General features: G+C 69.7%; 53 protein-coding genes (1 of these 53 only partly in view). 33 read left to right on the top strand and 20 right to left on the bottom strand.

The genetic code is table 11. From position 1 onward, the window contains the following. Positions 1 to 5 precede the first annotated feature (5 nt). The gene (locus ACYVF3_RS20465) at positions 6 to 1,172 is read right to left on the bottom strand and encodes a benzoate/H(+) symporter BenE family transporter (protein ID WP_461155836.1); all 1,167 of its coding nucleotides are present in this window, start codon (positions 1,170 to 1,172) and stop codon (positions 6 to 8) included. Between the two features lie 49 nt (positions 1,173 to 1,221). Here ACYVF3_RS20465 and ACYVF3_RS20460 point away from each other — a divergent pair, with 49 nt between their 5' ends. Beyond that, positions 1,222 to 1,779 carry a helix-turn-helix domain-containing protein gene (locus tag ACYVF3_RS20460; protein WP_461155835.1) on the top strand — a complete coding sequence of 186 codons (558 nt, stop codon included), beginning with the start codon at positions 1,222 to 1,224 and terminating at the stop codon, positions 1,777 to 1,779. 270 nt (positions 1,780 to 2,049) lie between these two features. Here ACYVF3_RS20460 and ACYVF3_RS20455 read toward each other — a convergent pair whose 3' ends face one another. From ACYVF3_RS20455 to ACYVF3_RS20445, 3 genes are all read right to left on the bottom strand, one after another. Continuing rightward, entirely contained in the window at positions 2,050 to 3,603 is a 1,554-nt protein-coding gene (locus ACYVF3_RS20455) for a GMC family oxidoreductase (protein ID WP_461155834.1), read from the bottom strand. A gap of 18 nt (positions 3,604 to 3,621) precedes the next feature. Then, positions 3,622 to 5,166, bottom strand: coding sequence for an APC family permease (locus ACYVF3_RS20450; RefSeq protein ID WP_461155833.1), 1,545 nt, complete (start codon positions 5,164 to 5,166; stop codon positions 3,622 to 3,624). 159 nt (positions 5,167 to 5,325) lie between these two features. Then, on the bottom strand, positions 5,326 to 6,819 hold the full coding sequence (locus ACYVF3_RS20445) for an aldehyde dehydrogenase family protein (protein WP_461155832.1): 1,494 nt from the start codon (positions 6,817 to 6,819) through the stop codon (positions 5,326 to 5,328). Positions 6,820 to 7,172: 353 nt separating this feature from the next. Between ACYVF3_RS20445 and ACYVF3_RS20440 the strand changes: the two genes are divergently transcribed. From ACYVF3_RS20440 to ACYVF3_RS20425, 4 genes are all read left to right on the top strand, one after another. Next, the gene (locus ACYVF3_RS20440) at positions 7,173 to 7,325 is read left to right on the top strand and encodes a hypothetical protein (protein ID WP_461155831.1); all 153 of its coding nucleotides are present in this window, start codon (positions 7,173 to 7,175) and stop codon (positions 7,323 to 7,325) included. Between the two features lie 21 nt (positions 7,326 to 7,346). Then, the gene (locus tag ACYVF3_RS20435) at positions 7,347 to 7,922 is read left to right on the top strand and encodes a TetR/AcrR family transcriptional regulator (RefSeq protein ID WP_461155830.1); all 576 of its coding nucleotides are present in this window, start codon (positions 7,347 to 7,349) and stop codon (positions 7,920 to 7,922) included. Positions 7,923 to 8,197: 275 nt separating this feature from the next. Next, on the top strand, positions 8,198 to 9,133 hold the full coding sequence (locus ACYVF3_RS20430) for a cellulose-binding protein (RefSeq protein WP_461155829.1): 936 nt from the start codon (positions 8,198 to 8,200) through the stop codon (positions 9,131 to 9,133). A gap of 233 nt (positions 9,134 to 9,366) precedes the next feature. Further along, a complete protein-coding gene (locus ACYVF3_RS20425; RefSeq protein WP_461155828.1) occupies positions 9,367 to 10,728 on the top strand; it encodes a S28 family serine protease in 1,362 nt (453 codons plus the stop codon). Here the strand turns inward: ACYVF3_RS20425 and ACYVF3_RS20420 are convergent. Beyond that, the gene (locus ACYVF3_RS20420; RefSeq protein ID WP_461155827.1) at positions 10,716 to 11,822 is read right to left on the bottom strand and encodes an acyltransferase family protein; all 1,107 of its coding nucleotides are present in this window, start codon (positions 11,820 to 11,822) and stop codon (positions 10,716 to 10,718) included. The genes ACYVF3_RS20425 and ACYVF3_RS20420 overlap by 13 nt on opposite strands. Positions 11,823 to 11,893: 71 nt before the next feature. Next, on the bottom strand, positions 11,894 to 12,715 hold the full coding sequence (locus ACYVF3_RS20415; protein ID WP_461155826.1) for an SAM-dependent methyltransferase: 822 nt from the start codon (positions 12,713 to 12,715) through the stop codon (positions 11,894 to 11,896). A gap of 386 nt (positions 12,716 to 13,101) precedes the next feature. Here ACYVF3_RS20415 and ACYVF3_RS20410 point away from each other — a divergent pair, with 386 nt between their 5' ends. The 5 genes from ACYVF3_RS20410 (at position 13,102) to ACYVF3_RS20390 (ending at position 17,051) form a co-directional block, all read left to right on the top strand. Further along, a complete protein-coding gene (locus ACYVF3_RS20410) occupies positions 13,102 to 14,448 on the top strand; it encodes an ATP-binding protein (protein ID WP_461155825.1) in 1,347 nt (448 codons plus the stop codon). Between the two features lie 66 nt (positions 14,449 to 14,514). After that, positions 14,515 to 14,919 (top strand): roadblock/LC7 domain-containing protein, encoded by a 405-nt coding sequence (locus ACYVF3_RS20405; RefSeq protein WP_461155824.1) that lies wholly within the window; start codon positions 14,515 to 14,517, stop codon positions 14,917 to 14,919. Beyond that, on the top strand, positions 14,916 to 15,275 hold the full coding sequence (locus ACYVF3_RS20400) for a DUF742 domain-containing protein (protein WP_461155823.1): 360 nt from the start codon (positions 14,916 to 14,918) through the stop codon (positions 15,273 to 15,275). Before ACYVF3_RS20405 ends, ACYVF3_RS20400 begins: the two co-directional genes overlap by 4 nt. After that, positions 15,256 to 15,849, top strand: a complete 594-nt coding sequence (locus ACYVF3_RS20395; protein WP_461155822.1) for a GTP-binding protein — start codon at positions 15,256 to 15,258, stop codon at positions 15,847 to 15,849. Before ACYVF3_RS20400 ends, ACYVF3_RS20395 begins: the two co-directional genes overlap by 20 nt. Next, complete coding sequence (locus tag ACYVF3_RS20390; protein ID WP_461155821.1) at positions 15,849 to 17,051, top strand: cytochrome P450; 1,203 nt, start codon at positions 15,849 to 15,851, stop codon at positions 17,049 to 17,051. The genes ACYVF3_RS20395 and ACYVF3_RS20390 overlap by 1 nt, the downstream gene beginning before the upstream one ends. Before the next feature lie 39 nt (positions 17,052 to 17,090). On the opposite strand, the gene ACYVF3_RS20385 is transcribed toward ACYVF3_RS20390, so the two are convergent. Both ACYVF3_RS20385 and ACYVF3_RS20380 read right to left on the bottom strand, forming a co-directional pair. Next, entirely contained in the window at positions 17,091 to 17,774 is a 684-nt protein-coding gene (locus ACYVF3_RS20385; RefSeq protein WP_461155820.1) for a response regulator, read from the bottom strand. Beyond that, a complete protein-coding gene (locus tag ACYVF3_RS20380; RefSeq protein WP_461155819.1) occupies positions 17,771 to 19,333 on the bottom strand; it encodes a sensor histidine kinase in 1,563 nt (520 codons plus the stop codon). Before ACYVF3_RS20380 ends, ACYVF3_RS20385 begins: the two co-directional genes overlap by 4 nt. A gap of 250 nt (positions 19,334 to 19,583) precedes the next feature. Between ACYVF3_RS20380 and ACYVF3_RS20375 the strand changes: the two genes are divergently transcribed. From ACYVF3_RS20375 to ACYVF3_RS20355, 5 genes are all read left to right on the top strand, one after another. Continuing rightward, the gene (locus tag ACYVF3_RS20375) at positions 19,584 to 20,570 is read left to right on the top strand and encodes a Bug family tripartite tricarboxylate transporter substrate binding protein (RefSeq protein ID WP_461155818.1); all 987 of its coding nucleotides are present in this window, start codon (positions 19,584 to 19,586) and stop codon (positions 20,568 to 20,570) included. Beyond that, positions 20,567 to 21,106: a tripartite tricarboxylate transporter TctB family protein gene (locus tag ACYVF3_RS20370; protein ID WP_461155817.1), complete on the top strand. Its 540-nt coding sequence runs from the start codon at positions 20,567 to 20,569 to the stop codon at positions 21,104 to 21,106. Before ACYVF3_RS20375 ends, ACYVF3_RS20370 begins: the two co-directional genes overlap by 4 nt. A 3-nt stretch (positions 21,107 to 21,109) precedes the next feature. Next, positions 21,110 to 22,636, top strand: a complete 1,527-nt coding sequence (locus ACYVF3_RS20365; RefSeq protein WP_461155816.1) for a tripartite tricarboxylate transporter permease — start codon at positions 21,110 to 21,112, stop codon at positions 22,634 to 22,636. A 248-nt stretch (positions 22,637 to 22,884) separates the two neighbouring features. Next, positions 22,885 to 23,646, top strand: coding sequence for a MerR family transcriptional regulator (locus tag ACYVF3_RS20360; RefSeq protein WP_461155815.1), 762 nt, complete (start codon positions 22,885 to 22,887; stop codon positions 23,644 to 23,646). Positions 23,647 to 23,946: 300 nt separating this feature from the next. After that, positions 23,947 to 24,141: a DUF397 domain-containing protein gene (locus ACYVF3_RS20355; RefSeq protein ID WP_461155814.1), complete on the top strand. Its 195-nt coding sequence runs from the start codon at positions 23,947 to 23,949 to the stop codon at positions 24,139 to 24,141. A gap of 56 nt (positions 24,142 to 24,197) precedes the next feature. Here ACYVF3_RS20355 and ACYVF3_RS20350 read toward each other — a convergent pair whose 3' ends face one another. Next, on the bottom strand, positions 24,198 to 26,600 hold the full coding sequence (locus ACYVF3_RS20350; RefSeq protein WP_461155813.1) for a Tex family protein: 2,403 nt from the start codon (positions 26,598 to 26,600) through the stop codon (positions 24,198 to 24,200). A 226-nt stretch (positions 26,601 to 26,826) separates the two neighbouring features. Here ACYVF3_RS20350 and ACYVF3_RS20345 point away from each other — a divergent pair, with 226 nt between their 5' ends. From ACYVF3_RS20345 to ACYVF3_RS20325, 5 genes are all read left to right on the top strand, one after another. Further along, complete coding sequence (locus tag ACYVF3_RS20345) at positions 26,827 to 27,825, top strand: Bug family tripartite tricarboxylate transporter substrate binding protein (protein WP_461155812.1); 999 nt, start codon at positions 26,827 to 26,829, stop codon at positions 27,823 to 27,825. Further along, entirely contained in the window at positions 27,825 to 28,292 is a 468-nt protein-coding gene (locus ACYVF3_RS20340; protein ID WP_461155811.1) for a tripartite tricarboxylate transporter TctB family protein, read from the top strand. The genes ACYVF3_RS20345 and ACYVF3_RS20340 overlap by 1 nt, the downstream gene beginning before the upstream one ends. Beyond that, complete coding sequence (locus ACYVF3_RS20335) at positions 28,293 to 29,789, top strand: tripartite tricarboxylate transporter permease (protein ID WP_461155810.1); 1,497 nt, start codon at positions 28,293 to 28,295, stop codon at positions 29,787 to 29,789. A gap of 306 nt (positions 29,790 to 30,095) precedes the next feature. Continuing rightward, positions 30,096 to 31,232: a GH25 family lysozyme gene (locus ACYVF3_RS20330; RefSeq protein ID WP_461155809.1), complete on the top strand. Its 1,137-nt coding sequence runs from the start codon at positions 30,096 to 30,098 to the stop codon at positions 31,230 to 31,232. Between the two features lie 152 nt (positions 31,233 to 31,384). Continuing rightward, positions 31,385 to 35,452, top strand: a complete 4,068-nt coding sequence (locus ACYVF3_RS20325; RefSeq protein WP_461155808.1) for a tetratricopeptide repeat protein — start codon at positions 31,385 to 31,387, stop codon at positions 35,450 to 35,452. A 91-nt stretch (positions 35,453 to 35,543) separates the two neighbouring features. On the opposite strand, the gene ACYVF3_RS20320 is transcribed toward ACYVF3_RS20325, so the two are convergent. Further along, on the bottom strand, positions 35,544 to 35,861 hold the full coding sequence (locus tag ACYVF3_RS20320) for a hypothetical protein (RefSeq protein ID WP_145741613.1): 318 nt from the start codon (positions 35,859 to 35,861) through the stop codon (positions 35,544 to 35,546). A 221-nt stretch (positions 35,862 to 36,082) separates the two neighbouring features. Between ACYVF3_RS20320 and ACYVF3_RS20315 the strand changes: the two genes are divergently transcribed. The 3 genes from ACYVF3_RS20315 (at position 36,083) to ACYVF3_RS20305 (ending at position 38,372) form a co-directional block, all read left to right on the top strand. After that, positions 36,083 to 37,243, top strand: coding sequence for an acetyl-CoA C-acetyltransferase (locus tag ACYVF3_RS20315; RefSeq protein ID WP_461155807.1), 1,161 nt, complete (start codon positions 36,083 to 36,085; stop codon positions 37,241 to 37,243). Between the two features lie 236 nt (positions 37,244 to 37,479). Beyond that, a complete protein-coding gene (locus ACYVF3_RS20310) occupies positions 37,480 to 37,941 on the top strand; it encodes a MaoC family dehydratase N-terminal domain-containing protein (RefSeq protein ID WP_461155806.1) in 462 nt (153 codons plus the stop codon). A 14-nt stretch (positions 37,942 to 37,955) separates the two neighbouring features. Further along, positions 37,956 to 38,372, top strand: coding sequence for a MaoC family dehydratase (locus tag ACYVF3_RS20305; protein ID WP_461155805.1), 417 nt, complete (start codon positions 37,956 to 37,958; stop codon positions 38,370 to 38,372). 146 nt (positions 38,373 to 38,518) lie between these two features. Here ACYVF3_RS20305 and ACYVF3_RS20300 read toward each other — a convergent pair whose 3' ends face one another. From ACYVF3_RS20300 to ACYVF3_RS20285, 4 genes are all read right to left on the bottom strand, one after another. After that, positions 38,519 to 39,595, bottom strand: a complete 1,077-nt coding sequence (locus tag ACYVF3_RS20300; RefSeq protein ID WP_461155804.1) for an acyl-CoA dehydrogenase family protein — start codon at positions 39,593 to 39,595, stop codon at positions 38,519 to 38,521. Positions 39,596 to 39,673: 78 nt separating this feature from the next. Beyond that, complete coding sequence (locus tag ACYVF3_RS20295; RefSeq protein ID WP_461155803.1) at positions 39,674 to 40,648, bottom strand: acyl-CoA dehydrogenase family protein; 975 nt, start codon at positions 40,646 to 40,648, stop codon at positions 39,674 to 39,676. Beyond that, on the bottom strand, positions 40,645 to 41,760 hold the full coding sequence (locus ACYVF3_RS20290) for an acyl-CoA dehydrogenase family protein (protein WP_461155802.1): 1,116 nt from the start codon (positions 41,758 to 41,760) through the stop codon (positions 40,645 to 40,647). The genes ACYVF3_RS20295 and ACYVF3_RS20290 overlap by 4 nt, the downstream gene beginning before the upstream one ends. A gap of 3 nt (positions 41,761 to 41,763) precedes the next feature. Beyond that, complete coding sequence (locus tag ACYVF3_RS20285; RefSeq protein ID WP_461155801.1) at positions 41,764 to 42,618, bottom strand: enoyl-CoA hydratase; 855 nt, start codon at positions 42,616 to 42,618, stop codon at positions 41,764 to 41,766. A 171-nt stretch (positions 42,619 to 42,789) separates the two neighbouring features. Here ACYVF3_RS20285 and ACYVF3_RS20280 point away from each other — a divergent pair, with 171 nt between their 5' ends. The 3 genes from ACYVF3_RS20280 to ACYVF3_RS20270 are packed head-to-tail and all read left to right on the top strand — an operon-like array spanning position 42,790 to position 45,425. Beyond that, a complete protein-coding gene (locus ACYVF3_RS20280) occupies positions 42,790 to 43,980 on the top strand; it encodes an acyl-CoA dehydrogenase family protein (protein WP_461155800.1) in 1,191 nt (396 codons plus the stop codon). Next, complete coding sequence (locus tag ACYVF3_RS20275; protein WP_145741592.1) at positions 43,977 to 44,750, top strand: SDR family oxidoreductase; 774 nt, start codon at positions 43,977 to 43,979, stop codon at positions 44,748 to 44,750. Before ACYVF3_RS20280 ends, ACYVF3_RS20275 begins: the two co-directional genes overlap by 4 nt. A 48-nt stretch (positions 44,751 to 44,798) precedes the next feature. Then, positions 44,799 to 45,425: a TetR/AcrR family transcriptional regulator gene (locus ACYVF3_RS20270; protein ID WP_461155799.1), complete on the top strand. Its 627-nt coding sequence runs from the start codon at positions 44,799 to 44,801 to the stop codon at positions 45,423 to 45,425. A gap of 169 nt (positions 45,426 to 45,594) precedes the next feature. On the opposite strand, the gene ACYVF3_RS20265 is transcribed toward ACYVF3_RS20270, so the two are convergent. The 4 genes from ACYVF3_RS20265 to ACYVF3_RS20250 are packed head-to-tail and all read right to left on the bottom strand — an operon-like array spanning position 45,595 to position 49,018. Continuing rightward, positions 45,595 to 46,647, bottom strand: a complete 1,053-nt coding sequence (locus ACYVF3_RS20265; RefSeq protein WP_461156015.1) for an NAD(P)H-dependent flavin oxidoreductase — start codon at positions 46,645 to 46,647, stop codon at positions 45,595 to 45,597. 11 nt (positions 46,648 to 46,658) lie between these two features. Continuing rightward, positions 46,659 to 47,402 carry a CoA-transferase subunit beta gene (locus tag ACYVF3_RS20260; RefSeq protein ID WP_461155798.1) on the bottom strand — a complete coding sequence of 248 codons (744 nt, stop codon included), beginning with the start codon at positions 47,400 to 47,402 and terminating at the stop codon, positions 46,659 to 46,661. Then, positions 47,399 to 48,268: a CoA transferase subunit A gene (locus ACYVF3_RS20255; RefSeq protein WP_461155797.1), complete on the bottom strand. Its 870-nt coding sequence runs from the start codon at positions 48,266 to 48,268 to the stop codon at positions 47,399 to 47,401. Before ACYVF3_RS20255 ends, ACYVF3_RS20260 begins: the two co-directional genes overlap by 4 nt. Next, the gene (locus tag ACYVF3_RS20250) at positions 48,269 to 49,018 is read right to left on the bottom strand and encodes an enoyl-CoA hydratase family protein (protein WP_461155796.1); all 750 of its coding nucleotides are present in this window, start codon (positions 49,016 to 49,018) and stop codon (positions 48,269 to 48,271) included. Between the two features lie 94 nt (positions 49,019 to 49,112). Between ACYVF3_RS20250 and ACYVF3_RS20245 the strand changes: the two genes are divergently transcribed. From ACYVF3_RS20245 to ACYVF3_RS20235, 3 genes are all read left to right on the top strand, one after another. Further along, positions 49,113 to 49,865 carry an SDR family oxidoreductase gene (locus ACYVF3_RS20245; protein ID WP_461155795.1) on the top strand — a complete coding sequence of 251 codons (753 nt, stop codon included), beginning with the start codon at positions 49,113 to 49,115 and terminating at the stop codon, positions 49,863 to 49,865. A 78-nt stretch (positions 49,866 to 49,943) separates the two neighbouring features. Beyond that, positions 49,944 to 50,840, top strand: coding sequence for an SDR family oxidoreductase (locus tag ACYVF3_RS20240; protein WP_461156014.1), 897 nt, complete (start codon positions 49,944 to 49,946; stop codon positions 50,838 to 50,840). 60 nt (positions 50,841 to 50,900) lie between these two features. Further along, positions 50,901 to 51,932 (top strand): MBL fold metallo-hydrolase, encoded by a 1,032-nt coding sequence (locus ACYVF3_RS20235; RefSeq protein ID WP_461155794.1) that lies wholly within the window; start codon positions 50,901 to 50,903, stop codon positions 51,930 to 51,932. Here ACYVF3_RS20235 and kstR read toward each other — a convergent pair. Further along, positions 51,918 to 52,523, bottom strand: coding sequence for a cholesterol catabolism transcriptional regulator KstR (gene kstR / locus ACYVF3_RS20230; RefSeq protein WP_145741576.1), 606 nt, complete (start codon positions 52,521 to 52,523; stop codon positions 51,918 to 51,920). The genes ACYVF3_RS20235 and kstR overlap by 15 nt on opposite strands. 171 nt (positions 52,524 to 52,694) lie before the next feature. Here kstR and ACYVF3_RS20225 point away from each other — a divergent pair, with 171 nt between their 5' ends. The 3 genes from ACYVF3_RS20225 to ACYVF3_RS20215 are packed head-to-tail and all read left to right on the top strand — an operon-like array spanning position 52,695 to position 55,727. Continuing rightward, entirely contained in the window at positions 52,695 to 53,951 is a 1,257-nt protein-coding gene (locus ACYVF3_RS20225) for a glycosyltransferase family 4 protein (protein ID WP_461155793.1), read from the top strand. 2 nt (positions 53,952 to 53,953) lie between these two features. Then, a complete protein-coding gene (locus ACYVF3_RS20220; RefSeq protein WP_461156013.1) occupies positions 53,954 to 54,676 on the top strand; it encodes a methyltransferase domain-containing protein in 723 nt (240 codons plus the stop codon). Next, positions 54,663 to 55,727 (top strand): prenyltransferase, encoded by a 1,065-nt coding sequence (locus tag ACYVF3_RS20215; protein WP_461155792.1) that lies wholly within the window; start codon positions 54,663 to 54,665, stop codon positions 55,725 to 55,727. The genes ACYVF3_RS20220 and ACYVF3_RS20215 overlap by 14 nt, the downstream gene beginning before the upstream one ends. Before the next feature lie 115 nt (positions 55,728 to 55,842). Here ACYVF3_RS20215 and ACYVF3_RS20210 read toward each other — a convergent pair whose 3' ends face one another. After that, on the bottom strand, positions 55,843 to 56,526 hold the full coding sequence (locus tag ACYVF3_RS20210) for a class I SAM-dependent methyltransferase (protein WP_461155791.1): 684 nt from the start codon (positions 56,524 to 56,526) through the stop codon (positions 55,843 to 55,845). 113 nt (positions 56,527 to 56,639) lie between these two features. Here ACYVF3_RS20210 and ACYVF3_RS20205 point away from each other — a divergent pair, with 113 nt between their 5' ends. After that, positions 56,640 to 56,654 carry the start of an acyl-CoA dehydrogenase family protein gene (locus ACYVF3_RS20205; protein WP_461155790.1) on the top strand. It continues 2,088 nt past the right edge of the window, so only the first 15 of its 2,103 coding nucleotides appear in the window; its start codon is at positions 56,640 to 56,642; its stop codon lies beyond the right edge, outside the window.

Raw genomic sequence — 56,654 nt, 5'->3', positions numbered from 1 at the left:
GCCGCTCACCTGCGCGTGATCAGGTGGGCGGCGATCCCGGCGACCAGGCCCCAGAAGACCGAGGCGATCCCGAACGCCGTGATGCCGGACGCGGTGACCAGGAAGGCGATCAGCGCGCCGGTCCGGCTGTCGGTGTCGGCGGTGGCCTTGGCCAGCGAGCTGCCGATCGTGTCGAGCAGGCCGATCCCGGCGAGAGCGGCGATCAGCGCCCCGGGGAACGCCGCGATGAGGCTCGCCAGCGTCGCGCCGAAGATCCCGATGACCAGGTACAGCGCGCCCGAGGTGATCGCCGCCTTGTAGCGCTGGGCGGGTTCCTCGTGGGCTTCGGGGCCCATGGCCAGGGCGGCCGTGATCGCCGCGAGGTTGATGCCGAAGCAGCCCAGCGGTGCCAGCAGCACGTTCATCGCGCCGGTCCAGGACAGCACCGGTGAGATGGGCGTGGTGTAGCCGTGGGCCCGCAGCGTCACGACACCGGGCAGGTTCTGCGAGGTCGTGGTGATCACGAACAGCGGGATCGCGATGCCCACCACCGAGTGCACCGAGAAGTCCGGCCACGTCCACACCGGCGTCGCCGTGGCCAGGTCGATGTCGCCCGCCCGCAGGGTGCCTGCGAAGCCGGTCCCGGGCAGGCCGATGATCAGGCTGATCAGCACCGCGTAGCGCGGCAGGAAGCGCTTGCCCAGCAGGTAGCCGGCCAGCATCGCCGCCACCAGCGCGAACTCCTCCCGCATCGTGGTGAACAGGTCGATGCCGAATCGCAGCAGGACGCCGCCGAGCAGTGCTGCGGCGATCGCGGGCGGGATCAGGTTCACCGCCCTCTCGAACAGCCCGGTCACGCCCACCAGCAGCGACAGCAGCGCGGCCAGCAGGAACGCGCCGATCGCCTCCGGCATGGTCAGGCCGTGGCCGCTCGCCGCGAGCAGCGCCGCGCCCGGTGTCGACCAGGCGAGCACGATCGGCGCGCGGGTCCGCAGCGACAGCGCGATGGAGGTGACGCCGATGCCCAGGCCGAGTGCGAGGATCCAGGAGGAGATCTCGGCGGGTGCGGCTCCCAGCGTTCGGGCGGCTTCGAAGACGATGGCGGCCGAGCTCACCACCCCGACGAGGGTGGTGATGGCCCCGGCGACCAAGGTGGAGACCGGTGCGGCGGGTAACCGCTGACGCAACTGCACGAGCCCATCCGTTCTGTATATGGAACGATGGGAATGCTAGGAGGTGCCCGTGGAACCGGTCAAGCTCGTCGGGGAGAACCTGCGCGCGGCCCGCACCCGGCGCGGGCTGTCGCTGTCGGAGGTGGCCAGGCAGGCGGGCATCGGCAAGGGCACGCTGTCCGAGCTCGAATCGGGGAACCGGAACCCCACCCTGGAAACCCTCTACGCGCTGGCCACGGTGCTCGGCCTGCCGCTCGGACGGCTCCTGGCGGCCGAACCCGAGGAGCGAGCCGAGGAGCCCCTCCACGTCCACCGCGCCGCCGGGCCGGAGATCTCCGGCCGCGCGGCCGACGTCGAGCTGCTGGACAGCGTCGACGACGGCCGGACCCGCCTGGAGATCTACCGCCTGCACATCCGCGCGGGCACGAGCCACACCTCTCCGGCCCACCACCCCAGGGTCATCGAGCAGCTGCACGTCCACACCGGAACCCTCATCACCGGACCGGAATCGGACCCGCGGAGGCTGGAGCCGGGCGACTACATCCGCTTCGACGCCACGGTCCCGCACGTCTACGAAGCCCCGGACGGAGCCACCACGGCCACCCTCGTCATGCGCTACCCGACCTGAACTTCCCGCAAGCGCACACCGGGCAGGGAATGAACGGGGTTTCGAACTTCGAGCACCCCCACGTGGTCGGGGTGGAGCGCCTGGGGTGGGGAAGTTTTCATGAAAACTTCCCCACCCCAGGCACTCCACCCCACCACAGAAAGGTGAAAGTCCCTCCGGGACGGGGGACCGGAGGGACTTCCCGGGGGTGAGCACCTGGCCGTTTCGGGGCGGTTCAGGGGCCCGGCGCGGGTGTCCTCGCGGCTGCGAGGACACCCGCCTCGTGACTGCTCAGGCGTTGTCCTGCTTGAGCATGTCGGAGCACTTCTCGCCGATGGCCATGGTGGTGATGTTGGGGTTCACCGCCACCAGGAACGGCATCACCGAGGCGTCGGCGACGCGCAGGCCCTCGACGCCCTTGACGCGCAGGCGCGGGTCGAGCGGCTTCGAAACATCCTCGGCCGCACCCATCTTCACCGACCCCGCGGGGTGGTAGACGGTGTTGTGGGTGCGCTTGATGTAGTCGGCGATCTCGTCGTCGGTCTGCACGTCCTCGCCGGGGAAGAGCTCCTCGCCGGCCCACTCCTGCATCGCCGACTGCGCGACGATCTTGCGGGCCAGCTTGATGCCCTCGGTCATGACGCGGATGTCGTGACCGTCCGGGTCGGTGAAGTAGCGCGGGTCGACCTTGGCCTTGTCCCGGAAGTCCCTGCTGCGCAACCGGACCGTGCCGGTGGAGCGCGCGCGGGTGACGTTCGGGGTCAGGCAGAAGGCGTTCTCCGACGACGGGTAGCCCTGCCGCACGGTGTGCATGTCGAACGGCACGGAACCGTAGTGGAACATCAGGTCCGGCCGGTCCAGGTCCTCTTCGGTCCGGGTGAAGATGCCGATCTCCCACCACTGGGTGGAGTCCTCCACCATCGGCTTCTTGGCTTCCCAGCTGATCACGCCCTCGGGGTGGTCCTCCAGGGTGGAACCGACGCCGGGGGAGTCGACCAGCACGTCGATGCCGAACTCGCGCAGGTGCTCGGCCGGCCCGATGCCGGAGAGCATCAGCAGCTTCGGCGTGTCGATCGCACCGGTGGACAGCACGACCTCCTTGCGAGCGGAGATCGTCTTGGAGTGGATCAGGTCGTCGCTGAGGTACTCCACTCCGGTGGCGCGCGTGCCGTCGAAGGTGACCTTCTTGGCCCAGGCGTTGGTGCGGATCTCCAGGTTCGGCCGGTCCATGATCGGGTGCAGGTAGGACACCGACGACGAGGACCGGGTGCCGTCCTGCTTGGCGTTGATCTGGAACCAGTTGGCGCCGTGGGTGACCGTCGTGCCGGAGTTGAACTCGGTGGTCGGAATGCCCTGCTGCTCGCAGGCTTCCAGCAGCGCGACACCTGTCGGGTCCTTCGGCGGGACCGAGCGGATGGTCACCGGGCCGCCGCGGCCGTGGTGCTCGCCCGGTCCGTCGTTGGTCTCCAGCCGCTTGTACAGCGGGAACATGTCCGCCGAGCTCCAGCCGGGCAGGCCCATCGACTCCCACTCGTCGAGATCCTCGGCCGGTGCCCAGAACGCGATGCAGGAGTTGTGCGAGGAACAGCCTCCCAGCACCCGGGCGCGGGCGTGCCGCATGAACGAGTTGCCGTTCTCCTGCGGCTCGATGAGGTAGTCCCAGTCGTACCCGGACTCCAGCAGCGCCATCCACTTCTTGAGTTCGAGGACGTTGCTGTCGCCGACGTCGGACGGTCCCGCTTCCAGGAGGCACACGGTCGTGCCGGGGTCCTCCGACAGCCGGGCCGCCACAGCCGCACCCGCGCTACCGCCACCCACCACGACGTAGTCGAACTGATCGGTCATGGTCATTCCTTTCAGAACTCAGACGAGGGAGGTGTTCTCGTCGCCTTCGGCATCCTTCTCGGACACGGCGTGGTCGGCGAGCACGCCGACCTTGTGCCGCTGGACGAACCAGTAGTAGGCGAATCCGCCCACCGCGGCGATGCCGACGAACAGCACCGAGCTGTACTGCAGGTACCAGTGGAACGGCGGTTCGGCGTTGTAGACGTCCTTGCGCGGCCACGCGAGGTTGGTCGACATGCCCAGGCCCCACAGCACGGCCAGGACGTTGATCGGCAGGCCCCACTTGCCGAGGCTGAAGCGACCCTCCTCCTTGACCGGCTTCCACTTGCCGCGCAGTCGCGCGACCAGCATCGGGATCGTCACCAGCAGGTAGGAGATGTAGATCAGGATGATGGCCAGCGAGGTGATCGCGGTGAAGATCTGCGGCTGGCCGATGTTGACCAGCAGCAGCACGATCGCGACCACGCCGATGAACACCGCGGGGGCGACCGGGGTCTGGAACCGGGGGCTCACCCGGGCCAGCAGCTTGCCGGCGGGCAGCGCGTTGTCGCGGGCCATCGCGAACATGATGCGGATCGCGGCGGTGTGCACGGCCAGCACGCAGACGGTGATCGCCACGAAGATCGCGAGCAGGAAGAGCCTGCCGACGAACGGGCCGAGGGCATCGCTGAGCACGAACTGCAGGCCGGACTCCGCCAGCTCCGGGGCGTTGAAGTCGCGGGTGGCCATCATGCCGAACAGCAGGATGAGACCGCCGAGGACGAACGAGGCGATCAGCGCCCGCAGGATCGCCCGAGGTGCGTTCTTGTGCGGGTCGATCGATTCCTCACCCAGCGAGGCGGCGGTGTCGAAGCCGTACATCACGTAGGAGGAGGCGATGCCTGCGACGAGGAAGGCGCTGAGATAGCTGCCGCCGTAGGCGGATTCGGTGCCGTTGGTGTCGAGGACGATCGTCGGCGGGTTCACGATGACCAGCGCCAGGGCGATGATCAGCAGAACCGCGGCGGCCAGCTCGATGAACACACCGGTGGAGTTGATCTGCGCCATGAGCTTCACGCCGTAGGCGTTGACCAGCGTCGTGAACAGGATCAGCACCAGCGCCAGCAGGACCGCGTTGACCGCGGAGTCCGTGGCGTCGGCGCCATCACCGATGATCTGGAAACCGGCCCAGATCTGCGGCAGCGTGTTCTGGTACGCCAGCGCCGTCGCCGAGATCGACACGATCGAGGCCAGCAGCATCATCCAGCCGGCCAGCCAGCCGACGTGGGGACCGCCGAGCTTCTTCGCCCAGTTGTAGACGGACCCGGCGATCGGGTAGCGGGACGCCAGCTCGGCGAAGCTCAACGCCACCAGCAACTGCCCGAGGAACACGATCGGCCAGGACCACACGTAGGCGGGTCCGCCGAAACCGATCCCGAAGTAGGACAGTTGGAAGGTGCCGGTGAGCACCGAGATGTAGCTGATGCCCGCGGCGAAGGTGTGGAAACTGCCCAGGCTTCTCTTCAGTTTGTTGGTGTAGCCGAACTCGTTGAGCCCGGCGTCGTGACTGGTGGGCGCGCTCATGCCCCGAACTCCTTCCCCGGCCGACCGCACCCGCCGGGGACGGCAGACGGGGCGAACCGGGTTGGTTTGTTTGCGTAGCGCGAAATCCCGCTTCCCACAAGCTGTTTGCGGGAGGTGCGGTGGCGCGTCCGGCCACCGCACCGGCACAAGATTCCTTCCTTACTTCGAGGAGAACCAGTTCTGCGGACCGGGCCGCAGGTTCTGGTAGACGTGCTTGGCCTCCTGGTACTCGCCGAGTCCGCCCCGGCCGAGTTCGCGTCCGATGCCGGACTGCTTGAAGCCACCCCACTCGGCTTGCGGCAGGTAGGGGTGGAAGTCGTTGATCCACACGGTTCCGTGGCGCAGCCGGTTGGCGACCCGCTGGGCCTTGGCCGGGTCACAGGTGAACACCGCGCCGGCCAGGCCGTAGTGCGTGTCGTTGGCGATGCGCACCGCGTCGTCCTCGTCGGTGAAGCGCTCGACTGTCAGCACGGGACCGAAGGACTCCTCGTTCACCGCGTAGGTCCGTTGCTGCACCTCGTCGAGAACGGTGGGCAGGTAGTAGTGCCCGTCCGCGTAGCCCTCGCCCTCGGGGCGCTTGCCGCCGGTGCGCAGGACGGCGCCCTCGGCGACGGACTTGGCGACGTAGTCGTCGACCTTCTCCAGGTGCGCGGCGGAGATGAGCGGGCCGGTCTCGGCGTCGTCGTCGAACGGGCCGCCGATGCGGATCTGCTCGGCGCGGCGGACGATCTCGTCGACCAGCGCGTCGTGGAGCTCGTCCTGCACGATCAGGCGGGCGCCCGCGGAGCAGACCTGCCCGGAGTGCAGGAAGATCGCGGTCAGCGCGAAGTCCACGGCGGTGTCGAAGTCGGCGTCGGCGAAGACCACGTTGGGGTTCTTGCCGCCCAGTTCGAGCGCGACCTTCTTGACTGTCGGCGCGGCCATCGCCGAGATCTTCCGGCCGGTGTGCAGTCCACCGGTGAACGAGATCAGGTCTACGTCGGGGTGTTCGGCCAGCACCGAGCCGACCTCGGCTCCGGCGCCCAGCACCAGGTTCCCGACGCCCGCGGGCAGTCCGGCTTCCTCCAGCACGCGCATCAGCAGGATCGCGGTCGAGGGGGTCAGCTCGCTGGGCTTGAGGATGAAGGTGTCGCCGGCGGCGATGGCCGGCGCGACCTTCCAGGCCACCTGCAGCAGCGGGAAGTTCCAGGGCGTGATCATGCCGCAGACGCCGACCGGCTCGTACTGCACGCGGCTGATCGCGTCCGGGGTGCCGGTGTCGATGAGGCTGCCCGCGTCGGTCCCGGCCATCTTGCCGAAGTAGCGGAAGCAGGCGGCGATGTCGTCCATGTCGTACTCGCTCTCCACCAGGCGCTTGCCGGTGTCGAGCGATTCGGCTCGGGCGAACTCGTCCTTGTCGCGGACGAGGAGGTCGGCGACGCGCAGCAGCAGGTCGCCCCGGTCCCAGGCCGAGCTGGTGGACCAGGAACCCTCGTCGAAGACCCGGCGAGCGGCGGCGATGGCCTGCTCGGCCTCGGTCCGGCCGCCTTCGGAGACGGTGGCGACCAGCCGTCCGTCGGCGGGGCAGTGGATCTGCCGGGTGCGGCCGTCGGCGGCCGGGACCCATGTGCCGTCGATGTACAGCGTGGGCCCCGAATTGTCTGCTTGCGGCATGACTTTCCCCGTTTGTCGCTCGTGTGTCCGCTTTGGCGGCCATCATGAACACGCCTCGCGAGAGGCGGCTGGTTCACAATGCGGCGGACGCCGATTCGTCGCCACACGAAATCCGCACCTGGTGATGCGGAGCAATTCGCCGAATGGTGCGCGTCGTCCGCACTATTCGGTCCGCGAATTCACCTCCTGGTGGCCCATTCGGTGGCGATCTGGCGCGTTTTCTTCCGCATTCCGCGCGACGCATTTCCTGCCGCGCGGAAACGATTGGCCGCGGTGCCGGGAGAGGACCCTAGCACCAGGCGTGTACATCTGTACATCATCGGGTGTCGAGGATCTGCCGAAGTCCTGGAAAAATGCGCGATGAACTGGCCAAACGCGGTGCCGGTGACGTGGACCGCATCGGGATCGGGGCGGACGTGGCAAGCTGGATCTCCCGGACGCGGGCCGATCACCGCACGGCCGAACCGCTCGCCACCCGGATGCCGGAACTCGCTCACGCGCTGTGACAGGGGAGGAACACCGAGCGCATGTCGACCACCCAGCCCGCGCCGCCCGCTCGACGCAAGGACCCCGATCGCCGCGAGCGCATCGCCCGCGCCGCGATCGAGGTGGTGGCCGACCGCGGCGTCGAGAAGCTCACGCACCGCAGCGTGGCGGCTGCCGCGGGTGTCCCGCTCGGGTCCACCACCTACTACTTCGCCACCCTCGATGACCTGCTCGCCAGCGCTCTGCGCCAGGCCGCCGAGGACGACGTCGAGCACATGCGCCGGTGGGCGGCCGAGCTGGAATCCGGCCAGGACCTCGCCGAGGCGCTGACCGACCTGGTCCTGCACTACCTCGGGCCGGCTCGCGCGCAGACCGCGGTCGAGCACCAGCTCTACATCGCCGCGCTGCACAAGCCGGCGTTGCGGCAGGTGAGCCAGGAGTGGGACACCTGGCTGGCCGAGCTGTTCGCCTCCTACACCGACGAGTCGACCGGCCGCGCCCTGTCGGTGCTGTTCTGCGGTTGGCAGCTGCAGGGGATCGTCCGGGAATCGGTGCCGAGCCGAGACGAAATCGAGATGACTTTTCGGCGGATGCTGCAACCGGGTGCGAAAACCTGATTCCAACAGGCATTTCAGGGTCGGTGTCCGGATGGTCAACATCGGATGTCCGTTGGATTGCACTGGAATCAGGGCAGTTGATCTCAATGCGCTCGGCGAGGAAGATGTAGGCATAGCGATCCGTGTGGCACCGGTGTCGGTGATGTCGTCGTAGTCGTCGGTTTTCGGCTCGGCGAGACGCATCACCGGATGAATCTCCGGTGCGAGCGCGGACTTGCCGCGTCGGGGCGTGGCTCGCTCCCAGCACAATTGATCAACTCAGGTGGGGTGAGACCGTGGGGCACATCGAAGACCGCGAACTGGTACCGCTGAAGGCCGATTTCGACACCGTTTGGTACGGATACCGCCGTTCGCAGGTGAAGTTCTACATCCAGCAGACCGAAGCTGAGCTGCGGCTGGTCACCGAGGACAGGGACTCGGCGTTGAGCCAGGTCAACGAACTGTCCACGCAGCTCGACCAGGCGCGCGCGCAGGTCGAGGAGCTCAAGGCGGAGCTCGACGCGCAGGCGCAGGAGCCCATCTCGACCGAAGCCCTGTCCGACCGGATGCGCCGCATGGTCCGGCTCGCCCAGGACGAGGCCAAGGAGATCGTGGCCAGCGCTCAGGCGGCGTCCGAGCACGAGTGGGCCCGTTCCGAGCAGGCCGCCGCCGAGCTGCGCAACCGCTACGAGAAGCTCGTCGCCGAGGCCGACGAGTGGCGTCGCCAGTCCGAGCAGCAGCGCAACGAGATGATCGCCCGCACCCGCTCCGAGGTCCAGGACATGGCCAGGGAGGCCGAGCGGCAGCGCAGGCAGCTCGACAACGAGGCCGAGGACCGCCGCGTCCAGGTCGAGCACGACTTCGAGGTCTCCATGTCCGCCCGTCGCGAGGAGGCCATGCGCATCCTCGCCGAGCGGGAGCAGGCCAGCCGCGACGAGGCGCAGCGCCGGGTCCGCGAGGCCACGGCCGAGGGAGAGCGCCGCGTGCTGCGCGCCGACGAGTACTCGGCGACGATGCACCGGACCAGGCAGCAGCTCGCCGAGCAGGTGCGTGCCGCGCAGCAGATCCTCGGCAACGCAGAGCCGTTCCTGGTGGCCACCGAGACCGGTTCGGACACCGAGGGTTCGGACGCCTACGTGGCCGATACCGTCCACAATGGAGAATCGGACGTCGAGGTGCCCAAGCAGCGGGACGAGGAGCCGCTGCCGCAGGAGGCCGAGGCGACCGTCTGACGAGTTCCAGCAGCACCCGGGTCACGCACGCGCGCCCCGGGTGGAGGAGGGGTGAGGGAAGTTTTCATGAAAACTTCCCCCACCTACACGACAGTCCCCGGCCGCTCGCCGCGCGTTCGGCGGGCGGCCCACTGCTGCGCGCGGCGGACGGTGTCGAGAACTCGCCGCGCGCTTCCCGGTGGTTCGCTCGGGTGGCTAGATTGCTCCGATCGTTGTGCTCACCGGGAGGTCGGATGAACTGGCGCGGATGGGGAACCACCGCTGTGACCTGCGCGATGGTGCTGGTCGGGATGCCCGCCGGCGCGGCTCCGGCGGATTCCGTCGCGCAGCGGCTGGACGACGTGCCCGGCCTGACGGTGGTGGGCGAGCGGCCCACCGAACCGGGCTTCCGGTTGTTCGACCTGACCTTCACCCAGCCGGCCGACCACCGGCACCCGGACGCGGGCTCCTTCCAGCAGCGGCTCACCCTGCTGCACCGCGACCTCGCTCGGCCCTCGGTCCTCTACACCACCGGTTACGAGCTGCCCGCCAGCGCCAACCGGACCGAGCCGACGCAGTTGGTCGATGGCAACCAGATCAACCTGGAGCACCGCTTCTTCACGCCGTCGCGCCCGGAACCGGCCGACTGGAACGATCTCGACATCTGGCAGGCCGCCACCGATGAGCACGAGGTGATCTCGGCGCTGCGCGGTGTCTACGAGAAGCAGTGGATCACCACCGGTGCGAGCAAGGGCGGCATGACAGCGGTGTACCACCGCCACTTCTACCCGGACGACGTGGACGGAACCGTTGCGTACGTCGCACCGAACGATGTGGACAACGATCGTGACGCCTACGACCGGTTCCTCTCTTCAGTCGGTACCGATCAAGCCTGCCGGGAGTCCCTGACCGCCCTGCAGCGCGAGGCGCTGATCCGGAGACCGGAGATGATCGCCCGGTTCCAGGCGTTCGCCGACGCGCAGGGGATGACCTTCGACCGGATCATCGGCGACATCGATCGCGGGCTGGAACTGGTCGTGCTCGACGCGCCGTGGAGCTTCTGGCAGTACCGCGGCCAGCAGGACTGCGGGCAGGTCCCCGCGCCGACGGCGAGCACCGACGAGATCTACCGGTTCCTGGACGAGACGGTCGAGTTCGCCTTCTACACCGATCAGGGCATGGAGCCCTACGCGCCGTACTACTACCAGGCGGGAACCCAGCTGGGCTGGCCCGGCGTCTCCGACGAGCCGCTGGCGGACCTGCTGCACCACCGCGACCTCAGCCAGCCGCGCAACCTGGTCCCGCGCGAGATCCCGATGGAGTTCGAGCCGGGCGTCATGCGCGAGGTCGACACCTGGGTGCGCAGTCAGGGCTCGCAGCTGATGTTCGTCAACGGGCAGAACGACCCGTGGAGCGCGGAGCCCTTCGAGCCGGGCCGCCACGACTCGCACGGCTACCTGGTCCCGGGCGCCAACCACGGCGCCAAGATCGCCGGGTTGCCTGCCGATGAGCGCAGCGAGGCCGAAGCCACGGTCCGCCGCTGGGCGGGCGTCGACGTCCCGGCGCTGCGCAGCACGCGGATCGACCACCAGCCGCTGGAGCGTCACCCGCGTTGACGCGCGGCCTGCCGGTCGTAGAGGCGCAGCAGGAAGTCGTGGGCCGGGCGTTCGACCACCTTGGTCAGCGCCCATCCCACGGCGGTGCCGGTGACCAGCATCGCCGCGGTTTGCAGCAGCGGCGGCACGCCGCTGGTGTCCAGGTAGTGCAGCAGGATGTAGCCGATGGTCTGGTGGCTGAGGAACACGCCGTAGGAGATCCCGGCGAACCAGGTCACTGCCCGGGCGAGTTGCGGCGGGAGCTTCCAGTCCGGACCGCAGGCGACCAGGGTCAGCACCAGCAGCCCGAGGCAGACGCCTGCGGTGGAGCCCCAGTCGCAGTCCAGCACGCCCTCCGGGGTGCGGATGAAGTTGTGCATGACCTGGGCGAACATGCAGCTCGCCAGCAGCAGCGCGAAGTGCGTCCGCGAGAGGCGCCGGGTGGCGACCATCCAGATCGCCACCCCGGCGACGAACAGGTGCCAGCGGTGCGCGCCGAAACCGTCCACGAGCATCCGGTAGGTCTCGGGCGCTCCGGAGATGCGCAGGTGCCACTGCGCGAGCGGCAGCAGCACGGCCGCCCACAGCACCCACGGGAGCTTGGTGCCGTGGCCCCACCTGGTCGAGTAGAGCGCCGCGGCGAAGGAGAAGCCCATCAGCTGCAGCGGGACCGTCCAATGTGAACCGTCGAGGAAGGCGTAGTCCAACGGCTTCCAGTTCCACAGCATCAGCAGGTGGTCGGCCAGGTCCCGGCCGCTGGGCTCCACCCAGCTGGGTGGCCGCAGGAACCGGAGGACGAGCCAGATCACCAGCACCGCGCCGACGAACGGCGGGACGAGCCGGGCCATCCTCTTCCACCAGTACCGCCACACGCTGCCGCGTCCGATGGTGGCCGCCGCGAAGTACGCGGAGATCACCAGCAGCATGCTCGCGCCGACCTGGTACGGGAAGACGAGTCCTCGCGGGGAGAGCTCCGGGTGCGTCACGCGGCTCATGTGGGTCGCGTGGTAGAGCATCACCAGGACCACGCAGCCGGTGCGCACGATGTCCCAGCTGACCTTCCGGTTGCTCCGGGCTGAGACGCGGCCGGCGCGCGTGGAGGTCAGTTCGTGCACGCTCGCTACCTCGACTGTCGGTATGTCCGGAATCTGTGCTGGTAGAAGAGGGGGGATTCTGGGCGAACAGTCTAGACGCGTGCGCTGTTCGGCTGAGGCGGGGGCGCCGGTGACCTGCGCGCCAGCAGTGCGAAGCTCAGCGGCTCCGGCGTGCGCAGCTCGACGTCGTCGGGTTCGGGGCGCCAGTCCGCGACGGGCACCGCTCCGGGTTCCAGCGGTTCGAGGCCGTCGAGGTAGGAGAGCACGGTCTCGCGATCGCGGCTGGCCGCCTGCGGGCAGCCGTGCAGCTTCGTGCGCAGGGCCTGCGCGGGTGCCGGGGCGAACTCGTCGGTGAACTGCGACAGCGCCAGGAACGAGCCGGGGGACAGGGCGCCCGTGTAGTGCCGGATGACCTCCTCGGGCCGGTGGTGAGCGCCGAACATGTGCAGCACGCCGAACATCAGGACGGCCACCGGCTGTTCGAAGTCCAGCAGCCGCCGCGTCTCCTCGGCGCTGAGGACCGATTCCGGATCGCGGACGTCGGCGTGGACCATCGCGGCCGACTCGGTGCCGCCGAGCAGCAACTGGCCCTGCGTGGCGGCGATCTGCTCGTTGTCGACGTAGACCACGCGCGCGGCGGGATCCACCTCGGCGGCGATCTCGTGCGGGCTGCCCGCGCTGGGGATGCCCGAGCCCAGGTCGAGGAACTGCCGGACCCCCTGATCCAGGCAGGTGCGGATCATGCGCCGCAGGCAGTTGCGGGCGGCCAGCGCCTCCAACCGGACGTAGGGGGCCAGCGCGAGGATGCGCCGGGCCAGGGCGCGATCGGCCGCGAAGTTGCTGCCGCCGCCGAGCATGTAGTCGTGCACACGAGCGTCGCTCGGACGGTCCAGGTCGAGCGTCCTGGTGATCATCGGTCGGTCCGCCAATGTGTCTGCGAGTGACTTTCCTGATGCGTAGCGTAGTGATCAGCGCCCGTCCTGATCAGGTGAAAAATCCGCAGCGCAGTGACGCAGCGTCACCTCGTTGGAGTAGCCCGGAAGATCTGCGAAGCGCCCGGCCACTCCTGGGAGAGCCGCGAAAATGCGTTTCCGCAATTGTGAAAAATCCGAAAAAACTGCGGGCCCAACCGGCGGATCCGGGTCCGGATGAAGATCGAATGGCAAGTCGGTTGGCGCAGTGAGGCGAGTATCACCCAAAAGAGAGTCATCGGCTGTATGCTCTCCGTTACTATCTGCGTCGCGTACCAGTGCGCCCAAAGGCAGCCCCGACCCCCGCATCCGGCGATGAGGAACCGTTGATGTCGACCGACAGCCACGTGCAGCCGCGAGGAGAGTTCCCTTACCGGTTCCCGGCGGTCGTCGGGTTCGCGGTCACCTTCGTCCTCTCGGGCGTGATCCTGCTCTGGGCCGTGCTCCAGACCCCTTCGGCCGGATCGCCGATCACCGTCGTCGGCGGCCTGCTCGTCCTCGCGCTCTCGACGGCCGTGGCCGGACTCGTGCGCGGCGTGCAGATGACCCGGCACTACCGGGTGGCCACCGCCGGCATGAACGGCGACATGGTGCGGCTGGCCGAGGACGTCCTGCCCGAGATGGCCCGGGAACTGCGCGCCGGAGCGACCCCCGACGAAGCCGTCAAGGCGCGCAAGAACGACTTCAGCGTGCCGCACCGGCGCGTGATCAAGGCGATGTCCAAGGAGCTGGCCGCGAGCGAGAAGGTGCGCGCGGCCGCGCTGTCCACCTGTTCCAGCGCAGCGGGCCGCGTGCAGGCGCTGGCCACCGGCATGCTCGCCGACCTTCGCGAGATGGAGGGCAGGCACGAGTCCGAGGACGTCCTCGCCGACCTGCTCAAGCTCGACCACAGCACCGCGCAGGCCGGTCGGCTCGCCGACAGCATCGCCGTGCTCACCGGAGCCCGCAGCGGCAGGCGCTGGACCAAGCCGATCGTCATGGAGAGCGTGCTGCGCGGATCGATGGGCCGGATCAGCTCCTACCAGCGGATCCGCTTGCACTCCACCAGCACCGTCGCGGTCGTGGGCTACGCGGCCGAGGGCGTGATGCACGCGCTGGCCGAGATCATGGACAACGCCACCAAGTTCTCCCCGCCCACCGAGGAAGTGCACGTCTACGTCGAGGAGGTGCACAGCGGCGTCGTGGTCACCGTCGAGGACAGCGGCCTGGCGATGAGCGATGCCGCGCTGGCGCACGCCGAGCAGGCGGTGTCCGAGACCCCGCTGGACCTCGCCGAGATCTCCGGCAGCCGGCTCGGGCTCGCCGTGGTCGGCTGCCTGGCCCGCAAGCACGAGCTGTCGGTGTCCTTCCGCGCATCGGCGCGCGGCGGGACCGGAGTGGTCGTGATGATCCCGCAGAAGCTGATCACCCAGCCGCGCTCGGAACCCGAACGTCCCGCGGAGGAGGAGCCCGAGCAGGCGAAGCCGACGCTGGACTCCCGAATCGGCACCGAGAGCGAATCCACCGATCCCGGCGAACTCCCCAAGCGCCGCCGGGGACGAACCCTCACCGCAGTCCGCTCGGCGCCCGCCCCACGGCAGACCGAGGACAAGCGGCCGGACGCGGGATCGCGCTTCGGCGCGTTCTCCAAGTCCCGCCGTGACGAATCGTCCACATCGGACGATGAACCCCGATGACGCCCCCGATTCCCCCGATTGGAGGTGTGGGACACGGGTTGCCCCGCTCGTCGTCCCGCAACCGCGATGACCATCGACACCCGCGAACTCGACTGGATGCTTGAGAACCTGCTGCAGACCACCCCCGGCAGCAGACATGCGCTCGTCCTGTCCAAGGACGGCTTGAAGCTCTGCCACACGGCAGGTCTCGGCGCCGATCAGGCCGATCAGCTCTCGGCCATCGCCTCCGGGATCCAGAGCCTCTCCTACGGCGCGTCGGTGGAATTCGGCGACGGCACCGGGGGAGTCCGGCAGTCCATGACCGAGTTCTACGGCGGTGTCCTGTGCATCGTCGAGGCCGGGTTCGGAGCGCACCTGGCGGTGCTGGCCTCCGACGAGGCCGACGTCGGGATCGTCGGCCACAACATGAACCAGCTCGTCGAGCAGATCGGCGAGCACCTGCGGAGTCCCAGCCGGGTCGAGGTGTCATGACCAGGCGGCTGCTCGACGAGGAGAACCCGGACCGGCTCTACATCGTCACCGGCGGCCGCACCCGCCCCGCCGACGAGGGTTTCGACCCGGTGACCCTGGTCGTCGCCGAGGGCGAACCGACCCCGGGGATGCAATCCGAGCACGCCACCATCCTGCGCCTGGGGCGCCGACCGATCTCGGTGGTCGAGCTCTCCGCCGAGCTGCGGCTCCCGGTGAGCGTGGTGCGCATCCTGCTGGGTGATCTCCAGGCGATGGGCAAGATCACCGCCCGGCACCCCACCAGCCGTCGCGACCCGTCGGAGATCCCGACGCCCGACTTCCTCAAGCAGGTGCTCGTTGGACTTCGCAACATCTGACCGGACCCCGTTGCGGCACACCGCCTCCGACGGTTTGAAGATCGTCATCATCGGCGGGTTCGCGGTCGGCAAGACGACCATGGTCCGCTCGGTCAGCGAGATCCGGCCGTTGAACACCGAGGAGACCATGACCACCGCCGGCATCGGCGTGGACTCCACCGCGGGCGTGGGCGGCAAGACCACGACCACGGTGGCCTTCGACTTCGGCAGGCTCACGCTCAACGAGCGGATGGTGCTCTACCTGTTCGGGGCGCCGGGGCAGGAGCGGTTCTGGTTCATCTGGGACCAGCTGTTCAGCGGCTGCCTCGGCGCGATCGTGCTGGTGGACTCCCGCCGCATCGAGGACTGCTGGTACGCCATCGACCGGTTGGAGGAGCAGGGAACGCCGTTCGTGGTGGCGCGCAACGTCTTCGGTGTCCCCGGGCACGACTTGCGGCAGGTGCGCGAGGCGCTGGACCTGCCCGAGGAGGTGCCGATGATCGACTGCGACGCCCGGGAGCGCGAGGGCAGCAAGGAGGTCCTCGTGCGGCTGGTCGAGCACCTGCACGAGATGTCGCTGGCCCGGAGCCGGTGATGGACCCGCACGTGGGTGCGACCCCGTTCTTCGGCGCGCGGTTCCACCGCGACCCGGCTGCGGTGTACCGCCGGCTGCGCCACGAGCACGGCTCGGTGGCGCCGATCCAGCTCGAGGGCGGCGTGCCCGCCTGGTGCGTGCTCGGATATCGCGAAGTGCACTACGTGGTGGGCAATCCCGAGACCTTCAGCCGCGATCCGAGGCGCTGGAACCGGTGGAACCGCGTCCCGGAGAACTGGTCGCTGCGCGCCTACGTCGAACCCCGGCCGTCCGCGCTGCTGGCCGACCTCGCCGAGCACCGCACCCGCGGGAAGGGCGTGCACGAGGCTCTGGCCACTGTGGACGCCTTCGAGCTGGCGTCCGAGGTCGAACGCATCTGCGACACCCTGATCGACCGCTTCGCCGGGCGCGGTTTCGCCGACCTGGTCGTGGAGTACACCCACCAGATCCCGTTGCTGGCGATGGCCAAGATCTACGGGATCCCCGACGACGAAGCCCCGATGCTCACCCACGACGTCGCGCTGTCCGGGCAGGAGGGCGAGGAGGCGGTGCGGGCCCACGAGCGCACCGTCGGGCGGATGCTGCGCCTGGTCCGCGAGCGCCGCGCGAGGCCGTCCGGCGACCTGGTGTCGTACCTGGTGAAGCATCCGATCGGCTTCTCCGAGGACGAGATCGCCGCCGACCTGTTCATCACGCTGGGCAAGGCGCATCTGACCACATCGGACTGGATGGGCAACGCGCTGCGGCTGATGCTCACCGAACCCCGCTTCGCGATGGACCTGGCGGGCGGGCGCAGCAGCGTCGGCCACGCGCTCAACGAGGTCCTCTGGGAGGACACCCCGACCCAGAACCACGTGGGCCGGTGGGCGACGCAGGACATCCAGCTCGGCGGAAAGCCCATCAGGCAAGGGGATCTGCTGGTGCTCGGGCTGGCGGCGGCCAACGCCGATCCGCAGGTCCGGCCGCACGGCCATGAGGGCGCGATCGGCAACCACGCGCACCTGTCCTTCAGCCACGGGGAGTACGGCTGCCCCTACGCGGCGCAGGAGATCGCCCGGACCATCACGACCACGGGGATCGAGATCCTCCTCGACCGGCTCCCGGACACCGAGCTGGGGGTCCACCCGGACGACCTCACCTGGCGACCCTCGGTCCTCATGCGGGGCCTCACCTCCCTCCCGGTCACCTTCTCGGCCCACTGACCCCGTCCTGAAGAACCAGGGGAGGGGCGGCGCCGGAGGTCAGAGCCAGCGGTAGCGGCGTTCCGGGCGGCCGGTCCCCCCGTAGCGGAGGCGGACCTCGGCCCGGCCGGTCTCGACGAAGTGCTCCAGGTACTTGCGGGCGCTGACCCGGGACAGCTCGGTCGCGTCGGCGCACTCCGTGGCCGACAGATCACCTCCGTCCGCGGACTGGTCGCGGAGGATTTCCTCGACGATGCGGGAGGTTTCGGGTGACAGACCCTTGGGCGGTGTGACGTCGCGGGCCCGCGTGCCGAAGAGGCGGTCGACGTCCTGCTGCGCCGCCGGCGAGTCGCCGGGCAGCTCGGCGAGCGCGCGGTGGACCGAGCGGAAGTTCTCCAGCCGCTCCCGCAACGCCTCGTAGCTGAACGGCTTGATCAGGTAGTGCAGCGCCCCGCCGTGGATCGCGCCGCGCACGGTGTCGAGATCGCGGGCCGCGGTGATCACGATGACGTCGGGATCGGCGGAAGGACGTCCGCGCAGCTGGCGCAGCACGGACATGCCGTCGATGTCGGGCAGGTAGATGTCCAGCAGCACCAGGTCGGGCCGCAGCTCGTCAACGGCGACCACCGCGTCGGCCCCGGTGTGCGCGACGCCGACGACCTCGAAGCCCTCGACCCGCGAGACGTAGCCGCTGTGGACCTTGGCGACCATGAAGTCGTCGTCGACCACCAGAACTCTGATCATGCTCCCTCCCACGGCAAGCGCGCGGTGAACACCGCGCCGTCGGCGTTGTGCACCTCGACCGACCCGCCGCGCCCGCGGCAGATCTGCCTGGTCAGCGCGAGTCCCAGCCCGCGTTCGCCGCCGCGGGCGGCCTTGGTGGTGAAGCCGTGCCGGAACACCTCCTCGACGATCTCCGGAGCCACGCCGGGACCGGAATCGCGCACCACGACGGTGATCTCGTCGCTCTGCCGCAGCTCCACCTCGATCCACGCGTCCTTCGTGGACTCCAGCGCGTCGAGCGCGTTGTCGATGAGGTTGCCCAGCACGGTCACCACGTCGGCGGAGAGCTGTTCGTCGATCTCGCCGAGGAAACCGCCCTCGTCCAGCCGCAACCCCACGCCCCGCTCGGCGGCGAGGCTCGCCTTGGCGATCAGCAGCGCGGCGGTGGCGGGATCGCGCACGCGCGAGGTGACCTCGGTGTGCCACTGCTCGCTGTGATGGCTGATGCGCTGCACGTAGCGCTGCAGCTCGTCGTACTCGCCGAGCTCCACCAGCCCGGAGATGGTGTGCAGCCGGTTGGAGAACTCGTGGGTCTGGGCGCGCAGCGTGTCGGTGGTGTCGCGGTGCACCGCCAGCTCGCGCTGCAGGTCGACGAGCTCGGTGCGGTCGCGCATGGTCACCACCGCGCCGACCGAGGAGATCGGCATCCGGTTGAGCACCACGACCCGCCCTCGCCTCAGCACGATCTGGTCGACGCCGTCGGAGCGCCCGGTGAGCACGTCCCGGGCGCGATCCCCGAGCGCCAGGGCGTCGATGTCGCGGCCGAGGCAGTCCTGCGGGAGCGCCAGCAACCGCAGCGCCTGGTCGTTGACCAGCGTGATCCGGTTCTGCTCGTCCACGCCGACGACCCCTTCGCGCACGCCGTGCAGGAGCGCTTCGCGGTGCTCGACGAGCCGGGTGATCTCCTGCGGTTCCAGGCCCAGCGTCTGCCGCTTGACCCGGCGAGCCAGCAGCACCGAACCCGCGATGCCCAGGAACGCGGCGAACGCCAGCAGCGCGAGCGGGTTCTCCGGCGCTTGGCGCAGCCCTTGCAGCAGGTCCGGCGTGTTGCGTCCGGCCGCGACGATCCCGATGATGCGCGCGTTGTTGGAGATGACCGGAACGTGGGCGACGAGCGTGTCCGTCCCGTCCGCCGAGACCTCGCCCACCCAGGCCGAACCGTCCCGCACGGTCGACGCGCCCAGCGGCAGCGGTTGCCCGCGCTGGCCGGGATCGGGCGAGGTCAGCACGATGCCGCGGGCGTCGGCGATGATCACCTGGTCGGCGCCGGAGAGGCTGCGCGCGCTCTCGGCGAGGATCGGCAGCGCGTCCCGCCGGTAGGGGTCTCCCAGGCTCGCCCGGACGGTCTCGGTCGCGGCCACGTCCTCGGCGACCGAGAGCATCTTGCGCCCCTCGCTCGCGCGGAACGCGGCGTCGCTCTGCGACACGGAGTAGACGGCGACGGTGCCGAGCAGCACGAGGATGATCAGCAGCTGCCAGCTCAGCAGCTGCCGCGACAAGCTCCCCTGCACACGCAGCACCGCGCACCTCCTAGCCGGGAACGGTAACCGCTCGCGGCCGCGCCGCCGCAAAGCACCTGCTCAAAACGGACAGCACCGCTCCCGGGCCGTCCGGGTTCCGCTGCTTGCGCGCGAATTCCGCGTTCTTCACCCGCCCGGGTTACACAAGTTTCGGAAGTGTCGTTACGTGATTAAGGGAGACACGGCGCCGTGCGGGCGTGCAGCATGAGCCAGCTCACGTTCCGACCACAATGGAGAGGCGGGATCGCCCGTGCGGCTACGCAGCGCGCTGGCTGTGATCGCAGCCGTGCTGCTGGTGCTCCTGGTGCCACCACTGATCAGCACCAGCGGTGACAGCAGCGCCGAAGCGCAAATCAGGGGACTGCGGATGCTCGTCCCCAACTCGCCCGGCGGCGGGTACGACATCACAGCCCGGACCGCGGTCAAGGCGATGGAGGACGCCGGGCTGCAGGACAACACCGAGGTGTTCAACCTCCCCGGCGCCGGCGGCACCGTCGGGCTGGGGCGCGTGGTCAACGAGCGCGGCAACGGCAAGCTCGCCATGTCGATGGGACTCGGCGTGGTCGGCAGCGTCTACACCAACCACTCCCCGGTGTCGTTGGGAGACACCACGCCGATCGCGAAGCTCGTCGAGGAGTCCAACGTGATCGTGGTCGGCAAGGACTCGCCCTACCGGAGCTTCGACCAGCTCATCAACGACTGGAAGGCCCACCCCGGTGAGGTCCCGGTCGGTGGCGGTTCGTCCCCGGGCGGGCCCGACCACCTGGCGCCGATGCTCATGGCCAAGGCCATCGGCCTGCAGCCCAAGCAGGTCAACTACGTGCCCTTCGACGGTGGCGGCGAGCTGCTCGCCTCGGTGCTCGGCGGCAAGGTCGCCTTCGGCGTCTCCGGCATCGGCGAGTACCGCGACCAGATCGAAGCCGGTGAATTGCGCGTGCTGGCGGTGACCGGCCCGCAGCGCCTGCCCGGTGTGGACGCGCCGACGCTGCTGGAGTCCGGTGTGGACGTCAACTTCACCAACTGGCGCGGCATCGTCGCTCCGCCGGGGATGAACGAACGCGACCGCGCCAAGCTGGTGTCGCTGTTCGAGCGTCTCAACGCGACCCCGGAGTGGAAGGAAGCGCTGCAGCGCAACGGCTGGACCGAGGCGTACCAGCCGGGACCGCAGTTCGGTGAGTTCCTGGCGCAGGAGAACGACCGGGTGGCCACGGTGCTCAAGGAGTTGGGGCTGGCATGACCGAAACCGCGACCACGACCCCGGAAACCTCCACGTCGCCGAAGCGGAACTGGCTGCGGGAGCACTCCGAGCTGGGCATCTGCGTGCTGCTGGCGCTGCTCGGCGTCCTGGTGCTCGCCGACGCCGCGTCGATCTCGGCCGACTTCACCCAGCGCGGCCCGGTCGGCCCGAAGACCGTGCCGTTCCTCATCGGTGGCCTGCTGCTGGTCGTCTCGGTGCTGCTGGCCCGCGATGTGCTGCGCGGCGGGCGGGGCGAGTCCGAGACCGGCGAGGACGTCGACCTGTCGGCGCCCAGCGACTGGCGGACCGTGCTGCTGCTGTCGGCGTCGTTCCTGGCGAACGCGGTGCTGATCAACGTCATCGGGTTCCCGCTGTCCGGGATGATCCTGTTCTGGGGCTGCGCCTACGCGCTGGGCAGCCGCAACGCCGTGCGGGATCCGCTGCTGGCGGCGGTGCTCTCGGTGGCGACGTACTTCGTGTTCAACAACCTGCTCGGTGTCCCCCTGCCCGGCGGCCCGCTGATGGGGGTGCTGTAACAGATGGAATCGCTGAACCTTCTCCTCGACGGTTTCGCCACCGCGCTGACCCCGATGAACCTGGTGTGGGCGGCGCTCGGCGTGCTGCTGGGCACCGCCATCGGCGTGCTGCCCGGCATCGGACCGGCGATGGCGGTGGCGCTGCTGCTGCCCGTCACCTACGCGCTGGAACCGACGAGCGCGTTCATCATGTTCGCCGGCATCTACTTCGGCGGCATGTTCGGCGGGTCGACGACGTCGATCCTGCTGAACACGCCGGGGGAGAGCTTCTCGGTGATCGCCGCGCTGGAGGGAAACCCGATGGCCCGCAAGGGTCGTGGTGCTCAGGCGCTCGCGACGGCGGCGGTCGGGCACTTCATCGGCGCGATCGTCGGCCTGACCCTGCTGGTGCTGCTGGCCCCGACCGTGGCCTCGCTCGCGGTGGACATCGGTGCGCCCGACTACCTGGCGATCACGGTCCTGGCGTTCATCGCGATCACCTCGGTGCTCGGCAAGTCCCGGATCCGCGGATTCGCCTCGCTGCTCATCGGTTTGACGATCGGGATCATCGGCCTGGACGAGATGACCGGTCAGCAGCGGTTGACCTTCGGCATGCTGCACCTGGCGGACGGCATCGACGTCGTCATCGTCGCGGTGGGCCTTTTCGCGATCGGTGAGTCGCTGTGGGTCGCCGCGCACCTGCGGCGCAGCAACGCGGCACCGATCCCGGTCGGGCGCGCGCTGCTCGCCGGGTCCGACGTGCGGCGCACCTGGAAGCCGTGGCTGCGCGGCCCGTTCATCGGGTTCCCGTTCGGCGCGATTCCCGCTGGTGGCGCGGAGATCCCGACGTTCCTGTCCTATGTGGCCGAACGTCGGCTGTCCAAGCACCGCGAGGAGTTCGGCAAGGGCGCCATCGAGGGCGTCGCCGGGCCGGAGGCGGCGGCGAGCGCGTCCGCTGCGGGCACCATGGTGTCGATGCTGACGCTGGGTCTGCCGACCACGGCGGTGGCGGCGGTGATGCTTGCCGCGTTCCAGCAGTACGGCATTCAGCCCGGTCCGCTGCTGTTCGAGCGCGAGTCGGAACTGGTCTGGGCGCTGATCGCCAGCATGTTCATCGGTTCCGTGCTGCTGCTGGTGCTGAACCTGCCGCTGGCGCCGGTCTGGGCGAAGCTGCTGCAGATCCCGAGGCCGTACCTGTACGCGGGCATCCTGTTCTTCGCCAGCGTCGGTGCCTACGCGGTCGGCGGGGAGTCGCTGGACCTGGTGCTGCTGTTCGTGGTCGGGCTGATCGGCTTCGCGATGCGTCGGTACGGCCTGCCGGTCCTGCCCGCGATCATCGCGGTGATCCTCGGGCCGACCTCGGAGCAGCAGATGCGGCGGGCGCTGCAGATCAGCGATGGCAGTCTCAGCGGGCTGGTCAACACGCCGTTCGCGATCACGGTCTACTGCATCGTCGCGCTGATCCTCGTCTGGCCCTTGCTCGCTCGTCTCCTGCCCCGGCGCGAGGCGACCCCGGGAGAACCCCAGGAAGGGGAGCGGGTGGACGCCTGACCCCCGAGGCGTCTCCCTCCGGTGGCCCGGTCGAACTCCCCCGTCCGACCGGGCCACCTCGCAGTTTCCGCTGCTGACAGGCAACATCGCGCACTTCTGCCGCCGGCGGGGCATGACCTCGAATCCAATTTGGCCGGAAACCCGGAAAAAGTCTCGGCGAGGCGATCCGGGGTTTCCGACACGACCGGTGAATGTCCGCAGGGCACGGGGATCAGCGCGGGTTGCGCGGAGTTACTACACTGATCGAGGTGGTGGACTATCGGATCGACGACCTCGCTCGCACTGCGGGAACGACGGTGCGCAACGTGCGCGTCTACCAGGATCGCGACCTCCTGCCGCCACCTCGCAAGGAGGGCCGCACGGCGATCTACTCCGACGCGCACCTGACCCGGCTCAAGCTGATCATCAGCATGCTGGAGCGGGGATACGCATTCGCCCAGATCAAGGAGATGATCGGAGCCTGGGAATCCGGCCGCAGCCTCGGTGAAGTGCTCGGGCTGGAGGAGGTCGTCGCGGACCGGACCTGGGCCATGGAGAAGCCGCGCTCGGTGACCCTCGGCGAGTTGCGCAAGAACTTCGGTTCGCAGATCACCCCGAGTGCGGTCAAGCGCGTCATCGACCTGGGGATCCTGGAGCGTCGCGGGCGCGGATTCGTCACCACGAGCCCCCTGCTCTACGACGCGGCCGTGGAGATGGTCTCCCTCGGCATTCCGCTCGGCGAGACGCTGACGATCGCCGAGGACATGCTCGGCAAGGTCGACGAGCTCGGCGACGACCTCGCCGACCTGGTCAAGGAGCACGTCGTGACCCGCGTGATGACGGTCGAGGAAGCCGCGCCGTACTACGGCGACGTCATGGACCGGCTGCGCCCGCTGGTGTTCAACGCTCTGCAGGCGGCGGCAATCCGCTCCGCCGAACGGCTCATCCCGGCGGTGGTGGGGGAACGCATGGCCGACGCCATGGCTCAGACGCGCCTCCCCGAAGGGAGTCAGGAACCCTCCCCGGGCTGAACCTCCCCGAACTCCGCCCGCACGACCGCTTCGGTCCACTGTGGACCTAGGGAATCATGATCGGTTCAGTTCGGTGTCGTGGGCGGTCAGGGCCTCGCGTTCAGATGCCCATCCGGCTGGGGTGACGCCGTTTCAGCGGAGAGCGAGCTGCGAATCCCGTCGAAATCCTGGTTCTGGTCGTTGTCGCCGCCAGGAAGGGGCCCGCGGCCCGGATGCCATCATTATCCCGCAAGGACTGGCGACGGTCCGTGCGGACGCGGGTCCGGTCGCCATCCTCGATGAGCTGGAAGGCGCGAGAACATGACACCGAACCCGGCCGGGTGGCGAGCTTCGTCGCGGTCTCAGAACGTGAGTTCCCGCGTCGAGGTAGGCCCTTTGAGACCCGGTGTTGCCGTGCGGAATTCGAGGCACCAGGACGGCCGCTACCTCACGGCTTCCGCGGAGCAGTGGAGGTCGTTCCTCACCGCGGTCAAGACCGGGCGTTTCGACCGTTGACGTGCGAAGGGGCTCCTCCCGATCGAATCGGAGGAGCCCCTTCGGCGCGTTCTATCTCAGTTCTTGCCGAAACCCGCCCTGCGGAGGGCGTCGGCCATGGAACCGCTGGGAGCGTCGTTGCGCTGACGGCCACCGCCGCGGTTCTGCTTGCCGCCGCCGTTGCCCCCGCGCGGACCACCGCCGTTGCGGTTGCCGCCGCCGTTGCCGCCTCCGCCGCGCGGGCCGTTGCCCCGGCCGCCTCCGGCGCGGGAGCCCTGCTCGGCGCGCTCGGGCTTGCCGCCCTTGCCCGGCTCGTCGTCCAGCCGCAGCGTCAACGAGATCCGCTTGCGCGGGATGTCGACGTCGAGGACCTTCACGCGGACGATGTCACCGGACTTGACCACGTCGTGCGGGTCGTTGACGAAGTTCTTCGACATGGCCGAGACGTGCACCAGGCCGTCCTGGTGGACTCCGACGTCGACGAACGCGCCGAACGCGGCGACGTTGGTGACCACGCCCTCCAGGGTCATGCCCTGCTGGAGGTCGGCGATCTTCTCCACGCCCTCGGCGAACGTCGCGGTCTTGAACTCCGGACGCGGGTCGCGCCCCGGCTTGTCGAGCTCGGCGAGGATGTCGGTGACGGTCGGCAGACCGAACTGCTCGTCCACGAAGTCCTGCGGGCTCAACTGCCTCAGCAGCGTCGCGTTGCCGATCAGCGAACCGATCTCGCTGCTGGTGCTCGCCAGGATCCGGTGCACGACCGGGTAGGCCTCGGGGTGCACCGCGGAGGAGTCCAGCGGGTCGTCGCCGTCGGGAATCCGCAGGAAGCCCGCGCACTGCTCGAACGCCTTCGGGCCCAGTCGCGCCACGTCCTTGAGCGCCTTGCGGTCGCGGAACGGGCCGTTGCCGTCGCGGTGGCCCACGATGTTGGCCGCGAGCGTGTCGCTGATGCCCGAAACCCGGGTCAGCAGCGGCGCGGACGCGGTGTTGACGTCCACGCCGACCGCGTTCACGCAGTCCTCGACCACAGCGTCCAGCGAGCGCGACAGCTTCGACTCGGAGACGTCGTGCTGGTACTGGCCGACGCCGATGGACTTCGGATCGATCTTGACCAGCTCGGCCAGCGGGTCCTGCAGCCTGCGGGCGATCGAGACCGCGCCGCGCAGCGACACGTCCATGTCCGGCAGCTCGCGCGAGGCGTAGGCGGAGGCGGAGTAGACCGACGCACCGGCCTCGGACACCGAGACCTTGCTGAGCTTCAGCTCCGGGTGCTTGCTGATCAGCTCGCCGGCCAGCTTGTCGGTCTCCCGCGAGGCCGTGCCGTTTCCGATGGCGATCAGGTCCACGTCGTGCTGCTGGGCCAGCGCGGCCAGCTTGGCCAGCGCCTGGTCCCACTGCCGCTGCGGCTGGTGCGGGAAGATCGTGTCGGTGGTCACCACCTTGCCGGTGCCGTCGACGATCGCGACCTTGACACCGGTGCGGTAGCCCGGGTCGAGACCCATGGTGGCGCGGGAACCCGCGGGCGCGGCCAGCAGCAGGTCGCGGAGGTTCGCGGCGAACACCCGGACGGCCTCGTCCTCGGCGTGCTGGCGCATCCGCAGGCGCAGGTCGACGCTCAGCCGGGTCAGCACGCGGGTGCGCCACGCCCAGCGGACCACGTCCGAGAGCCACTTGTCGGCCGGGCGGCCCTGCGCGGAGATCCCGAACTGCTGGGCGATCCGCAGCTCGTAGGGCGTCGGGCCTTCCACCGGGGTGCCGTCGTCGGGCTCCAGCGAGAGCTCCAGCGCCTCCTCGTTCTCACCGCGGAACAGCGCGAGGATGCGGTGCGAGGGCAGGGCGGTGAACGCTTCGTCGAACTCGAAGTAGTCGGCGAACTTCGCGCCTTCCTCCTCCTTGCCCTCGCGGACCTTGGAGACGATCCGGCCGCGCGTCCAGACCTGTTCGCGCAGCTCACCGATCAGGTCGGCGTCCTCGGAGAAGCGCTCCACGAGGATCGAGCGGGCACCGTCCAGCGCGGCCTGGGTGTCGGCGACGCCCTTGTCGGCGTCCACGAAACCCTCTGCGGTGGTCTGCGGATCGTTGCTCGGATCCGAGAGCAGCTGGTCGGCAAGGGGTTCCAGACCGGCCTCGATGGCGATCTGGGCCTTGGTGCGCCGCTTGGGCTTGTAGGGGAGGTAGATGTCCTCCAGGCGCGCCTTCGAATCCGCGGCGTTGATCTGGGTTTCGAGCTCGTCGGTGAGCTTGTCCTGCGAGCGGATCGACTCCAGCACCGTGGCGCGCCGCTCTTCGAGCTCGCGCAGGTAGCGCAGCCGTTCTTCGAGCGTGCGCAGCTGGGCGTCGTCGAGCGCCCCGGTCACTTCCTTCCGGTAGCGCGCGATGAAGGGCACGGTCGACCCGCCGTCGAGCAACTCGACAGCAGAGGCCACCTGGCCTTCGCGGACCCCGAGCTCCTCGGCGATCTTCTGATGAACAGTCGTCACGTTTCCTGGTTCCGCCTTCTCTGCGATCTTCGCCAGATCCGATCGAGCATTGTGCCCGACGGGAGTCCAGCGCAACCGTGCCACTCGGCCCGGCGTGTCGGTTCGGCCGGGGTCGTTCGGGATCCGTTGGACGGTACCGATTTCGGGCGTCTGTGACCCTTGTCTCACGGAGATCGCGACTGTATACAGTTGTGGACAGTCCGTTCGACGGTGAACGAGGCGAACGATGCGGAACTCTCCGGCGACAGCGATCCCCTGGGCGGTGGCGGTGCTGCTCACCTGCGCTGTCGTGGCCACCGCACCGGCCGAGCAGAGGCAGGGCAGTCCCGTCGCCCAAGTGCTCGGCGACCGGCAGCCGAGGCTGATGGCACCGGCCGCGCCCGGCGGCGGGTGGGACCAGACCGCGCGCGAGATGCAGAACTCGCTGCAGGACGTCGTCGGGCGCACCGAGGTCTACAACGTCACCGGCGCGGGCGGGACGATCGGGCTCAGCCAGTTCGTCCGCCACCAGGGAGATCCGTCGCAGCTGCTGGTGACCGGACTGATCATGGTCGGCGCCGTCAAGGCCAACGACTCGCCGGTCTCGCTGGAGAACACCACACCTCTGATCCGGCTCACCACCGACGCCGAAGTCATCGCGGTGCCGCAGGACTCGCCGATCCGCTCGCTGGCGGACCTCACCGCCCGGATGCGCGAGGACCTCCGAGCGGTGTCCATCGCGGGTGGCTCGGCCGGTGGAGCCGAGCACATCCTGGCCGGCCTGCTCGCCCAAGCCACCGGTGCCGACCCCGCGCAGCTGTCCTACGTCGCGCACTCCGGCGGCGGCGAACTGCTCAGCACCGCGCTGTCCGGGCGGGCGACCATCGCGATCTCCGGTGTCTCCGAGCTCGAACCGCAGATCTCCTCCGGGCAGATGCGGGCGCTGGCGGTCTCCAGCGCGCAGCGGGCGCCCACGCTGCCGGACGTGCCGACGCTCGTGGAGAGCGGACTGGACGTGGAACTGGACAACTGGCGCGGAGTCGTCGCGCCGAAGGGCATCTCCGCGGAGCAGGAGCGGGCCTGGGAGCAGGCGCTGCTGGAGATGACCCGGTCGCCGGCATGGCGCAAGACGCTCGCCGAGCAGGGGTGGGGCGACGCGACCCTGGGCGGCCCCGAGTTCGAGACCTTCCTGCGCGGTGAGCAGGACCGGGTCGCCGACGTGCTCTCCAAGATCGGGTTGGGGTGATGGCCGTGCAGGACCGGCGGACCGCGTTCGCCACCGGCGCCTTCGGGGCCCTGATGCTGCTGGCGTCGGTGGTGCTGGTCGTCGACGCGATGGGATTGCCCGACCAGGGCTCGGCGATGGGGCCCGCGGTGATGCCGGTCGTCGTCGCGGTGCTCATGGCCGCGGTCGGCATCGGGCTGCTGGTGCGGTCCGGGATCGGGCTGTCCGGAGCCGAGCGGGAGGAAGTCTCCGGCGCCCGGTGGCGCGTGGTCGGCCTGGCGGCCGTGCTGCTGGCGTTCGCCGTGCTGCTGCCGGTGATCGGGTACGTGGTCGCGGCCACCGGTCTGTTCGTGGCCGCCGCGCTGCTGCTCGGAGCTCCCCGCCGCTGGGTCGTGCTGGCCTACGGGTGGGCGCTCGCGGCAGCGGTGTTCCTCGTCTTCGACCGGCTCATCGGGTTGAGCCTGCCCAGCGGACCTTGGGGTTTCTAGGTGGAACAGATCGGACTGCTGCTCGAGGGGTTCGGCAACGCGCTCACCCCCGGCCACCTGCTGTGGGCGCTGGTGGGCGTGACCATCGGCACGGCCGTGGGAGTGCTGCCGGGCATCGGGCCCGCGCTGACCGTCGCGCTGCTGCTGCCCATCACCTTCCGGCTCGAAGCCTCCAGCGCGCTCATCCTGTTCTCCGGCATCTACTACGGCGGGATGTACGGCGGGTCGACGACCTCGATCCTGCTCAACACGCCCGGTGAGAGCGCATCGATGGTCTCCGCGCTGGAGGGCAACAAGATGGCGCGGTCCGGACGCGCCGCGGCGGCGCTGGCCACCGCAGCGCTCGGCAGCTTCGTCGCCGGAACCATCGGGACGCTCGGCCTGACCTTCCTCGCGCCGGTGGTCGCCGGGTTCGCCACCAGCTTCGGGCCGCCCGAGTACGTGGCGCTGATGGCGGTGGCGTTCGTGACCGTCAGCGCGCTGCTCGGCCCGGACCTGCTCAAGGGGGTCGCGAGCCTGCTGGTCGGGGTGGCGATCGGCCTGGTGGGCATCGACTCGCAGACCGGTCAGCCCCGGCTGACGTTCGGGGTGGACTCGCTGCTGGACGGTGTCGACGTGGTCATCGTGGTGATCGCGCTGTTCGCGCTCAGCGAGTCCTTCGGGCACCTGCTCAGCGGGACCGGCGCCTCGACCGTGCAACCGCTGCGCGAGCGCGTCGTGCTGTCCCGCTCCGACCTGCGGCGGTCGTGGCCGGCGTGGCTGCGCGGGACCGCGCTGGGTTTCCCGATCGGCAGCCTGCCCGCGGGCGGCGCCGAGGTGCCGACGTTCCTGAGCTACAGCGTCGAGAAGAAGCTGACCAAGCATCCCGAGGAGTTCGGGCACGGCGCCATCGAAGGCGTGGCCGGGCCGGAGGCCGCCAACAACGCCGCGTCGGCGGGCGTGCTGGTGCCGCTGCTGACCATCGGGCTGCCGACCTCGGCGACGGCGGCGGTCATCCTCACGGCCTTCCAGTCCTACGGGCTGCAACCCGGACCGGAGCTCTTCGAGGAGTCCGGACCGCTGGTGTGGACGCTCATCGCCAGCCTCTACATCGGGAACCTGATGCTGCTGGTGCTCAACCTCCCGCTGGTGCGGATGTGGGCGGCGCTGCTGACGATCCCCGCCTACGGCATCTACGCCGGGGTGCTGGTGTTCGCGACGCTCGGCACCTACGCGGCCGGGGGGACGACGGTGGACCTGGTGGTGCTGTGCGTGCTGGGGCTGCTGGGGTTGTTGATGCGGCAGGCGGACATCCCCGTCGCCCCGGCGGTGGTCGGCCTGATCCTGGGGCCCATCGCCGAGCAGCAGCTCCGGCGCGCGCTGACCCTCTCCGAGGGCGACCTCTCGATCCTGCTGTCGGGTCCCATCACCCTCACCCTCTGGGCCGTGGCGGCCCTGGCCCTGCTGGTCGCCATCGCAGCCCCGCTCCGCCGCACCCTGACGGGCAGTAGTCGGTGACGGGCGGTGACCGCGTCGGGGGCAGTTTTGGTCCGAAGTGTCCCGGCAAAACGGACATTGATCATGGACGTGTCGGACCAAAACCGCCCCCGACCCAGGCCACACCCGGGAACGAGGCAGGCTGAGGTTCGTGCGGGGTGGTGACTGGGCGGAGCTCTGGTGTGGTTAGGATTCGTCCAGCTCTGGGGGCGACTCACGGCGAGTAGCCGAGTATGTGGGCAGTGATACCCGATGGGGTGAACCTAGGTAGTCGCCTAGGTATATACCTCGATGGCAGCACACTCTCCGTCGCGGAGTGTGGGGCTCGTGAAACCCGAGACCCCCGACCACAGCAGATCCCCCGAAAGCAACGACCACGTCTCGACCCCGAAGCACGAGGCGAACGAGCGCGGCTGGCAGGCCAAGGCGACCGGCGTCGACGACGCCCTGCGCACGGCAGTGGATCGCGTGCGGCCGGCGGCGCACCGCGTCGGCCAGTGGCTCGCGCCGCTGCTCCAGCGCCTGATGCAGTGGCTGTCGCCGCTGCTGCAGCGCGTGCAAGACGCCCCCGCCGTGCGGCGCCTCCGGGAGAGGGTCGCGCCGCACGTCCCCGAGTCCGTCAAGAACGCCCCCCGACTGCGCTCCATGCAGGTGGGAGCCGGCATCGCAGCCGTCGGCATCGTCGGCCTGATCATCGGCGGCCTCGCCGGCGGTGACGACCGCGACGTCGAGGAAGCCGCGATGGCCTCCCCGATGGAGCAGAAGAAGGCGGAGAACCCGCAGACCCGCGCGGAGACCACGTCCGACAACACGCAGGACGCCCCGCTGGGCCCGCCGGTCGAAGGCATCGACGTCTCCAACCACAACGGGAACATCGACTGGAAGAAGGTCGCAGGCGACAACAAGAAGTTCACCTTCGTGCTCGCCAGCGATGGCACCGACTTCGCCAACCCGAAGTACGCCGAGCAGTACCACGGCGCCAAGGACGCGGGCCTGATCGCAGGTGCCTACCACTTCGCGCGGCCGGACGACTCCGACGGTGCGACCCAGGCGAACCGCTTCCTGGACATCATGGACTACCAGAACGACGGCAAGACCTTGCCTCCGGTGCTCGACCTCGAGGTCGATCCCAACGGCGGTAGCTGCTACGACATGAGCGTCGACCAGATGCACCAGTGGACCAAGTCGTTCAACGACACGGTCAAGCAGCGCACCGGCAAGGACCCGATCATCTACGCGAACCCGTCCTTCTGGAAGCAGTGCATGGGCGGCACCGACACCTTCAGCAACCACAACCTGTGGCTGGCCGCCTACGAGGTCGACAGCCCGACGGTGCCCAAGGGCTTCCAGGACTGGGACTTCTGGCAGTACACCGACAAGGGCAACGTTGCCGGCATCGGCGGCAACACCGACATCAACCAGTACAAGGAAGGCCTCGAGCGCCTCAAGGAGCTCGCCAGCTGACCGCGTGCTGAATCCCGGAGAGCGGGTCGTCCATCGCATGGGCGGCCCGCTCTTTCGCGCGTGCGGGGGAAAGGTGGCCGCGGCCGGTTTGCGAACGCCCGAAGGGCGATATTCTCGTCAGCGGCGATCACCCGATCGGAGGGCGCGGCGGAATGTCACGGTGGGAGCAAGAGGTCACTCGAGCGAGGCAGCTGCTGCTCGACAGTGATCACGACGCCGCTGCGCAGGCGTTACGCACCGTGCTGGACGAAGGTGATTACGAAGCCGCCGCCCAAGCCGGGCTGATGCTCGGCGCGATCCTCACCGAGGACGACGACCTCGTCGCCGCTCGCGACGTCTACCAGCGCGTGATCGACTCCGGTCACCCCGTGCACGCCCAGGCCGCCGCCATCGCCCTCGGCCACCTGCTGCTCAACACCGGGGAACTGCCGACCGCCCAGGTGTTGCTCCGCTTCGCCACCGAAGGCGCCGAGCCTGATGACGCTGGCCGCGCCGATGTCCTGCTGGCGCAGGTGCTCCAGCAGCTCGGCGACATCGCCGGCGCGCGCGAAGCCCGGACCCGGGCGCTGTCCTGCGGTGATCCCGCCGTGGTCGAAGAAGCTCAGCACCTCAACCTGCCGCCCGAGCGCACCGAGGGAACCGAGTTCCTGCAGATCGCCTACCAGCGCGCGCTGGCGATGCTGGAGCAGGGGCGCGACCACGACGCCGAACCGCTGCTGCGCAAGCTCCTCGACAGCGGTCATCCGCACTACGGCTCGCTCGGCGCCGGCAAGCTCTACGCCCTGCACGTCGGCGAGACCGAGGTCACCAAGCAGCTGGCCGAGAAGATCATCGAGCTCGGCCATCCTGAGCACCTCGCGTGGGGTCACGTGCTGCTGGGCGGCGTGCTGGTGGCGCTGGATGATCCGGCCGGTGCCGCGCGCGCCTACGAGCGCGCCGCTCGGGACCCGCGTCCGAGCGTGCGGCTGCGGGCGCTGATCCAGCTGAGCCTCCAGCTGCGCCGGTTGGACCGCGTCGAGCAGGCGCGCGAGGCGCTGCAGCGGGTCATCGACAGCAGGCACCCGCGGTACGGCCTGGAAGCACTGGGCGTGCTGGCGGAGCTGCAGCGCGACACCGGTGAGGTCGAGGCCGCGATCGAGACCTTCGGCATGGTGGTGGCGTCCGGGCACCCGGACAAGGCGCCGCGCGCCGCCTACCACGTCGGCGTGCTGCGCTACGACCTCGGAGACGAGGACGCGGCCGCGGAGTCGTTCCGGCTCGCCGCGGACGCCGAGGACGCCCACGTCGCGCACGAGGCCGCTCTGGCTCTGTCCATGATGGACAGCGAGGAACCGGATCCGGGCGTGGAGGACACCGCGCAGCTGGTGATCCCGCCGATCGAACCGGAGCCCGCGTCCGAGCCCGACGAACCCCTGAGCCCCGCCGAGCTGGAGCGTCGCGCGAGGCAGGCCGCTGCGTCCGGCGACATCGTCGCCGCGCGCGAGTCGTACGAGGCGCTCATCGACGGCGCCCCCGAGAAGTCCGCTCGCGCGCAGGTCTCCCTCGCGATCGCCGAAGCCGCGCTGGGTGATCCGGGGCGCGCCCGGCACCTGCTGCGGCGGCTCGCCGTCAGCGATGCCGGAGCGGAGGCGCGGCACGCCGCGTTCGTCCACGCGCTGTTCGACGAGCCCGCGGCCCGCGACGTGCTTCCCGTGCTGCTGCGCGTCGAGCGCGATGACGAGTCCGAAGTGGACGCTCTGCTGTCCGCGACCGAACCGGCCGTGCGCGAGCTCGTCGAGGCCGCCCGCGCCGAACGCGACGGTGCGGCACCGCCGGAAGACCTCGCTCGGCTCTCCGAGTCACCGAACGCCCTGGTCGCCACCGCAGCTCGCTACGGGCTCGCCGAACACCTGCTGCTCGGCGACGAGCAGGAGCGCGCGCTCGGGCTGCTGCAACGCGTGGTCGACGAGGGGCACCCCGCGCTGCGACCGTGGACCGCCGGCAGGCTCGGCGATCTGCTCATGGAGCAGGGTGATCCGGACGGCACCATCGCCGCGTTCGAGGCCGCCCTGGCCACCGGGCACCCGGTGATCCTCGGCGACGTGTTCAGCAAGCTGTCGCTGATCTACCGGACGCTGGAACGCGATGACGCGTTGATCGACCTCTACCAGCGCACGGCCGTCAGCGGGCATCCCGAGTACGGGCCCCGCGCGGCGTTCCTGCTCGGTGAGCACCACGTCGACAACGACCGGCTGGACCAGGCGCTGGACATGTTCACCCGGGCCGCGGGGTCGTCGTCGACGGCGGCCTCGGAGTCGGTGTTCGCGATGCGCGCGCTGCGCCAGGAGCTGGAACCGGCGCGTGCCAGCTTCCTGCTGCTCGCGGACGAGGACGAACCGCACTACACCGCCAGCAGGCTGTGCCTCGACCTCGCGCAGCGGTACCTGCGCCGCGGGGTCCCGGAGTTCACCGACTGGGCGCTGCGCCTGGTCGCCGAGTCTGGTCACGCCGAACTGCGGCAGCGGGGCCTGCTGCTGCTCGGCGCGCTGCGCGAGGAGAACGGCGACGCCGATGGTGCGCTGGAGGTCTGGCAGCGGGCCGCCGAGGGCTCGGACCCGGAAGAAGCCGCCGTCGCGAAGAGCAGCATGGCCGAGTCGCTGCACCGCGACGGGCGAACCGAGCACGCGGCCGAACTGCTCGCCGAGGTAGCCGGCGCCGGAGTGGGCAGGTCCGAGGAGGCCGCCGCCCGGCTCGCCGAGATCCGGCCCGCCGCACCGGAACCGGAAACCCCTGAGGGGCAGGAGGAATCCGTCGAGGAGCGCGCGCATGGCCTGCTGCGCCGAGGCGATGCGGACGGCGCGCGTGCTCTCATGGCCGAGCACCACGGGTCCGCCCTGATCGGTGGCTTCTGGTGTGCGGTCCGGACCGATCTCGCCACCGCGGCCCGCGTCCTCGGCGAGGCCGACGAGGAGGAATCGCACGTCTGCTCCGAACTGGCGCTGGACCTGGGCCGGCGGTCGAGGTCAGCCGGTGATCCGGAGGCGCGGGCGTTCTTCCGCCTCGTCTCCGACCACGGTCACCGCTCCACGCGTCCGAAGGCGCACATAGCGCTGGGCAAGCTCGCCGACGAGCGAGGCGAGAACGCGATCGCGCTGAGCTGGTACCGCCGCGCGATCCGCACCGGCGAACCCGCGGCCGTGGCGCGCGCCGGCGTCCTCCTGGCGCAGCTGCTGGTCCGCGTGCACGACCTCAACGGCGCGATCGCCGTCGCCCGTCACGCCAGGGCGGAGGGCTGCGGGAGCGCAGCGGTGGAAGCCGGTGTGCTGCTGGGACACCTGCAGCACCGGGCCGGTGAGCCCGCCGCGGCCGAGCAGGCCTGGGACGAGGCCGAAAGCGCGGCCGAGTCCCCGGAGATCTTCGGCGCGGCGCTGCAGCGCCGCATCCGGGCGGTCGGCGAGACCGCGCCAGAATCAGCGGAAATGCTGTTGCGCGCGGCCGAATCCGACGACCCGTCCACCGCGGTGCACGCGCACTCGCTGCTCGCCGACCGCGCCGAGGAGCAGGCCGAGGCGATCCGCTGGCTGGAGCGCGCCGTGGCGGCGGGCGTGCCGGTGCAGTCGGACTCCGCCCGCAGCCGGCTCGGCGAGCTGCTGCTGGACGAGGGCGACAAGGGCGAGGCCGAACGCCATTTCGCGCGAGTGACCCATTGCGAGGTGCCGGAGGTCGCCGCTCGCGGTGAGTTCGGCATCGGGCTGATCCGCTACGAGGCGGGTGACCTGCCGGGCGCGGTGAACGCGTTCGTCAGGGCGGCCGGGCACGTGCCGGAGGCCGAGCTGGGGGAGGACGCGCTGAACAACGTGCGGGTCGTCCTCGACGAGCAGCGCGGCCACGGCGACCACCTGGAGGCCGCCGACACGCTGCGCAGGATGACGGCCGTGGTGCCGGAGTCGCACGTCGCGGAATGGGCGCAGGAAACCGGTTCCGCGCTGCTGGCGGACGACGACGCGGACTCCGCGCTGGTCTACTTGCGCTGCGCGGTGGAGATCGGGGCCCCGGACCCGGCCCCGGAGACCGTGCTGACGCTGGGCGAGGCGTTGCACCGGCGCGGCGATCTCGCTGGTGCCCGCCAGGCGTACGAGCGGGTGCTGGGTGCGGACGAGCGCCTGGCGGCGCAGGCGAACTTCCGGCTCAACGAGCTGCGCGCGGACGAAACCCCCGTCGGGAGCAGGGAAGCGCGCTGACCGGGGGTCATTTTCGAATCCGGCGGAGCCGCTGCCTCAGGTGCGGGACTCAACCCGCACCGCCTAGCGAACCGATCCTTCGAACAGCTTCTCAAGCCCGGATGAGCGTTTCGGGCAGGGCGAGGACCTGGTCGACGACGTCGATGACAGCACCGCTGGTGCGCCAGTAGGCTGCGTTGTCGTCGGTGCGGATCTCGCCGCGTCGTGGAACTCTCGCGGCGCGGACGTGGTCCTCGGCCAGCACTTCCACGATGTCGATGACATCCCCGTGGGGGCGCACGTAGATCAGCGCCTCCAGTTCGCCGGTGCCGTCGCGCACCGGTGGCATGAGTTGGAAGCCGCGCAGCACGAGCTGGCGCAACCACATGCTCGGGTCAGGTTGGCCGCCCACCTGTTCGGACGAGAGCATCTGCTTCCCCCAGATCTTTCGTCGCAGTTCATCTGCACGTGCACGCGATTCGCCAGACTTTAACACAGCGGAGAGCTACCGGTCGATCACGGAAAGTGATTGCATGGCCCGTTCGCAGGGCGAACGCGAGTCATTCGGTGCAACCAAACGCTTGCTTGTTTTCGAGGTCCTGCCGGGACTACTCTCAAGCTGGCCACTGGTGGCGACGAAAGGGACTCCTCATGGCGGAGGCTTACATCATCGACGCGGTTCGCACGCCGGTCGGTAAGCGCGGCGGCGGACTCAGCGGGATCCACCCGGCGGACCTGTCCGCCCACGTGCTGCAGAACCTGGTTGACCGCACCGGAATCGACCCGGCGGCGGTCGACGACGTGATCTGGGGCTGCGTCGACACCGTCGGCGCGCAGGCCGGGAACATCGGCCGCACCGGCTGGCTCGCGGCCGGTTACCCCGAGCACGTACCCGGCGTCACTGTCGACCGGCAGTGCGGCTCCTCGCAGCAGGCGGTGCACTTCGCCGGACAAGCCGTGATGTCCGGGGTCAACGACCTCGTCGTCGCAGGCGGCGTGCAGAACATGAGCGCCATCCCGATCGGCAGCTCCCTGCGCGGATCCGACCAGCTCGGGTTCCCGCGCGCTTACGGGCCCGACTGCGGATCGGAGGGCTGGGCCAAGCGCTACGGCGACGAGGTCGTCACCCAGTTCCGCGGCGCCGAGCTCATCGCCGAGCAGTGGGACCTCTCGCGCGAAGCCATGGAGGAATTCGCGCTGAACAGCCACCTCCGCGCCATCGCCGCCATCGACGGCGGGCACTTCGGCGGTGAGACCGCGCCGCTCGCCGGCGTCGAGCGCGACGAAGGACCGCGACGCGACACCGACAAGGACAAGCTCGCCGGGCTCAAAACCCTCACCGAAGGCGGACGTCTCACCGCGGGCGTCGCCAGCCAGATCTCCGACGGATCCGCAGCGATCCTGGTGGCCTCCGAGCAGGCCGTCCGGCAGCACGGGCTGACCCCGCGCGCCCGCATCCGGCACATGAGCGTGCGCGGTGACGACCCGGTGAAGATGCTGACCGCACCCATCCCGGCCACCAAGCACGCGCTGGAGAAGTCCGGGATCTCGGCCTCCGAGATCGACGTCGTCGAGATCAACGAAGCCTTCGCCAGCGTCGTCCTCGCCTGGCAGAAGGAGATCGACATCGATCCGGCCAAGGTGAACCCCAACGGCGGGGCCATCGCCCTCGGCCACCCGCTCGGCGCCACCGGGGCCAAGCTGATGACCACCATGCTCAACGAACTGGAGCGCACCGGCGGGCGCTACGGGCTGCAGACGATGTGCGAAGGAGGAGGCACAGCCAACGTGACGATCCTGGAACGTCTCTGAGTGGTCGTTTTGCGAGGCGGTGCGGGTAGGGGAACCTGAGCGGCTCCGTGGACTCCGCGCGCCGCTCCTGATGTATGCCAATACGCGGTGTCGCGGCGTGCTCGCCGCAGCGCCGCTCAGAACCCCCGGCGGTGCCGGTTGCATAGGTGGGGCACTGAGAAAGCACCTTCGGTGCTTGCCTGACGGTTCTCGGTTTCGGGTTCGTGGCTCGTGGTTCTTTGGTTGGCGGAGGAATTGTGGCTATTAACAGGGATTACATCGGGTTCGAGTTCTCCTCGGACGAGGCTTACGAGGTCACTCGGGGGAAGATCCGGGAGTTCGCCGATGCGGTCGGTGATCCGAACCCCGCGTACCGCGATCAGGTCGCGGCGCGGGCGCTCGGGCATCCGGACGTGATCGCACCGCCGACCTTCGGGATCGTGGCGACCGGTGCGGCGTCGGAGAAGAACCCCATCCTGCGACCGGATTTCGGGCTGAACTACCGGATGGTCGTGCACGGCGAGCAGAAGTTCAGCTACCGGCGGCCGATCCGGGCCGGTGACGTGCTCAGCACCCGGGGCCGGATCGTGGAGATCCGCGACGCCGGGCGCAACGAGCTGATCCGGATCGAGACCGACATCGTCGACGTCGACGGCGACCTGGTCGGAACCGCGGTCAACACCATCATCTCGCGCGGAACCGCAGAGGGAGGGCAGTGAACGTGGCTGCGAGCGTGGCATTCGATCAGGTCGAGGTGGGCACGGAGATCCCTGCGCAGCGCTATCCCATCCAGCGCTTGACGCTGGTGCGCTACTGCGGTGCTTCCGGCGACTTCAACACCATTCACTGGAACGAGCGGATCGCCAAGTCCGCCGGGCTCTCGGACGTCATCGCCCACGGCATGCTGACCATGGCCGAGGCCGCCCGGCTGGTCACCGACTGGGTCGGTGATCCCGGCGCCGTCGAGGAGTACGGCGTGCGCTTCGCCAAGCCCGTCGTCGTGCCCGACGACGACGCGGGAGTCGAGGTCGAGGTCGCCGGCCAGGTGACCGAGAAGCTGGACGGCAACCGCGCGGTGGTGGAGCTCTCGGCCACCTCCGGCGGCGAGGAAGTGCTGGCCAAGGCCCGAGCCGTGGTCCGCCTCCCCTGAACCGAGCGCACCCGAAGGCCCCGGGACGTCGTGTGGTGGGTGGGTGGGGTGGGGAAGTTTTCATGAAAACTTCCCCACCCCACCCACCAGGTGCATCAGGTTCCGGCGCCCCCGCACGGCCGCGCAGGGCAATCCCTCAACAGTTCTCAGCGCGTCAGCAGGGTGGCGCGGTGGGTGCTCGGGGTGCCGAAGAGCTGGGTCGCGGAGTGAGCGCGCTTGAGCTGGAGGTGCGCTTCGTGCTCCCAGGTGATCCCGATGCCACCGTGCAGCTGGACCCCTTCGGCGGCGATCGCGTAATGGGCCTCGGTGCAGGCCGACTTGGCCATGGCCGCCAGTTCGCTCGCCCTCTCGTCCTGAGTGGACACCGCCCAGGACGCGGCGTAGGACAGCGATCGCGCTGATTCCACCGCCACGTAGCAATCGGCCATCCGGTGCTTGAGCGCTTGGAACGAGCCGATCGGGCGGCCGAACTGGGTGCGCATCTTGGTGTACTCCACCGTCTCGTGCAGCCACCGCTGGGCCGCGCCCACCGATTCGGCCGCGACACCGGCAGCGGCGACGTCGAGGATGCGCTGCACCGGCGGACGTCCCAGCAGCCGCGCCGGGGTGCCTGCGAGGTGGACCTCGGCCATCCGGCGGGTCAGGTCCAGGGGAGTGGTGGCGACCGCGGTGGCCGATCCGGTTTCGAACAGCGCCGGCCGGCCTTCGCAGTCGGCCAGCACCAGGACGGTGTCGGCCTGCGCCCCGTCGAGGACGTCGACCTTGCGGCCGTCCAGCACCCAGCCCTCGCCGGAACGCCGCGCAGTGGTGGCGAAACCCGACTCCTGCCAACCGGAATCCGCCTCCGCCCAGGCCAGTGCGACGATCTCCTCGCCGGAGGCGATGCCGGGCAGCAGCCGACCGCACGCTTCGGGGTCGCCCGCGGCCAGCAGCGCCTCGGCGCCTAGCACGATGCTGCTCAGGAACGGGATGTCGGAGAGCCTGCGCCCGAGCTCCTCCACGACGATCAACGTCTCCAGCAGGCTAAAACCACCGCCGCCGTGCTCCTCCGGAATCCCCAGCGAATGGGCTCCGACCTGCTCGGCCAGCTGCTTCCAGACCTCCCGGTCGAACCCGTCCACCCGGACGTCGGGTTCACCGGCCGCAGGCCCGCCTCGGCGATCCAGCAACCGGCGCACCACCGCCCGGAGCTCCTCCTGCTCCTCGCTGAATGCGAACCGCACACCAACCTCCTTGCTCAGGCGAACATCCGTCCACGTCCGTTCGAAACTTCCCGACTCCAACCGAAGTCCGGTAGGCCGTCAGGTGGTTCCGATGGGGGTTTCCGGGTCGGTGGCGAGGGCGGCGGCGATGCGCCGCCGGTGCCACGCGGGCGTTCCCCACGACTGTCGCAGGGCCGCGGCCTTCGTGAGGTAGCGGTGCAGGTCGTGCTCGGCGGTGTAGCCGATGGCGCCGTGCACCTGCAGCGCGACCCGGGAGGCCAGGTGAGCGGCGTCCGCAGCCGCGATCTTGGCCGCCGAGGCGTCACGACCACCGTGCGGGGTTCCCGCCGACAGCGCCGCTCCCCGGATGAGCGGCCGGGCGAACTCCAGCTTCAGCAGCGCGTTGGCCAGGTGGTGCTTGACGGCCTGGAACTCGCCGACGGGCCGGCCGAACTGCTGCCGCTGCTTGACGTGCTCGGTGGCCAGGTCCAGCATCCGGTTGCCCAGCCCGAGCGCGTAGGCGGCGCACCCCAGCACGGCCAGGTCGAAGGCGCGGTCGGCATGAGCCCCGGCGATCTCGTCGCCCCCGCTCGACGTGACCTCGAACAGCCGCCGGGTGGCGTCGAAGGATTCCCGGCGCTGCAACGAGATCCCGGTCAGCAGGCGGGTTGACGTCGGTCCGACGGCGTAGACCTCGTCGGCGAGGTCGGCGTCGAGGGCGTAGGGGACGTGCCGCTCGACGACCGCGGTGCGCGGGGTGGCGTCGGCGGTGAGGTCCGGCAGCAGGGACGGCAGCAGCGCCAGCGATTCGATCACCGGTCCCGGCAGCGCGGCATAACCGCATTCCTGCAGGCAGAGGGTCAGTTCGATCGGTCCGAGGCCCAGGCCGCCGCGCTCCTCGGGCAGGGTCACGCCGGTGACCCCGAGGTCGGCGATGCGCTGCCACAGCTTGCGCCAGCCCTCGCCGTCGCCGTCGGCCCAGGCGCGGGCGATTTCCGGCACGTCGGCCGCGGCGAACATCGAGCGCAGGGTGTCGGCCATGTCCTGCTGTTCGGGTTCGAGCACGAACCTCATCGCGACCCCCTCGGCAGGCCGAGCACCCGCTCGGCGGCGATGTTGCGCTGGATCTCGTTGGTCCCCGCGTAGATGGGACCCGCCAGCGAGAACAGGTACCCCTCGACCCAGGAACCGGTCTCGGCCTCCGGACCCAGCAGGTCCCAGGCTGTTTCGTGCATCGAGGTGTCCAATTCGGACCAGAAGATCTTGTTCAGGCTCGCCTCGGCTCCCAGTCCGGCTCCGTCGAGGACCTTGGTCACGGTCTCGAACGTCGCCAGCCGGTAGGCCTGCGCCGACATCCACGCGTCGATGACCCTGTCGTCGTCGAGCGCGTCGGGGACCTCGGTGAGCCGCCGGGCGGTGGCCAGGAACCGGCCGGGGCTGCGCAGCGTGAGCCCGCGCTCGTTGCTGGCGGTGCTCATCGCGACCCGCCAGCCGTCGCCGACCCCGCCGAGCACGTCCTCGTCGGGCACGAAGACCTCGTCGAGGAAGAGCTCGGCGAACGCGGGCTTGCCGTCGATCCGCTGGATCGGCCGCACCGTGACACCGGGCGCGTCCAGCGGGAACAGGAAGTAGGTCAGTCCCTTGTGGCGGGGTGCCTCCGGGTCGCTGCGGAACAGGCCGAAGGCGATGTCGGCGAAGGCCGCGCGGGAGCTCCAGGTCTTGTTCCCGCTGAGCAGCCAGCCGCCGTCGACGCGGCGCGCGGTCGAGCGGATGCCTGCCAGGTCGCTGCCCGCCTCGGGCTCGGACCACGCCTGCGCCCAGATGTCCTGCCCGGCTGCCATCCTCGGCAGGTAGCGCTGCTTCTGCTCAGCGGTCCCGTGCTCGAAGAGCGTGGGGGCGAGCAGGAAGATCCCGTTCTGGCTGACCCGCCCGGGGGCTCCGGCGCTGTAGTACTCCTCCTCGAAGATCACCCACTGCAGCAGCGATGCGCCGCGACCGCCGAATTCCTCGGGCCACGACACCACCGACAACCCCGCCGAGTGCAGCAGCTCCTCCCACTCGCGGTGCGCGGCGAACCCCTCGGCGGTCTCCAGCGACGGCAGCGGGTCGGCGGGCACGCGCTCGGCCAGCCACGTCCGCACCTCGTCGCGGAAGGCCAGATCGGTGTTGGAGAACGACAGGTCCACGGCTCACCCACGCTCCTCGTTGGACTTCTTCATGCTGCGCGCGTCCATCCCGGCCAGGGAGTCCTTGCCGACCTCGGCGTTGTGCGCGTGGGCGAAGTGGTGCAGCCCGAACACCGAGTCCATGCCGCTCTGCATGCCCATCAGGTCCTCGGCCTGGTTGACGGCCTTCTTGGTCAGCGACAGCCCGAACAGGGGCATCTCGGCGACGTTGCCCGCCAACCGCATCGTCGCGTCGGAGAGCTCCTCGCGCGGCACGACCTGGTTGACCATGCCGATCTCGTAGGCGCGCTGGGCGCTCATCCGCTTGCCGGTGAACAGGAACTCCTTGGCAATCCTCGGGCCGAGCATCCACGGGTGGGCGAAGTACTCCACGCCCGGGATGCCCATCTTCACCACGGGATCAGCGAAGAAGGCGTCCTCGCTGGCGACGATGAGGTCGCAGACCCAGGCCAGCATCAGCCCACCGGCGACGCAGGCGCCCTGCACCGAAGCGATCACCGGCTTGGGCATCTCCCGCCAGCGGCGGCACATGCCCAGGTAGACCTCCTGCTCGCGGGCGAAGCGCGACTCGCCGCCGGAGTGCTTGGTGTGGTCCCACCACAGGCCCGCCCGACGCGGGTAGCTGACGTCGATGTCGCGCTCCGGAGAGCCGATGTCGTGCCCGGCGGAGAAGTGCTTTCCCTCACCTGCCAGGACGATGACCTTGACCTGGTCGTCCTCGCACGCGCGGTAGAACGCGTCGTCGAGCGCGTAGGTCATCACCGAGTTCTGCGCGTTGCGGAAGTCGGGCCGGTTCATCGTCACCACGGCGACCTGGTCTCGAACCTCGTAGTTGACGACCGCTTGTTCTGCTGCCATCGGGCGCTCCTAGCTCGGCCTTGCGATTGCGGCACGTCGAGGTTAGCCGAACAAGCAAGTGCTTGGTAGAGTGCCGATCCAGGGAGGGCGGCGTTCGCGCTGAAAGCGTCGTCCCAGCGGGGGTGTGGCGGTTCGGATCGGAACCGCCGTGGAGACGCCGAGGAGGCGGTCGTGGACCTCACCGACAGTGCCGGCGAAGCGGCGTTCCGCCGCGAGGTCAGGCAGTGGTTGTCAGAGAACCTGACCGGCGAGTTCGCCGAGGCTCGGGGCCTCGGCGGGCCTGGGCGCGAGCACGAGGGCTTCGACGTGCGGCTCGCCTGGGACCGGCTGCTGGCCGAGCACGGCTGGACGTGCCTGGGGTGGCCGGAGGAGTTCGGCGGGCGCGAAGCGACCGTGGGGGAGCAGGTGATCTTCCACGAGGAGTACGCGCGAGCCGAGGCTCCGGTGCGCGTCGGTCACATCGGTGAGGAACTGCTCGGACCCACCCTGATGGCCTTCGGCAGCCCGGAGCAGCAGAAGCGCTTCCTGCCCGAGATCGTCGGCAGCCGGGAGCTGTGGTGCCAGGGCTACTCCGAGCCAGGAGCCGGCTCGGACCTCGCCAACGTCGCCACCACCGCTCGCCTGGAGGGTGACGAGTGGGTGCTCAACGGGCAGAAGGTCTGGACGTCGATGGCGCACGTCGCCGACTGGTGCTTCGTCATCGCGCGCACCGACCCGGAGCTCAGCCGCCACAAGGGGCTCTCCTACTTCCTGGTGCCCATGGACCAGCCGGGAATCCACGTCCGGCCGATCATGCAGCTCACCGGCACCTCGGAGTTCAACGAGGTGTTCTTCGACGACGCCCGCACCGCCGCGGGCCACGTCGTGGGCGAGGTCGGGGAGGGCTGGAAGGTGGCGATGGGCACGCTCGGCTTCGAGCGCGGCATCGGCACCGTCGACCAGCAGGTCGTCTTCCGCCGCGAGCTCGCCGAGATCACCGAGCAGGCCCGCGCCAACGGAGCCATCGACGACCCGCTCCTGCGCGACCGCATCGCTCGCGCCTGGACCGACCTGGAAGCCCTGCGCTGCAGCGTCTTCCGGCTCCTCGGCGCGGAAGGGCCGCCGGGCCCGGAGTCCTCGGTGGTCAAGCTCCTGTGGTCGAACTTCCACCGGGAGCTCGGCGAACTGGCCATGTCGGTGGCCGGGCCGAGCGGGCTCACGGCGCAGGCCGAGCCCTACGACCTCGACAGCCGTCAGCGGCTGTTCCTGTTCACCCGCGCCGACACGATCTACGGCGGCTCCAACGAGATCCAGCGCAACATCATCGCCGAGCGGGTGCTCGGCCTGCCGCGCGAACCCCGACCCCAGGAGGGCTCCCGATGACCCAGGCACCGCCTCCGCACGGATTGCTCAACGGAAGGACCGCAGTGGTCACGGCCGCGGCCGGCACCGGAATCGGCTCCGCGGTCGCGCGCCGGATGCTCGAAGAGGGAGCCCAGGTGCTCATCAGCGACCGGCACGAGCGCCGGCTCGCCGAGACCCACGCCGAGCTCGCCGAGCTGCCGGGCGCCAAGGTCGCCTCGGTCGCCTGCGACGTCACCGACGAGTCGCAGGTGCAGCGCATGTTCGACACCGCGACCAGCACGTTCGGCCAGGTCGACGTGGTGGTCAACAACGCGGGCCTGGGCGGCACGGCCTCGATCCTGGAGATGACCGACGAGCAGTGGGACAAGGTCGTCGACGTCACCCTCGGCGGCACCTTCCGCTGCACCCGCGCCGCGACCCGGCTCTTCCGCGAGCAGGGCAACCCGGGAGTCGTGGTCAACAACGCCTCCGTCGTGGGCTGGCGCGCCCAGGCGGGCCAGGCGCACTACGCCGCCGCCAAGGCCGGCGTGATGGCGCTGACCAGGTGCGCCGCGGTGGACGCCGCCGATCTGGGGGTCCGGATCAACGCGGTGGCACCGAGCCTGGTGATGCACGAGAACCTGGCCAAGGTCACCTCCGACGACCTGCTGGCCACCCTCACCGAGCGAGAGGCCTTCGGCCGGTCGGCCGAGCCGTGGGAGATCGCCAACGTGATCGTCTTCCTGGCGTCGGACTACTCGACGTACCTCACCGGCGAGGTCATCTCCGTGTCCAACCAACACCCGTGACGACACCTCGGCCGCGCAGGTCGCCGAGGTCTTTGAGAGGATGGCTAGGTGGTCTCGACCAAGCGCTTGTCCGCCCGCAACCGTCCGGGGCGCGAGAACGGTTCCGAACGTCGCGCCGAGCTGCTCTCGATCGCCGGTGAGCTGTTCGCCACGCGCGGCTTCCTGGCGACGACGGTACGCGACATCGCCGATGCGGCGGGCATCCTCTCCGGCAGCCTCTACCACCACTTCGACTCCAAAGAGGCGATGGTGGACGAGATCCTCCGGGAGTTCCTGGACGACCAGCGCCAGGCCAACGCCAAGGTCATCGAGGAGGCCTCGGACCCCCGCACGGCCCTGACCGAGCTGATCAAGCAGTCGTACTCCGCGCTGCGCAAGCACCCGGCGGCGATCGCGATCTTCCAGAACGAGGCCAACTACCTCGCCGACTTCGAGCGCTTCGACTACCTGCCCGGCGTGGCGGACGAGTTCGAGAAGACGTGGCTGCGGGTCATCCAGGAGGGCCAGAAGACCGGCGTCTTCCGCGAGGACCTCAACCCCAAGCTCACCTACCGCTTCATCCGGGACACGGTCTGGACGACGGTCCACTGGTTCAACCCGGGCGGCAAGCTCAGCATCAAGTCGATCGCGGACCAGTACATCACCATCCTCTGCGACGGCATCGTCACTCGCTGAGGTTCTTCCGCGGCTGGTTTGCTTGGCGGTGCGGATAAACGGGGGAAGTTTTCATGAAAACTTCCCCCACCTCCCACACCTGAGACGGTGACTGCCGCCGCATTCTGATAGACCCCCAAAGCGAAACGCGGGCGCCACCCCCGGGATGACGCCCACGTTCGCTTGGGTGTCAGGTGATGAGCTTCGCCGTCCGGCGCAGGGTCTCGGCCGCGTCGGTGACGATGCCGTCGACGAGCTCCTCGCAGCTGGGGAGCTCGTCGATCATGCCGGTGACCTGGCCCGCAGGCAGGACTCCGGCGTTCGGGCGGCCGTCCACCAGAGCCGACTTGATCAGCATCGGTGTGTTCGCGGCGAGCAGGACCCGGTTGAGCGGGAGCTTCTGGGCCTTGCGCATCGCCAGCCCGTCGGTGATCAGCTGCCGCCAGCTCATCCCGGTCAGCGACTTGAACGCGACCGCCTGCCGCAGCGCGTCGGGAAGTCTCCGGACGAGGCTGCTGGACTCGGCCGAGTCGGTGAGGTCCGTGCGCAGCATCCGGTGCGGGAGGCCGTCGACCTTGGAGGTGACGACGGTGTCGCCGACCTGAGCGTCCAAGTAGGACCGCTTGACCTCGTCGGGGACCCTGCTGTCGGTGGTCAGCAGGAAGCGGGTGCCCATCGCGACTCCGGCCGCCCCGTAGCTCAGCGCGGCGGCCAGGCCGCGGCCGTCGAAGAAGCCGCCCGCGCCGATGACCGGGATGTCCACCGCGTCCACGACCTGCGGCAGCAGCAGCGTCGTGGCCACCGCGCCGGTGTGCCCACCACCTTCGCCGCCCTGCACCAGCACCGCGTCGGCGCCCCAGGCCGCGACCTTCTCGGCGTGCCTGCGGGCACCGATGGACGGGACCACCACGACACCGGCGTCCTTGAGCTTGCCGATCAGCCGCTGCGAGGGCGCGAGGGCGAAGGAGGCGACCTTGACGCCCTCCCGGATCAGCAGGTCGACGCGCTCCTCGGCGTCGCCCGCGTCGGCGCGCAGGTTCACCCCGAACGGCTCGCCGGTGCGCTCCTTGACCTCGTGGACCGCGTCTGCGAGCTGCGGCAGCGTCATCGTGGCCGAGGCCAGGACGCCGAGCCCGCCGGCGTTGGCGGTCGCCGAGACGAGGCTCGGGCCCGCCACCCAGCCCATGCCCGTCTGCACGACGGGGTGGCGGACGCCCGTCAGATCGCACAGCGGTGTCCGCACCAGCTGCTCGATCACGACGGGACCTCCTTGTCGCGCAACCCCTTCGGATCGATCCGGTCGCGGATGAGCGAGAGCTCCTCGTTAGTGGGCGACCGGGTCTCGGCGACCTCACCCGCGGCGAGCTCGAAACCGGTCTTCTCGCGCACCTCGTCCACGCTCACGCCCGGGTGCACCGAGCGCAGCCGCATCGAGCCGTCCGGGCCCTGGAAGTCCAGCACCGCGAGGTCGGTCACGACGACCTGCACGTCGTGGTACTTCGCGCCGACCTGCCTGGCCCGGTCGTGCCCGACACCGGCCACCAGGTCCACCGACTCGACGAAGATCTTGGTGCTGTGGTTGGGGATCCAGTAGTTGGTGGTGTGGTTGACCGAGTTGCCCGGTGCTCCGCGCACACCGATCAGCTGGACCTTGGGCTGCGCCCAGTCGCCGATGCGGGAGATGTTCTGGTTGCCGAACCGGTCGACCTGCGAGGCGCCCATCATCACCCGGCGCTTCCCGCCGGTGAGCAGGTCGAGGACCTTGTTGTAGGGCAGCCATCCTTCGACCGTCCCGGTGGATTCCTCGCCCAGCGCGGGTGTTTCGGCCAGCAGCATCGCCTCGCCGTCGGACATCAGCAGGTCCGGTGCGGTGGTCAGCCGTGCGAGTCGCGCCCCGATCGAGGGGATCGTGCCGAACGGCGAGGCGATGGCCGCCCCCGCGTCGGCGAAGCTGTCGGCGCAGGCCACCGCGCAGACCTCGGCTCTGGTGATCGTCATGCCGGCACCTCCGCGCGCGCGTGGAACTTCTGGACCGCTGCCTGGTACTGCTCCTCGTCGCCGTCCAGGAACTCCGCGCGGAACGCTTCCCACTGGCCGGGTTTCGCGCTGGCGACGTAGTGCCGCTGGAACGCCTCGTCGCGGCCGTAGTCCGGCACGCAGCTGGTGAAGTGCGCGCCGTTCGGGGTCTCCACCACGCCCTGCGGGTAGAGCCGGTTGATCAGCAGGGTCTGCGGGGGAGCGGTCTCGGTGAGCTCTTCGGTCTCCACGATCCGCTCGCAGCTGAGGAAGCTGCGCTCGGCGGCCGCGCACATGAGGTCGTCGAAGTAGGGGTCGGGACCGAGGTACTGGCCGTTGCCGTAGCGGTCGGCGCGGTTCATGTGCACCAGCGCGACGTCCAGGTTCAGCGCCGGCATCGCGACCAGCTCCTCGCCGTCGGCGTAGGGGGAGCGGACGGTCCGCAGGTCGGGGTTCAGCGCCATCACGTCGGAACCGAGCCCGGCGCGCGTGGGCAGGAACGGCAGGCGCGCCGCCGCTGCGCGGAGTCCGGCCAGCACCATGCCCTCGTCGTACTCGGCGACTTCGAGCTCACCGCGCTGGCGGGCGGCCCGGAAGTGCGGGTCGAGCGGGATGGAGTCCAGCGAGACGAAGCCGTAGACGACCTTGCGGACCTTGCCCGCGGCGCAGAGCAGCCCGACGTCCGGGCCGCCGTAGGAGACCAACGTCAGGTCCTTGAGGTCGGAGCGCAGGATCGCGCGCACCAGGGCCATCGGCTTGCGCCGCGAACCCCAGCCGCCGATGCCGATCGTCATGCCGTCGCGGAGCTGGGAGACCACCTCGTCGGCGGCCAGTTGTTTGTCCTGCACCTACGCCTCCTTCTCGCGGCCGAACTCGGCGCGGATCTTGTCCGACACCCCGGTGAGGTTGAGCTCGAAGGTGAAACCCTGCTCGAACCGGTAGCTGCGGTTGACGTCCACCGGGTCGATCCCGTTGAGCGCGGCCTTGGCCTTGCGGATCACCAGCGGGTCCTTCGCGGCGATGTCGGACGCGACCTCCAGCGCCGCGTCCAGAAGCGCTTCGCGCGCAACGACCTTGTGCACGGAGCCGAACTCGGCGAGCTGCTGCGCGGTAGCCGTCTGTCCTGTGTAGAACATCGCGCGCATCATGTGCTGCGGCACCAGGCGGGAGAGGTGCGTGGCCGCGCCGAGCGCGCCGCGGTCCACCTCCGGCAGGCCGAAGGTCGCGTCGTCGCTGGCGACGATCACGTCGGAGTTGCCGACCAGGCCGATGCCGCCACCCACGCAGAACCCCTGCACGGCGCTGATCACCGGTACCGGGCACTCGTAGACGGCTTTGAACGCCTCGTAGCAGCCGTTGTTCACGGCGACCAGCTTCTCGTGGCCGGGGTCGGCGGCCAGTTCCTTGATGTCCACACCCGCGTTGAAACCGCGTCCCTCAGCTCGCAGCACCACGACCCGGGTCTGCTCCTGGGCGCCGCTGTCGCGCAGCGCCTCGGCGAGGTCGAACCAGCCCTTGACCGGCAGAGCGTTCACCGGGGGGTGGTCGACGGTGAGGACCACTATTCCGGCGTCCCGCCGTTCGATTTGCGTGCCCATGCCACCTGCCAAACCTAGCACTTGTTTGGTTGGGTTGTTACCGTAGCAACACCGCAGGACACCCCGCCAGGGGCGAAGGATCAGGGAGCGGCGGATGGGCATCGAGATCGACCTGGCCGACCGGGTCGTGCTGGTCACGGGCGGAACGCGCGGGATCGGCGCGGGCATCGCCGAGACGTTCCTGCGCGCCGGGGCGGAGGTCTACGTCTGCGCGCGCAAGCCGGTTGAGCGGCTGCCCGCCTCCGGATCGAACGAAGCGCGGTTCATCGAGGTCGACGTGCGCGAGGGCGAGCAGGTCGGCCGGCTCGTCGAGGAGATCCAACGGCGTTCCGGGCGGCTCGACGTGGTCGTCAATAACGCCGGGGGAACTCCGGTCGCCGACACCGCCACCGCGTCGATCCGGCTGCACCGCAAGGTCGTGGAGCTGAACCTGATCGCACCGCTGCTGCTCGCGCAGCACGCGCGGGACGCGCTCGTGGAGTCGAAGGGCTCGATCATCAACATCAGCAGCGTCTCGGGTCGCCGCCCGTCGCCGGGGACCGCGGCCTACGGCGCGGCCAAGGCGGGGCTGGACAACCTCACCGGCACCCTCGCCCAGGAGCTCGCCCCCGACGTCCGCGTCAACGGCGTCGTGGTCGGGCTGGTGCGGTCGGAGGACCAGGCCGACCACTACGGCGAGTCCGACCTGACCTCGATCGTCCCCCTCGGACGCCTCGCGGAGCCGGCCGACGTGGGCAACGCCTGCCTCTTCCTGGCCTCACCGCTGGCCTCCTACATCAGCGGCGCGGCCCTCGCGGTCGACGGTGGAGGCGAGCGGACGGCCTACCTCAACGCCGTCCGCACCTGACCACCTGACGCGCGGGGCCGGGCCCGCGGTTCTGGGGAACTTTCTCGTTCGCAACGGTTTTCTAGGAGGTAGCACGTGATCTGCGAGGACAGGGTCGTCATCGTGACCGGGGGTGCGCGCGGGTTGGGCCGGGCGCACGCGCTGGAATTCGCGCGGCAGGGCGCGAAGGTCGTCGTCAACGACATCGGCGTGCAGCTGGACGGATCCGGCGGTGACGGGTCGGCCGCGGCGGAGGTCGCCGAGGAGATCCGCGCGCTGGGCGGCCACGCCGAGGTGCACGGCGCCGACGTGGCCGACTGGGACCAGGCCCGCGAGCTCGTGGAGTTCGCGGTCGAGCGGTTCGGCAAGCTGGACGTGCTGGTCAACAACGCCGGTTTCGTCCGCGACCGGATGTTCGTCAACCTCGCCGAGGACGAGTGGGATCAGGTCATCCGCGTCCACCTCAAGGGCCACGCCGCGACGATGCGCCACGCCGGGCAGCACTGGCGCGACCGCACCAAGGCCGGCGAGGTCGTGCGGGGACGGATCGTCAACACCACTTCCGGCGCAGGCCTTCTCGGCAGCGTCGGGCAGTCCAACTACGCCGCGGCCAAGGCCGGGATCATCGCGCTGACCCTCAACACCGCCGCCGAGCTCGCGCGCTACGGCGTCACCGTCAACGCCATCGCGCCCTCGGCCCGCACCCGGATGACCGAGACCGTCTTCGCCGACATGATGGCCCAGCCCGACCAGGGCTTCGACGAGATGGCCCCGGAGAACGTCTCGCCGCTCGTGGCCTGGCTGGGCAGCGCCGAGTCCGATGAGGTCACGGGCCGGGTCTTCGAGGTCTCCGGTGGTGACATCAACGTCGCGACCGGGTGGACGCGCGGCCCCTCGCGCGATGCCGGACGCCGCTGGAAGGCCGACGAACTCGGCCCGGTGGTGGGAGAACTGCTCGCCAAGGCCCCCGTTCCGGACCCCGTCTACGGCACCTGAGCAGCAGGGGTGGTACATCTCTTTTGAGCAAGTTCGCCGGATGACGGGGTGGAGGACAAGGTGAGCGAATCGCGGCACGCATGGATCGAGCCCGGCGTGGAAGAGGTCGGGCCCGGCGTGCACCGGATTCCGCTGCCGCTGCCCAACGACGGCCTGCGCGCGGTCAACGTCTACGCCATCGAGGACTCCGACGGGCTGGTGCTCATCGACTCGGGCTGGGCGCTGGAAGAGGCGCGCACCCAGCTGGAGAAGGGACTCGGCGAGATCGGCTACGACTTCGCCGACGTGCAGCGGTTCCTGGTCACCCACGTGCACCGGGACCACTACACTCTCGCGGTGCAACTGCGCCGCACGTTCGGTTCGAAGATCAGCCTCGGCGCGGGCGAGCAGCCCACGATGGACGCGATCCTCGCCGGTGGCACCGAACTCGCCGAGCTGCGGCGGCTGCAGCGCTGGGGTGGCGACGAGCTCATCGACAAGCTCGCCGAGGCCTACGGCGGCGAGCCGCCGGAACGCAAGGAGAAGAACCCCTACGAGCAACCGGACGAGTGGCTGCACGGCAAGGTCGAGATCCCGCTGGGTTCCCGCACCCTGCTCGCCGTGCCCACTCCCGGCCACACCCGGGGGCACGTCGTCTTCCTCGACGCCGACTCGTCGACGATGTTCTCCGGTGACCACATCCTGCCGCACATCACGCCGTCCATCGGCGTGGAATCGGCACGTCCCGAGCTGCCGCTCGGCGACTTCCTGGATTCCCTGCGGCTCATGCGGACCTACCCGGACCTGCGACTGCTGCCCGCGCACGGGCCCGTCGGCGGCAGTTCGCACCAGCGGGTCGAAGAGCTGCTGCAGCACCACGACGAGCGCCTGCAGCAAACCGCCGAGGTCGTCCGCGGTGGAGCCGGGACCGCCTACGAGGCGGCGCTGAAGCTCGGCTGGACCCGGCGCAACAAGGACTTCACCGAGCTCGACCTTTTCAACCAGGTGCTCGCCGTCGGCGAGACCAGCGCGCATCTTGACCTGCTGGTCGAGCGCGGCGAGCTGAGCGCCGTCCAGAACGGTGACGCGGTGGAGTACTCAGGCCAGCAGTAGCCGGACGGTCAGCTCGAGCCGGCTGGACACGTCGGAGGCCGAGGCGCGGCGGGTCACCCAGGCGACCAGGTTCGACAGCCACACGTCGCCGATCACCCGCGCGATGGCCCGCTGCTCCTCGGTGGGCTCGTCGGGGGTCATGGCCTGGGTGAACAGCTGCTCCATCAGCAGCGCCACGGTGTCGACCTCGTTGGCGACCGAGGTGTCGGCGAACATGAACGCCCTGGTCATCGCCTCGGTGAGCTCGGGGTTGCGCTGCAGCTGGCGGGTGGTGCGGCTGAGCACGTGCAGCACGCGGTCGTAGGCGGTGTCGCCCGGGATCTTCGAGCGGTCCATCTTCTCCTGCTCGCGGGCGAACTCCCGCGCCAGGCCGACGACCAGCAGGTGGATCTTCGACGGGAAGTACCGGTAGAGGGTGCCGAGCGCGACGTCGGCCTTCTCGGCCACCGCGCGCATCTGGACCGCGTCGTAGCCGCCCTTGTTCGCGAGCGCGATGGTGGCGTCGATGATGCGCTTGCGCCGCTCGGCCTGCGCCGTGGTGCCGGTGGCGCCGCCCCGGAGTGCCTCCAGCACGTTCTGCGAGCTTTCCATGGGTCGGGCTCTCCTTGAACAGTCGACGGACAACGGGTGACGGCGGAGCGTGTTCGTCGCCACGCACATCATCGTCCGGGGCTACCAACGGGTTAAGGTAAGCGGGTTACCTCGACCGAAACATGTTCCAGTCTACCCAGCCCGCGGCCCCCGGGCAGTGTGAGGTGAATCGTGCGGATCGCGTTGCTTTCCTATCGGAGCAAGCCGCATTGCGGTGGGCAGGGCGTCTACGTTCGCTACCTCAGCCGCGGCCTGGCCGAGCTGGGGCATCACGTCGAGGTGTTCTCCGGGCAGCCCTACCCGGAGCTGGACCCGGGTGTCGATCTCACCCCCGTGGACAGCCTCGACCTCTACAACGACGACGACCCGTTCCGCACCCCGCACTGGCGCGAGCTGCGCGATCACATCGACCTGCTCGAGGTCGCCACGATGTGGACCGCCGGTTTCCCCGAGCCGATGACCTTCAGCATGCGCGCCGCTCGGCTGCTGCGGGCCCGCGCGCACGAGTTCGACGTCGTGCACGACAACCAGTGCCTCGGCTCGGGCCTGCTCTCGTTGCAGCGGGCCGGGATTCCGCTGGTCGCCACCGTGCACCACCCGATCACCCACGACCGCCGGGTGGATCTCGCGGCCGCCAAGCTCTGGAAGAAGCCCACCGTGCACCGCTGGTACGGCTTCACCAAGATGCAGGCGCGCGTCGCCCGGCAGATCCCGCAGCTGCTGACCGTGTCGCAGAACTCCGCGGACGACATCCGCACCGACTTCGGCGTCAGCCCGGAGCAGCTGCGGGTCGTGCCGCTGGGCGTCGACGCCGACGTGTTCACGCCGTCGGCCGCACCGCGCGTTCCGGGCCGCATCGTGGCCATGGCTAGCGCCGACACCCCGATGAAGGGTGTCGGCACCTTGCTGGAGGCCGTCGCGAAGCTGCGCACCGAACGCGAGGTGGAGCTGGTGCTGGTCAGCAAGCTGACACCCGGCGGGCCCACGGAGCAGCGCATCGAGGAACTCGCGATCGGCGACGTGGTCCGCACGGTCAAGGGCATCAGCGACCAGGAGCTCGCCGAGCTGCTGGGTTCCGCGGAAGTGGTGAGCGTTCCGTCGCTCTACGAGGGGTTCTCGCTGCCCACGGTGGAGGCGATGGCCTGCGGCACGCCCCTGGTCGCCAGCCGTGCGGGCGCGATCCCCGAGGTGGCGGGCCCGGACGGCGAGTGCGCCGACCTGGTCCCGCCCGGCGATGCCGAAGCGCTGGCCAAGGCGCTGGAAGGGCTGCTCGATTCGCCGGAGCGCCGAGCTCGCCTCGGTGCCAACGGACGCGAACGGGTGCTGGCCCGCTACAGCTGGAAATCCGTGGCAGCGGCGACCGTCGACTGCTACGCCGAAGCGATCGCGCGCAGCCCGCGCGGTGGGAAGGGAGCAACGCGTTGCTGACGGTGGACTTCGACAGGCTCGGTGTGCGGCCGGGACAGCGAGTGCTGGACCTGGGTTGCGGCGGTGGCCGTCACGCATTCGAGCTGTACCGGCGCGGCACCGACGTGACCGCCTTCGACCAGGACGTCGAAGAGCTGGAGAACGTGTCCGCGATGTTCGCCGCGATGAAGGACGAGGGCGAGGTGCCGGAGGGCGCCAAGGCCCAGACCGTCTCCGGTGACGCGCTCGCCCTGCCGTTCGCCGACGGGGAGTTCGACGTGGTCATCGCCTCGGAGATCATGGAGCACATCCCCGAGGACGAGAAGGCGATGCGCGAGCTCGTCCGCGTGGTCAAGCCGGGCGGACGCGTCGTCGTGACCGTCCCGCGCGCGTGGCCGGAGCGGATCTGCTGGGCGCTGTCCGACGAGTACCACCAGGTCGAGGGCGGCCACGTGCGGATCTACTCCGCCGGCGAGCTGATCGGCAAGCTCACCGATGCCGGGCTGCGCTACGCGTTCCGCGACCACCAGCACGCGCTGCACGCGCCGTACTGGTGGATCAAGTGCGCGGTAGGCACCGACAACAACGATCACCCGCTGGCCAAGGCGTACCACTCGTTCCTGGTGTGGGACATGATGAAGGCGCCGTGGATCTCGCGCACCGCCGAGAAGCTGCTGAACCCGGTGGCGGGCAAGAGCATCGCGGTCTACCTGGGCAAGCCGGGGGCGGCGCGTGCCGGCGCCTGAGCTGCCGGGCGTCGTCTCCGCGGAGGCTCTCGCCCAGACCGGCAAGGCCATCGCGTCCGTTCAGCTCCCCTCGGGGGAGATCCCGTGGTTCCCGGGCGGTCACACCGACCCGTGGGATCACGTGGAGTGCGCGATGGCGTTGACGGTGACCGGGCTGCTCGCGGAGTCCGAGCGCGCCTACGAGTGGCTGCGCACCACCCAGCGCGCCGACGGTTCCTGGCCGCTCCAGGTGCGCGACGGCGAGGTGGAGGACTCGGGCGCCGACACCAACTACTGCGCCTACCCGGCCGTGGGCGTCTGGCACCACGTGCTGATCACCGGCGACGAGGAGTTCGCCGAGCGGATGTGGCCGATGGTGCGGGACGCCATCGACTTCGTGCTCACCGCGCAGCACCAGCGCGGCGAGATCGACTGGGGCATCGGCGAAGCGGGCCCGACCGGTGAAGCCTTGCTGGCCGGCAGCTCCAGCATCCACCAGAGCCTGCGGTGCGCGCTGGCGCTGGCCGACCGCGTCGGCCAGCAGCAGCCGAGCTGGGAGGTGGCCGTCGGTCGCCTGGGGCACGCGCTGCGCAGGCACCCGGAGGCGTTCACGCCCAAGACCCGGTACTCGATGGACTGGTACTACCCGATCCTCGGTGGAGCCCTCCGGGGTGAGGCCGGGCTCCGGCGAATCGATGAGCGCTGGAACGACTTCGTGGTGGCGGACCTGGGCATTCGCTGCGTCGACGATCACCCGTGGGTCACGGGCGCCGAAACGTGCGAGCTGGTCCTGGCTCTGGACGCCTTGGGCGAGCACGACCGCGCCGTGCAGCAGCTCGCCGCGATGCAGCACCTGCGCGACCCCGACGGCTCGTACTGGACGGGCTACGTCTTCGCGGATCAGAAGCGCTGGCCGGAGGAGCAGTCCTCCTGGACCGCTGCGGCGGTCGTGCTGGCCGCCGACGCCCTGTCGCGAACCTCGCTGGGCAACGGCATCTTCCGCGGCGAAGACCTCCCAAAGGGCCTCCCGGTCGAGAACGCCAACTGCTGCCAGTACGAACGCACCCACTGACAGCGACCGCACCCCGGTCGTCCCGATGCGCAAGTGGTGCCAATTTCTTAAGTATTTGGATGTCACCCGGGTGAGGCTCAAATACTTAAGAAATTGGCACCACTTGCGTGGACGGTTAGGGGAGGGAGCCTGGTTCGCCTGCGGTGCGTTCGAGGACGCGCATTGAGCCCGTGATCCGGGTTTCGGTGAAGGCTTCTGTGTCCAGCGCGCGCCGGTAGATGTTGTACGGGGCTTGGCCGCCGTCCTCGGGGTTCGGGAAGACGTCGTGGATGACCAGCGCGCCGCCCGGTGCGACCCAGTGCGCCCAGCCCTCGTAGTCGGTGATGGCGGCTTCCTCGGTGTGGCCGCCGTCGATGAACAGGAAGTTCAGCGGGGTCCGCCAGAAGCCGGCGATCGTGCCGGAGCGGCCGACGACGGCCGTGACCTCGTCCTCCAGGCCCGCTCGCGCGATGGTGCGGCGGAACTCACCGAGGGTGTCGAGCTTGCCGACGGTGGCGTCGACCAGGCCCGGGTCGTGGTACTCCCAGCCGGGCTGGTGCTCCTCGGAGCCGCGGTGGTGGTCGACCGTGACGATCCGGCCGCCGGTGCTGCGTGCGGCGGCGCCCAGGAAGATCGTGGACTTCCCGCAATAGGTGCCGATTTCGACGCCCACGCCCGTCCCCAGGTAGGCGGTGGCGGTTTCGTGCAGCGCCAGTCCCTCGTCGGTGGGCATGAAGCCGGTCGCTTGCTCGGCGAGTTCGAGCAGTGCCGCAGGCATCGACGGGTGGTGCTCGCGTTCGGTGGTCGATCCCTGCGTCACGTGGTGCCTCTTTCGACTGGCTGCTGGTGCGCATTGCAGGGTACCCGGTCCACCCGCTAGCTTGTTAGAACATGTTCTAATTCTCGCAGTGCGGGCGCGGACGAGGAGGCGTTGTGCCGATCGCGATC

It is taken from the genome of Saccharopolyspora tripterygii (assembly GCF_054778355.1).
The sequence above is the reverse complement of the archived record's forward strand: the minus strand, read 5'-3'. Positions and strand labels throughout refer to the sequence as shown.

Excerpts from the sequence above, each read along its gene's own strand:
- ACYVF3_RS20455 (WP_461155834.1), bottom strand. The coding sequence starts at position 3,603 with ATGACCGATCAGTTCGACTACGTCGTGGTGGGTGGCGGTAGCGCGGGT.
- ACYVF3_RS20450 (WP_461155833.1), bottom strand. The coding sequence starts at position 5,166 with ATGAGCGCGCCCACCAGTCACGACGCCGGGCTCAACGAGTTCGGCTAC.
- ACYVF3_RS20445 (WP_461155832.1), bottom strand. The coding sequence starts at position 6,819 with ATGCCGCAAGCAGACAATTCGGGGCCCACGCTGTACATCGACGGCACA.
- ACYVF3_RS20440 (WP_461155831.1), top strand. The coding sequence starts at position 7,173 with ATGCGCGATGAACTGGCCAAACGCGGTGCCGGTGACGTGGACCGCATC.
- ACYVF3_RS20435 (WP_461155830.1), top strand. The coding sequence starts at position 7,347 with ATGTCGACCACCCAGCCCGCGCCGCCCGCTCGACGCAAGGACCCCGAT.
- ACYVF3_RS20425 (WP_461155828.1), top strand. The coding sequence starts at position 9,367 with ATGAACTGGCGCGGATGGGGAACCACCGCTGTGACCTGCGCGATGGTG.
- ACYVF3_RS20415 (WP_461155826.1), bottom strand. The coding sequence starts at position 12,715 with ATGATCACCAGGACGCTCGACCTGGACCGTCCGAGCGACGCTCGTGTG.
- ACYVF3_RS20410 (WP_461155825.1), top strand. The coding sequence starts at position 13,102 with ATGTCGACCGACAGCCACGTGCAGCCGCGAGGAGAGTTCCCTTACCGG.
- ACYVF3_RS20405 (WP_461155824.1), top strand. The coding sequence starts at position 14,515 with ATGACCATCGACACCCGCGAACTCGACTGGATGCTTGAGAACCTGCTG.
- ACYVF3_RS20400 (WP_461155823.1), top strand. The coding sequence starts at position 14,916 with ATGACCAGGCGGCTGCTCGACGAGGAGAACCCGGACCGGCTCTACATC.
- ACYVF3_RS20390 (WP_461155821.1), top strand. The coding sequence starts at position 15,849 with ATGGACCCGCACGTGGGTGCGACCCCGTTCTTCGGCGCGCGGTTCCAC.
- ACYVF3_RS20385 (WP_461155820.1), bottom strand. The coding sequence starts at position 17,774 with ATGATCAGAGTTCTGGTGGTCGACGACGACTTCATGGTCGCCAAGGTC.
- ACYVF3_RS20370 (WP_461155817.1), top strand. The coding sequence starts at position 20,567 with ATGACCGAAACCGCGACCACGACCCCGGAAACCTCCACGTCGCCGAAG.
- ACYVF3_RS20365 (WP_461155816.1), top strand. The coding sequence starts at position 21,110 with ATGGAATCGCTGAACCTTCTCCTCGACGGTTTCGCCACCGCGCTGACC.
- ACYVF3_RS20355 (WP_461155814.1), top strand. The coding sequence starts at position 23,947 with ATGACACCGAACCCGGCCGGGTGGCGAGCTTCGTCGCGGTCTCAGAAC.
- ACYVF3_RS20345 (WP_461155812.1), top strand. The coding sequence starts at position 26,827 with ATGCGGAACTCTCCGGCGACAGCGATCCCCTGGGCGGTGGCGGTGCTG.
- ACYVF3_RS20340 (WP_461155811.1), top strand. The coding sequence starts at position 27,825 with ATGGCCGTGCAGGACCGGCGGACCGCGTTCGCCACCGGCGCCTTCGGG.
- ACYVF3_RS20325 (WP_461155808.1), top strand. The coding sequence starts at position 31,385 with ATGTCACGGTGGGAGCAAGAGGTCACTCGAGCGAGGCAGCTGCTGCTC.
- ACYVF3_RS20320 (WP_145741613.1), bottom strand. The coding sequence starts at position 35,861 with ATGCTCTCGTCCGAACAGGTGGGCGGCCAACCTGACCCGAGCATGTGG.
- ACYVF3_RS20315 (WP_461155807.1), top strand. The coding sequence starts at position 36,083 with ATGGCGGAGGCTTACATCATCGACGCGGTTCGCACGCCGGTCGGTAAG.
- ACYVF3_RS20295 (WP_461155803.1), bottom strand. The coding sequence starts at position 40,648 with ATGAGGTTCGTGCTCGAACCCGAACAGCAGGACATGGCCGACACCCTG.
- ACYVF3_RS20285 (WP_461155801.1), bottom strand. The coding sequence starts at position 42,618 with ATGGCAGCAGAACAAGCGGTCGTCAACTACGAGGTTCGAGACCAGGTC.
- ACYVF3_RS20275 (WP_145741592.1), top strand. The coding sequence starts at position 43,977 with ATGACCCAGGCACCGCCTCCGCACGGATTGCTCAACGGAAGGACCGCA.
- ACYVF3_RS20260 (WP_461155798.1), bottom strand. The coding sequence starts at position 47,402 with ATGACGATCACCAGAGCCGAGGTCTGCGCGGTGGCCTGCGCCGACAGC.
- ACYVF3_RS20250 (WP_461155796.1), bottom strand. The coding sequence starts at position 49,018 with ATGGGCACGCAAATCGAACGGCGGGACGCCGGAATAGTGGTCCTCACC.
- ACYVF3_RS20245 (WP_461155795.1), top strand. The coding sequence starts at position 49,113 with ATGGGCATCGAGATCGACCTGGCCGACCGGGTCGTGCTGGTCACGGGC.
- kstR (WP_145741576.1), bottom strand. The coding sequence starts at position 52,523 with ATGGAAAGCTCGCAGAACGTGCTGGAGGCACTCCGGGGCGGCGCCACC.